Here is a 57,671-nt window from a genome sequence, read left to right on the forward strand (position 1 = left end):
CCCGCCGAAGCGCTCGTGCTGCCGACCCTGACCGTGGCGGTTCCGCTCTCGGCCCCGATCGCCCAGGTGCTCATCCGCTCCATCACCGAGGTGCAGGCCTCCGGCTTCGTCAAGGTCACCACCGCGAAGGGCGCCTCCGAACTGTGGATCCTCGTCCACACCGTCGCCCGCAATGCGGTGCTGCCGGGGCTGACGATCATCGGGCTCGTCTTCGGCGAACTCGTCGCCGGCGCCGTGGTCACCGAAACCGTGTTCGGCCGCAACGGCATCGGGCTGATCACCGCCCAGGCCGTCACCCACCGGGACAATCCGATCCTGCTGGCCGTCGTGGTCATCGCCACCTTCGGCTACGTCATCATCAATCTCGCAGTCGACCTTCTCTATCCCGTCATCGACGTCCGTCTGCGCACGAAACGCAGCACCGCCTCGGCGGGCAGGCCACTGCGCAGCCACGACGAACCGACACGTCGCGCTCTCACGGCATCCGCGGCCAGCGTCGGCGTCGACCTCGACTGGGATGACGAGACGAAGGAGAAGAACTCATGAGCATCGTCTTCACCCGCGGCCAGGTCACCGAGTCCCGGCGCGCACGCGGCGGCCGGGCACGCGCCGCGATCACCCCGGCCACCATCGCCTCCGCTCTGGTCCTGCTCATCGCCATCGCCTGGGCGCTGTTCCCCGGTCTCTTCACCCACTACGATCCCAACGACGGCGGAAACACCCCTGCCCTTCTGGCCCCGAGCCTCGAGCATTGGTTCGGCACCGACCAGACCGGCCGCGATGCCTTCACCCGAGTCGTCTACGGCGCCTCCCAGTCCCTGCTGGCCGCGCTCGTGGCCGTCGGGGTCGGGCTCATCGTCGGCACCACGATCGGACTCATCGCCGGCACCCGCCGCGGACTCGTCGACGATGTGCTCATGCGCCTGATCGACGTGCTGCTGTCCATCCCCGCGATCCTGCTCAGCCTCTCGATCGTCGTCGTCCTGGGATTCGGCACGATCAACGCGGCCATCGCCGTCGGGGTCACGGCCATCGCCCAGTTCGCCCGTCTCGCCCGGTCGCAGGCGGTGCAGGTCAATACGAGCGACTTCGTGGCCGCTGCCTACGGCTCCGGCGGCACCTTCTTCACCGTCCTCGTCCGCCATATCCTCCCGAATTCGATCTCGCCCGTGCTGTCCTTGGCGGTCCTCCAGGTCGGTTCGGCGATCCTGCAGATCTCCACGCTCGGGTTCCTCGGCTACGGCACCCCGCCGCCCACCCCCGAATGGGGCCTCATCATCGCTGAAGGCCGCAATTTCGTCGCCACCGCCTGGTGGCTGACAGTGCTGCCCGGCCTCGTGGTCATGGCCATCGTGCTCGCCACCCACCAGATCGGCAACACCCTGCGAAAGGTGACATCATGACCGACTCCTCACTGCTGCGCATCGACGGCCTGTCCGTCGAATACTCCCACCGAGGCGGCTCCGCGGCACCGGCCGTGAGCGAGCTCGATCTCGCGGTCCGTCCCGGTTCGATGACCGCCGTGGTCGGCGAGTCAGGTTCGGGGAAGTCGACGACGGCGAACGCCGTCATCGGTCTCCTTCCCTCCTCGGCCAGGGTCGCGGCCGGGCGGATCCGCCTCGGCGAGGTTGATCTGCTCAGCCTGGGCACCTCCGGTTGGCGCGGTGTGCGCGGTTCCCAGATCGGCTATGTCCCGCAGGACCCGGGGTCCTCGCTCAATCCGCTGCAGACGATCGGGAAATCCGTCGCCGAGGCGCTGCGCATCCACCGTCGCGCGGGCCGCGCCGAGGCTCGCGCCCAGGTCGTCGAGCTGCTGGACCGGGTCGGCATCGACCAGCCGGAGAAGCGGGCCGATCAGTTCCCGCACGAGCTCTCGGGCGGGATGCGGCAGCGTGTGCTCATCGCTGCGGCCATCGCGCTGCGTCCGCGCCTGCTCATCGCCGATGAACCCACTTCCGCCCTCGACGTCACCGTCCAGAAGCAGGTGCTCGACCTCCTCGACGAACTGCGCACCGAGACCGGGATGGGCATCCTCTTCATCACCCATGATCTCGCCGTCGCCGGTGAACGCGCCGACGAGGTCGTGGTCATGCAGGGCGGGCGCATCGTCGAAACGGGGCCGGCCGGACGGGTCTTCTCCGACCCGGCCACCGATTACACCACCCGTCTCATCGCCGATGCTCCCGCACTGCAGACAAAGGCACGAACTGCCCGCGCCGAGGCGACCAGGGAGTCCACAGACCCGTTCGTCTCCGTCGAATCGCTCACCCATGTCTTCGACCGTACGGATGATCGGATCACCGGCATCGAGGGTGTGGACTTCACCGTCGCGCGCGGGACCACGCACGGTCTCGTCGGCGAGTCCGGCTCGGGCAAGACCACCACGGGCAAGGCGCTGTCCGGGTTCCTCACCCCGCAGTCCGGGCATGTGCGCATCGGCGACTTCGATGCTGCGGAGCTCGGACGCGGTCGTCCCTCACGGCAGCGGCTGCGGGAGTTCCGGCGCACCGTGCAGCTCGTCCATCAGAACCCGTTCTCCGCTCTCGATCCCAAGCATTCGATCCGGTCGACGCTGACGGAGCCGCTGCGCAACTTCCGCCTCGGCGATCGCGCCTCCCGACCGCGGCTCGTGACCGAAGCGATGGACCGGGTGGCGCTGCCTGCCGACTTCCTCGATCGGCGTCCCGCCGAACTCTCCGGCGGACAGCTGCAGCGAGTGGCGATCGCCCGCGCCCTCATCGTCGAACCCGAACTCGTCGTCTTCGACGAAGCCGTCTCCGCTCTCGACGTGACCGTGCAGGCGCAGATCCTCACCCTGCTCGACGAGCTCCAGCAGGAACTCGGTCTGACCTACGTCTTCATCACCCATGATCTCGCCGTCGTCCGCCAGATCGCTGATACGGTGTCCGTGATGTCGCACGGACACCTCGTCGACGACGGCGCGACCGAAGAGATCTTCACTCGCCCCCGCTCTGTCTACACACGCACTCTGCTCGAGGCGATCCCCCGTCCCGCGACGCTGTCGGTCAATGCAGCGCCTGCGAACAATCGACCGGCAACCCCGACCCTGCTCACCGCAGCAGCAGAAAGCTGAGAACCATGACCCCTCAATCCACCGGCACTCAGGCCACCGACGCTCAGGCAACCGGACCGAAGCTCGGATTCTTCACCCGCCTGCTCGAAGACGCCCCAGCCGCAGACCGCTATCGCTTCGCCCTCGAACAGATCGAGGCAGCCGAGGACTTCGGCTTCCATTCGGCCTGGGTCGCCCAGCACCACTTCTCCGCGGCCGAGGGCGGACTGCCCTCCCCGCTCGTCTTCCTCTCCCACGCCGCTGCCCGCACCACCCGGATCAATTTGGGCACCGCGATCATCACCCTGCCGATGGAGAATGCCGTGCGCGTGGCCGAAGACGCCGCCGTCCTCGACGAACTCTCCGACGGTCGCCTCGAGATCGGGCTGGGTTCGGGCGGGAACCCGAAGTCGTTCCCCGCCTTCGGCACGAGCTTCGATGAGCGTCGTGAGGTCTTCGCCGACAATCTCGCGACCCTGCGCACACTGTTCTCAGGCGACCGGCTGCCCACCGACCACGGTCTCTACCCTGCTCCCGCGGGGCAGCGTCCGAGCCTCGAGCGACGACTGTGGCAGGCGACGTTCTCCTCAGGCGGTGCCGGTGCGGCCGGGGCTGCCGGTGACGGTCTCATGCTCTCGCGGACCCAGCCGCGGCCCCAGGACAATCCGGCGGCACGCCTCGACGAGGTGCAGCTGCCGGTCATCGACAACTATCTCTCCCAGCTGCCCGCGGGGGCCGAACCGCGCATCCTCGCCTCCCGCACCGCCGTGGTCGCCGACGCAGAGGATCTGCCCCGGCTGCGCGAGATCACCGAGCCAGCGCTGCGGGCCGAGGCCGACCGCCTCGTCGGCTATGACACCTCGTCACTGACCCTCGATGAGCTCCTCATCGCCACCGACACCTACCTCGGCACGCCCGAGCAGGTGAGCGAACGCCTGCAGCATGACCGCGTCCTCGACCGGGCCACCGACGTCAGCTTCCAGGTGCACTCGGTTCCGGCGACGAACGAGACCGCTCTGCGGTCCATCGAACTGCTGGCCACCGAGGTGGCCCCCGCCCTCGGGTTCTCCGTGACCAAGGAGAAGGTGCACTGAGATGCCAGATATCATCAACCTCCTCGCCGGAATCGCGGCGAACGATCCTCTCGATGAGCTGCGCGGCCACCGGGCACAGGCGAAGGAGAACGCGCAGCTGAGCTTCGAGGCTCTGCTCGAACCCGCCGATCCGAAGAGCGTGAGCTTCCGCGACCGTTATGCGGTCGCCGCGTTCACCGCGGGTCTGCTCGGTTCCGCGCGGGCCGAGGAGTTCTACCGTGATCTCCTGCGTGACGAAGACGAGTCCGTGTCCTGGGCGGTCGCCGAACTCCTCGACGAGGCGACTGCGCCGGCCGGCACCGCTGGTCCCTACGGAATCTTCGAATCCGCAGCGTTAGCTGAGGAGAACGTTCCCGGGCCGTGGTTGACTGCCGCCGGGGCGACGGCGAAGAGACTCGGTGAGAAGCTGACGGCAGGACTCGAATTCGCTCATCTTCTCGTCCTCCATCCGCGCGACAGCCGCCCGGGTCACCTGGCACTTCTGCTCGAGGCGGGTTGGGACGAGGACGGCATCGTCACTCTCGCTCAGCTCGTGTCGTTCCTCAACTTCCAGATCCGCATCAGCACCGGACTCGCCGTACTCACCGATGCGGCCTCTGCGACTCAAGCCCCGGCCGACGCCGCCCCGTCCTCACACGAGGCCGACGACAGCCCCACCTCGGCGAGGGCGGAGCAGGCACTGCGAGACGTCGGGGACCAGGTGAAGACGTATCCGGATCTCCACCGTCCCGAACTGTTCCAACAGGGCGGGCTCGGATGGGTGCCGTGGATCGCGCCCGTCGCCGAGGCGGACCTCAGCGACGTCCAACGGGATGCGCTCGTCGAGGCGGGACGGGCGAAGAACCCCTACTTCCGGCTGCTCGCACGCGATCCTGCCGCGCTCAAGGCACGGACCCTGACCGACTTCGACATCTTCTTCAACACCACCGACGGGCTCGGCCGGGCCGAACGCGAACTCGCTGCGACCGCAGCCTCGCGGCTCAACGGGTGCCTGTTCTGTGCGTCGGTCCACGCCGATCGGGCCACCGAGGAATCCGGGCGTCGGGACGTTGTCCAGCGCCTCCTCGACGACGGAATCGGCACGCAGAGCCACCTCGGCGATCAGGTGTGGGACGCCGTCGTCGACGCCTCGGTCGCGCTCACCCTGACCCCGCAGGCCTTCGGAACCCAGAACGTGAAGGAACTGCGTGCGGCGGGTCTGGAAGACGGCGACATCATCGACGCACTCAGCTGTGCCGCCTTCTTCAATTGGGCGAACCGGCTGATGCTCTCCCTCGGCGAACCCGAGGTGCTGAAGTAGGCCTCAGCCAACGTCCATGAGCGTCGAGCGGATGATGAAGCGGTTTCCCGTCGGTGATTCGACGCTGAAGCCGCTCCCCCTGCCCGGCACCACATCGATCGTCAGATGCGTGTGCTTCCAGTACTCGAACTGCTCCGTCGACATCCAGAAGTCCAGTCCGGCCTTCTCGGCATCGTCGATGGGCAGGTCGAAGTGACCGAGCAGCACATCGGCTTCCGAGGTGAGGAAGTCGCCTTCGGGGAAGCACATGGGCGACGAGCCGTCACAACAGCCGCCGGACTGGTGGAACATGAGCTGTCCGTGTTTGTCGACGAGTCCGGCGAGCAGGTCGATGGCGGCCTGAGTCATCGCCACTCGCGATTTCTCTTCGCCCTCGATCGTCGGTGTCGATTCGAGGGCGGCTGTTTCGGCTGTTTCACTCATCAGAAGAATCCTTGTGCATTTTCGGAGTAGCTGACCAGCAGGTTCTTCGTCTGCTGGTAGTGGTCGAGCATCATCTTGTGGTTCTCACGTCCGATGCCCGAGGACTTGTATCCGCCGAACGCGGCGTGGGCCGGGTAGGCGTGGTAGTTGTTCACCCAGACGCGGCCGGCCTGGATGTCGCGTCCGGCCCGGTAGGCGGTGTTGCCGGTGCGAGCCCAGACTCCGGCGCCGAGGCCGTAGAGGGTGTCATTGGCAGTGGCGATGGCGTCGTCGTAGTCGGAGAACGAGGTCAGCGCCACGACGGGTCCGAAGATCTCCTCCTGGAAGATGCGCATCTTGTTCGTGCCCTTGAAGATCGTCGGCTGGATGTAGAACCCACCGGCAAGGTCACCGTCGAGTTCGGCTTTGTCGCCGCCGATGAGCACCTCGGCGCCTTCGTCCTTTCCGATCTTGAGATAGGACATGATCTTCTCGAACTGGTCGTTCGAGGCCTGTGCGCCGACCTGGGTGTCGGTGTCGAGGGGGTTGCCCTGCTTGATGGAGCCGACGCGTTCGACGCCGGCGGCGACGAAGTCGTCGAAGATCGAGTCCTGGACGAGCGCACGCGACGGGCAGGTGCAGACCTCGCCCTGGTTGAGAGCGAACATCGCGAAGCCCTCAAGTGCTTTGTCCCGGTAGCTGTCGTCGGCGGCCATGACGTCGTCGAAGAAGATGTTCGGTGACTTTCCGCCGAGCTCCAGGGTGACCGGGATGATGTTCTGCGAGGCGTACTGCATGATGAGGCGGCCGGTCGTCGTCTCACCGGTGAAGGCGATCTTGCGGATGCGTTTGTTAGACGCGAGCGGCTTGCCGGCTTCGACGCCGAATCCGTTGATGATGTTGAGGACGCCGGGAGGCAGCAGGTCGCCGATGAGTTCGGCGAGGACGAGGATCGACGCCGGGGTCTGCTCGGCGGGTTTGAGGACCACGCAGTTGCCTGCGGCGAGCGCCGGAGCGAGCTTCCAGGTGGCCATGAGCAGTGGGAAGTTCCAGGGAATGATCTGTCCGACCACGCCGAGGGGCTCGTGGAAGTGGTAGGCGACGGTGTCGTCGTCGATCTGGGAGACGCCGCCTTCCTGCGCCCGGATGGCCGAGGCGAAGTAGCGGAAGTGGTCGACGGCCAGCGGCAGGTCCGCAGCCAGCGGTTCGCGGATTCCCTTGCCGTTGTCCCAGGTCTCGGCGACGGCGAGCATCTCGAGGTTGGATTCGATGCGGTCGGCGATCTTGAGCAGGATGTTCGACCGTTCGGCGACGGAGGTCTTGCCCCAGGCCGGTGCCGCCGCCCATGCGGCGTCGAGTGCGGTTTCGACATCGTCGGCGGTGGAGCTGGGGATCTCGGTGAATGCCTGTCCGGTGACGGGAGTGATGTTCTCGAAGTAGTTGCCGTCCTTCGGCGGTACCCACTCTCCTCCGATGTAGTTCTCATAACGGGGCTTGAACGTGACGAGCGCGCCGTCGGTACCGGGTGCTGAGTAGACTGCCATGACACTCCTTCGTGTGAGTCCATCCACCCCACAACACGTGCCTCGTCCGATGGCGGTCGGAGGCGCGGAGCGGATGTGTCCGTGTCCTCTCACCTTAGGTCGGAACCCGGGTGCGGACAATAGCCGTTGAGGGAGTTCGCAGGGACAGTCGTTCGCAGTCTCACCCCACCGGCTTCACCATGATCAGGCAGGGCGTGTCCGCTCCCCACAGGTCGGTCTCCTCCAGAGGCAGGAAGCCCATCTTCTCGTAGAAGTGACGGGTCCGTGCATAGTTCAGATCGTCCTTCGACGGGCCCAAGGTCTTCACTTCGAGCAGCCGCGCCCCACGGGTCCGAACATCCTCGGTGATGGCTTCGATCATCGCAGTCCCGACTCCCCCGCCGTGGACGGAGCGGTCGACGACGGTGAGATGGATTTCGCTGGTCTGCGGGAAATGATGCGTCACCAGCGTGGCTCCGACGACTTGGCCATGTTCGTCGCGGACAGTCCACGTTTCCATGCGGCGCGCGTCGTCGATGTATTCGGCGTTGGATTCGGGTCTGCCGAACCATTCCGGCACGGTTGCGAGCAGCCGTTCCACATCGTCGGGGACGGCATCGTCGCGCTGAGCTCTCCAGTCGGCTTCAGTCATGGGCTCCACCCTAGACTCGGCATCGATGCTCCGGTACCCCGTTGCTAGACTCAGCCCCATGAGCGAGCCCGAATCCCCCGTCCTCCGACTGATCCCCTATCTCGCGGCGATCACCGTCACGGTCTTCGCCACACTGTCCGTGGTCGGCACCGGGGAGTCCAACCTGCTCGTCACGCTCGTCGTCGCTGCAGTCGGCTATTTCGGCACATATTTCATCGTCAAGCTCATCATCCACGCACTCGTCACCCGTATCGGTTCCGACAGCCGCGACGACCACGACTGACAGTCGGCCAGCCGCTCCTACTTCTTCGCCTGCGCCGGGACGACGACCTTGCGGATGATGATGAGCGCCGAGGCGGCCACCGGCACCGCGACCACCGCACCGAGCACACCGCCTAAGGTTCCACCGGCGATGGCGGCGATGATGACGAGGGCTCCGGGCACGTCGACCGCGGCGTTCATGATCCGCGGGCTGAGCAGATACGCCTCGACCTGCATGTACACGAGGTAGTAGATGCCTGCAGTGATGCCCAGCCCGGGCGAGACCATGAGACAGGAAGCGGTGATGATGATCGAACCGGTGATCGGACCGACCAGGGGAATGAGCGAGGACAGGAACGCCACGAACGCCAGCAGCGCCGGCAGCGGGGCACCGATGATGGTGAGGAAGATCGCCGAACACACGCCGTTGATGACGCCCAAGGACACCTGACCGAGGACGTAGCGTCCGATGGATCGGGTGACCTCCTCGGTGACGGATTCGACGGTCGGCCGCGATGAGGCCGCGACCAGGGAGAACATCGCGGATTTGATCGTCGGCATGGACACCGCGAAGTAGATGGTGAGGATGACGACGATGATCACGCCAGTGAGGAAGCTCAAGATCCCCGCCCCGATCGACACGACGCCGCCGCCGAGCGAGAGCACATTCTTCGGGTCCGAAGCCCATGCCGAAATGTTGGCGAACACCGCATCGATGTCGATCGCGCCGGTGAACTGCTCCTCGAGCTCCGTCACCCACCCGGTCGTCGCGAGGTTCCCCACGATCCCGGGCAGATCGGCGACGAACGTCTGGATCTGACTGATCACGGCCGGGGCGATGAGCAGCGCGGCGCCGACGACGATGAGGATGAAGGCCACGATGACGATGAGCACCGACAGTGACCGCGGCACCTTCCGATCGACGAACCACTGCACGATCGGTTCGAGACCGAGCGCGAGGAACAGCGCCAGACCGATGTAGATGATCACGGTCGCCACGGACTGCAGCGCCGTCATCACCACGATCGCCAACCCCACGCCCAAGGCGCCGGTGAAACCGAGCCGGAACGCGCTGTTGAGTGTGAGGGACTTGCCCTGCCCAGTGCCCATGGAAACCAGTGTAACCAGCGATCATGCACTGTTCGGCTGACTCACGTTAGGATCGGAGCGAACCCTCAACCGCTAAGAAAGTGAATCGTCGAGAATGAGCGCAGATCCGAACGGCATCGATGTCTGGGAAGCGTTCCTCGACCCACAGACCGACTATTCGCTGCCCGACTTCGCGGCGGTCACCCCGGAGACGCTGCTGACCGCGGTTCACACAGCCACCGATTTCGCACGCGCCGAGGTGGCTGCGATCGTCGCCGATGACGCCGAGTCCACGTTCTTCTCCACCACCGTGAGGTTCGAATCCGCGTCCGTGCCGATGACCCGCATCGCCTCCGTCGCCGCAGCCATCGAATCGAATCATCTGCGTCCCGAACTCACCGACGCCATCGGCGAGACCTGGGAACTCCTGTCGGCCGCCGAGACCGAGCTCCTGCTCAACGTCGACCTCTTCCACCGCATCGAACAGGTCTCGGTCTCCGACCTCAACCCCGAGGACAAACGTCAGCACGAACTGACCATCGATCACTTCGTGCGTGCGGGAGCCCGCCTCGGCGAGGACGAACGAGCGCAGATGGCCACGATCGCGGGCGAACTGACCACGCTGGAGAACTCCTTCTCCCGTGCCCTGCAGCTCGATACGCGCGAGTTGGCTGTGCACGTCAGCGAAGCCGAGTCCCTGGCCGGAATGAATGACGATCAGATCGCGGCGGCGGAGAGTCGTGCCGCCGATCGCGGCGTCGACGGCTACCTGCTGCCCTTGAACAACTTCACCCAACAGGGTGTGCTCGAGTCCTTGAACTCAGCACAGACGCGTCGGCACGTGCTGAACAACTCGATGGCGCGCGGATCCCGCGGCGGCGACGGCGACACCCGCACCCAGGTGGCAGACACCACGGCGCTGCGTGCACTGAAGGCGCATCTGCTCGGATACCCCTCCTACTCGTCGTTCGCCATCGACAATCAGACCGCCGGCAACCCCGATGCGGCCGCCGATATCGTCTCCTCCCTCATCAGTCCCGCGAACGCCCAACTCGATGAGGAGCTGGCACAGGTCAAGCAGCGCTACGACCTCGAGGACGTCGCAGCCGAAGACGTCAAGTACTACCTCGCGAAGTACCGCGCCGACGAGTTCGGCATCGACCCCGACGAGGTGGCCAAGTACTTCGAATTCGACACCGTCCTCACCGAAGGCGTCTTCCGGGCCGCCACCGGCCTGTACGGAATCACCTTCGCCCCCTACGAGGGTGTCACTGCTTGGCATGAGGACGTCCGCGTCTATGAAGTCACCGACGTCAACGAACGTCACCTGGGACTCATCCTCATCGACCCGTATTCCAGGGATACGAAGCGCGGCGGAGCCTGGATGGACCAGCTGGTTCCCGCCTCCCGGCTGACCGGGCTGCTGCCGGTCGTCACCCTCTCGCTCAACCTCGCCAAGCCCGGTCCGGGTCGGCCCACTCTGCTCAATCCGACCGAGCTGACGACGTTCTTCCACGAATTCGGCCACGTCCTCCACGGGCTCTTCGCGAACTCCACCTACCCCTCGACGGCAGGAACCGCCGTCCCCCGCGACTATGTCGAGTTCCCGTCCCAGCTCAATGAGATGTGGCGTTTCCACCCGCAGGTCCTCCCCCACTTCGCCAAGCACGTCGACACGGGTGAGCCGATGCCGGCCGAACTCGTCGACGCACTCGTCGCCTCGGAGAAGTTCGGGCAGGGCTTCGACACGATCGAATATCTCGCCGCTGCCATGCTCGACCTGTCCTGGCATTCGCTCGAGGCCGGAGAGCACATCACCGAGGTGCTGTCCTTCGAATCGGAGGTGCTCGCCGCGGCCGGGTTCTCCCCGCTCGTGCCGCCGCGCTATCGGTCGACGTATTTCGGTCACATCTTCGCCTCCGGGTATGCGGCCGGCTACTACTCCTACCTCTACTCCGAAGTCATCGCCGCCTGGGTGAGCGAATGGTTCGAGTCCCAGGGCGGACTCAACCGAGAAGCCGGAGATGCCTTCCGCGAAGCCATCCTCGCTCCCGGCTATTCGGTCGACCCGATGGCAGCGATCGAACGCTTCTTCGGCACCCGCCCGGATGTCGCTCCCCTGCTGCGCCGTCGCGGTCTCGCCGAACCCGTCACCGAGGTCGACGACGAGGACGCGGAGGCCACGGCCGAGACCGAGCCCGGAGCCGCCTCGGCGAGGTGGGATCATCCCAACCACGAGGCGGTCGCCGCCGATCTCTCGGCCGCCGGGATCGACCCGCGCATCGAGATCTTCGACGGCTCGACGCCGACGGCGGCCGCGGCGGCCGAAGCGCTGGGCATCGAGGTCGGGGCGATCGCGAACAGCCTCATCTTCTCCTCCGGCGGTGAACCCGTACTCATCATGGCCTCGGGCGCTCACCGGGTCGACACCACGCATGTCGCCGACCTCATCGGCGTCGATTCCCTCGACCGGGCGTCGAAGGAGCTCGTGCGCGAGGCCACGGGGCAGGTCATCGGCGGGGTCGCACCCTGCGGTCACCCGGGCCCGATTCCGACCTATGTCGATGTGTCGCTGAAGGACTATCCTGTTCTCTGGGCCGGCGCGGGGACACCGAATTCGATGGTGCCTCTGACGTACGAGCAGCTGCTCACGGTCACCGGAGGAAAGGAAATCACCGTTGTCGCGCAACAGTCCTGAGTCTGGGCGTTCCGAGTCTGAGTCTGGGCAGCCGGATCGCACCACCGATCCGGCGCACACCACTTCGGCTGCACGATTCGCAGCCTTCGCATCCTCCCGGGGCCGCTACTATGCGGTCTTCCTCGCCGTGTTCTGCGCGGTGCTCATCATCTCGAACATCTCCGCCACGAAGGTCATCGGCTTCGGACCGATCGTCACCGACGGCGGCGCGTTCCTCTTCCCCATCGCTTACATCCTCGGCGATGTGATCAGCGAGGTCTACGGCTTCAAAGCCGCTCGCAAGGCCGTGATCACCGGTTTCGCCCTGCAGCTACTGGCCACCTTCGTCTTCTGGCTCGTGCTCATCTCGCCTCCGGGGCCCGGCTACGAGAACCAGGACGCCTTCGCCGCTGTGCTCGGCTTCTACCCTCGCATCGTCGCGGCCTCCCTCGTCGGCTACTTCGTCGGCCAGCTGCTCAACTCCTGGGTGCTCGTGGCGGTGAAGAAGCGCATGGGCGAGTCGAAGCTGTGGGTGCGTCTGCTCACGTCGACCGGTGTCGGCGAGTTCGTCGACACGCTGCTGTTCTGCATCATCGCATTCGCCGGTGTCATCCCGGGTCTCGACTTCCTCAACTACATCATCGTCGGCTTCGTCTACAAGGTCGCCGTCGAGATCATCTTCCTGCCCGTGACCTACCGGGTCATCAAGCTCGTCAAGCGCCACGAACCCAGCTACGAGCTCGACGCGGCCCGGGCTTAGGCCGACCGGACGCAGTGTGGCCGGCCCCGGACGAAAACTGCTCAGCGGCAAGTGTCATCGAGTTTCGTCACTGGACGCATCGAGTTCCGATCAGGTCATCGGGATAGAACTCGATGCGCTGATCAGAAGTCGATGACTCACCTACGGGCGGAAGCGCGTGGGACCGGCGGGCGACCGCAGTGGCTGCCGGAAGCGCGCCTACTTCTTCGCGTAGTACCGGCCGAGGACCTCGGTTTCGAGCTCGTCGAAGCAGCCGTCGATCATCGCCTGGCGGATCTCGGCGACGAGCGAGACGACGAAGTGTTCGTTGTGGATGGTGCACAGGGTGGAGAAGAGCATCTCCTTCGCCTTGTACAGATGCCGCAGGTACGCCCGTGAGTAGTTCTGGCACGTGTAGCACGTGCAGTCGGGATCGAGCGGGCCGAAGTCGCGGCGGTACTTCGCGCCGGTGAGGTTGTACCGGCCGTCGCGGGTGTAGATAGCGGCATTGCGGGCCACGCGGGAGGGCGAGACGCAGTCGAAGGTGTCCGCGCCTGTCTTGATCGCTTCGAACAGGTCGTCGGGTTCGGAGATGCCCAGCAGGTGGCGCGGCTTGTTCTCCGGCAGCTCCTCGCACACCCAGCGGATGATGATGCCGAGGTTCTCCTTCTCCAGTGCCCCGCCGATGCCGTAGCCGTCGAAGTCCATCGCGCCCAGGTCGCGGGCGGCCTTGCGCCGCAGATCCTCGTACTGCGCACCCTGCAGCACTCCGAAGAGCGCCTGGTAGGGCCGGTGCGACCGCTCTTCGGTGAGGCGGAAGTGCTCTTCGATGCAGCGGATCGCCCACAGTCGGGTTCGCTCGAGCGATTCCTCCTGGTAGCCGCGGGTGTTCACCAGAGTGGTCAGCTCATCGAAGGCGAACATGATGTCGGCGCCGAGTTCGTGCTGCACACGCATCGAGATCTCCGGGGTGAAGCGGTGCATCGACCCGTCGAGGTGGGACTTGAACGTCACTCCGTCGTCGTCGACGTTCGACAGCCGCTCCTTGCCGACGGCGACGAGTTCATCGTTCTGCTCGCCTGTCGACTCCATCGAGATGACCTTCTTGAATCCCGAGCCCAGGCTCATCACCTGGAATCCGCCGGAGTCGGTGAAGGTCGGTCCCGGCCAGTTCATGAACCGGCCCAGACCGCCGGCCTCGTCGATGAGGTCCGACCCCGGCTGCAGGTAGAGGTGGTAGGCGTTCGAGAGCACCGCCTGACCGCCGAGTTCGGCGACCTCGTCGGGACGCACGGCTTTGACCGTGGCCTTCGTGCCGACCGGAATGAACGCCGGGGTCTGGATATCGCCGTGCGGGGTGTGGATGACCCCGGTGCGTCCGCCCGTGTCCATGCGGGTGCCCACCTCGAATCCGAAGTTCGATCGGTCGTTGATGGGTGCGGTCTCGAATGCCGCCGAAGTTTCGTCTGCAGTCACCAGACAAGCTTAACTAAGTCCATGACGTTCACCCAGATGCTCACCCTCTCCGAGGTCGCCCCCATCGTCATCGACGGCGGTCTGGGCAGCGCCGCCGAAGATCGCGGCATCGACCTCGGCCACGCCCTGTGGTCGGCCGAGCTCATCCGCCGTGATCCGGACACCCTGCTGGCAGTGCACTCCGCCTTCGCTGATGCCGGTGCCCGCATCCTTACGACCGCGAGTTACCAGGCGACGCCGACGGGCTTCGTCGAAGCAGGAATCAGCGTCGCGGAAGGCAACCGGATCATCACCGACAGCGTGAGAGTCGCGCGCAGTGCCGCAGAACGCAGAGACGTCCTCACCGCCGGTTCCGTCGGCCCCTACGGCGCAGCTCTGGGCGACGGTGCCGAATACACCGGCGACTACCGCTTGTCCTCGTCCGAATACACCGCCTTCCATCGTCCGCGCATCGCTGCCCTCGCCGAGGCGGGAGCGGACCTGCTCGCCATCGAAACCCAGCCGCGCCTCGACGAGATCGCAGCGATCATCGGCCTGACAGACGAGACCGGACTTCCCTCCTGGGTGACCGTGACTCTACAGACCGGCACGGACACGAACGTCCCGATCTTGCCCGACGGCAGCACCTTGGCGGAGCTCGCGGAGGCGGCGGCCGCCTCGGCGAGTGTGCAGGCGATCGGAGTCAACTGTGTGCGCCCATCCCTGGTGACTCCGGCACTGAGAGAACTGTCGCGGCACACGGATCTGCCGCTCATCGCCTATCCGAACTCGGGTGAGATCTACGACGCGAACACCCTGACCTGGCGCGACGGCGCGGAAGCCGGTGTCGGTTCGTGGCCAGTGGCGGAGTGGACCCGCCTCGGTGCGCGGATCATCGGCGGCTGCTGTCGGGTGCGTCCGGAGGACATCGCAGTCCTGACGGAGCGGACCCGAGCCTGAGTCCTCAGGCCCGAGCTCTCACGAGGTCCGGATAGAACTTCTCGGCGACGTTCGGGTGGGACCGCAGCCGGGAGAGGAAGGCGTTCTCGCCGTACACGGCGTGCAGAGCGTCGCGTTCGTCCTGAGTCACACCGCGGGCATCGGCGGCGAGTTCGGCGGGCAATTCGACCTCGGGCAGACGAGCGTTCAGAGCCGGGTTGAAGAAGAACGGGATGGAGATGCGGTCCTGCCCGGGTCCGGTCGGCAGGACACGGTGGACGGTGGCTTTGAGGTAGCCGTTCGTGGCGACTTCGAGGAGTTTGCCGATGTTGACGACGAAGGTGTTCTCGATCGGATCCGCATCGATCCAACCGTCATCGGTGAGCACCTGCAGGCCGGTGGTGCCCGGCTGCGGGTAGAGCAGGGTGAGCGTGCCGGCGTCCCGGTGTTCGCCCACGCCCTGGGTGACGGACTCGGATTCGGCTTCGGGGTAGCGGACGATCTTGATGAAGGATTCGGCATCCTCGGCGAAGGCGGACGCGAAATGATCGCCCGCCTGACCGAGGCTCAGCGCCCACTGTTCGAGGAGACGAGCGCCGACCTCGCTCAGCTGCGCGTGCCAGGATTCCGTGGCCTCGCGCAGCTCGGGCAGCGATTCCGGGTACTGGTTGGGACCGGTGAGGTAGTCGAAGTCGTTGACCGGTTCGGTCACGGGTGCGCGTTCTGGGCCGATGTCGATCTGCTCCCGCCAGTCGACGCGGCCTTGGGTGCGTTCGCCGCCGGTGCGGGTGTAGCCGCGGAAGTGCGGGGAGTTCGTGTTCTCGATCGCGAGCTTCTCTTCCTCGGGCAGAGCGAAGAAGCGGCCGGCGACGTCGATGATGCGGGTGAAGTCGGCATCGGGAATTCCGTGGCCGGTGAGGTAGAAGAAGCCGATCTCATGGGTGATGCGGCGCAGGTCCGCACGGAATGCCTCGGCGGTCGCGGGGTCATCGGCCAGGCTGAGGTCGAGGATGGGGAGCTGGGTGAGGGTCATGTCACAGACGATAGGCACGTCCGCCGTCGTCGCAGCGGCATTCCGTCATCGTGCGCAACACTCAGTCACAGTGCGCTCTCCCGGAACTCCTGCTTGAATGGTCGGGTGACCCACTTCTATCGCCCGTCCGAGGGCCACCGCCTGCCGCACGACCCCTTCAACGCCATCGTCGCACCGCGACCCATCGGCTGGATCGGCACAGTCGATGCCGAGGGCCGCCGCAATCTCGCGCCCTATTCGTTCTTCAATGCGCTGAACTACTCTCCACCGCTCGTGGGCTTCTCCAGCAACGCGTGGAAGGACACCGTTGCCAACTGCCGAGAGACCGGGGAGTTCACCTGGAACCTCGTCACTCAGACGCTCGCCGAGGCGATGAACGCCTCGTCGACCACCGCGGAGGTCGACGAGTTCTCCGCCGCAGACGTCGAGGCGGCCAAGTCCGTGGAGATCTCTGCGCCACGTGTGGCAGCCTCACCGGCGACCTTCGAATGCCGAGTCGCTCAGATCATCGACCTGCGCACCGCGGACGGGGAAAGCTCCGGCTCGTGGTTCACCGTGGGTGAAGTGGTGGGGGTCCATCTCGACGAATCCCTGCTCACCGACGGGATCGTCGACACAGCCGCCGCCGAGCAGGTACTGCGCGGCGGCGGACCGACCGCATACTTCGGGATCAGCTCGGATCAGCGCTTCGACATGCGCCGACCGGGCTGAGTTCGATCACCCGAGGAGCTCAGCCGAGCATCTTACCCGGGTTGAGGATCCCCAAAGGATCGACCGCGGACTTGATCGACGACTGCAGCATCTGAGCGCCGACATCGAGTTCGCGCACCAGCCAGTCCTTCTTCAGATACCCGACCCCGTGCTCGCCCGTGATCGTCCCACCCAGATCGAGACCCAGCTGCATGATCTCCGCGAACGTCTCCTTCGCTTCGGCCACGCTCGCCGGATCGTGAGCATCGAAGAGCACACTCGGATGCATGTTCCCATCCCCGGCATGACCGGCCGTGGACACCTCCACCGAGTGCGCGGCCGCGATCTCGTCCAACCTGGCGAAGAACTCGCCGAGGCGGGACCGAGGAACGCACACATCATCGATGAGCTCTCCCCCACCAAGCCCCGACACGTACTTCTCCATCGCCGGAGACACCGCACGCCGGGCCGCCACCAGCATCTCCGAATCCGCCGGATCATCGGAGAAGAACACCTCATCGGCACCCTGCGCCCTGGCGATCGCCTCGAACGATTCCAGCTCGGTCACACCAGCCTGCCCCGGAGCATCCGACTGCACCAACAACAGTGCACCGGCCCCGTCGGGCAGCCCGAAATCACCATAGGCATTGATCATGCCCACGGTGCCTCCGTCCATGAGCTCGAGCATCGACGGGGCCGCCCCGGAAGCCATGAATGCAGAGACCGTATGCCCGGCCGATTCCATGTCCGGGAAGATCCCGACTCCCGTCACCGGCAGCGACAACAGCGGTTTGAGCCCAAGGGTGATCTCGACGATGACGCCCAGCGTCCCCTCGGACCCGACGAACAGTCCCGCCAGATCGAGACCGGCCACCCCCTTCGCCGTCTGCCGACCCAACCGGGTCACTGTTCCGTCGGCGAGGACGACGGTCAGTCCCCGCACATAGTCTCGCGTCACTCCGTACTTCACACAGCACATGCCACCGGCGTTCGTCGCGACGTTCCCACCGATCGTGGAGATCGCCACCGACCCCGGATCCGGCGGATACGACAGACCGTGCTCGGCCAGCGCGGTCTTGAGGTCCTGGTTGATGACTCCGGGCTGGACCCGGCACGTCTGGTTCACCGCGTCGATGTCGACGATCGCGTTCAGCTTCGCGACGTTGAGCAGGATCGCCCCGTCAGTGGCGTTCGCCGCCCCCGACAAACCCGTCCTGGCACCCTGAGTGACCACCGGGATCCGATGCGCGGTGGCGAAGCGCATCACCGCGACCACATCATCGACGTCGGCAGCACGAACGAGCGCCGAGGCGGTCCCCACCGGACAGAACAGGGCCTTGTCCGACGAATAGGAGTCGATGACATCCCGATCGGCGACCAGGGCGCCCGAGCTCAGCTCGGCCGCAAGTCCGTCCAGGTCCGTGCCCACCGTCGTCTCCGCACTCGTCGTCACAGCGACGCGGCCACCTTGAGCACACGGTCGAGAGCCTCATCGGGTCCGATGCTCACACGCACCCCGCCCTGCAGGCGACGCACGGCAACGGCCTGCTTCGCGCACTCACCTTCGAAGGCGACGGCCGCCTCGGGGTCGAGTGCGATCCACACATAGTTGCCCTGAGCATCGGGCACGGACAGACCCAGCTCCCGCAGACCGTGGGCGAACTTATCGCGGACTGCCGCGACTTCCTTGGCGCGTACGGCCACCTCGTCGACGCGTGCCAGTGATTCCCGGGCGGCGGCCTGGGCACCGGCGGTGACGGAGAACGGGGCGATGACCTGGCGCATCGCCGAGGCGATCTCGACATCGGCGATGCCGTAGCCCACGCGCAGACCGGCCAGGCCGTGGGCCTTCGAGAAGGTGCGTGCGAGCACGAGGTTCGCATGCTTCTTCCGCGCGGCGAGCCCGTCGGCCGCCTCGGTGGCGAATTCGAGGTACGCCTCGTCGAGGACGACGATGACGGACTCGGGCACCTCGGCGAGGAATCCCTCGAGTTCGGCATCGGTGATCGTCGGACCGGTCGGATTGTTCGGCGAGCACAGCAGCACGAGGCGGGTCGTGTCATCGATCGCCGCGGCCAGCCCGGCGAAGTCGTGCCGACCGTCTTCCAGGAGGTCGACGGGGCGCTTCTCCGCGCCCCGCGCCGAGGCGAGGATCGGGTACATCTCGAACGACGGCCACGGATAGACCACGGACGTGCCCGCTTCGAGGGTGATGTTCGTCAGCACCGTGAGGACCTCGGAGGCCCCGGCTCCAGGGACCACCTCGGCGGGTTCGACATCGAGGTGGGAGGCGATATCGGCCACGAGCGCGGCTGCGGTGGGATCGGGGTAGTTCCCCGGAATCGCCGAGGCGGATGCCACCGATTCGATGACACCCGGCAGCGGCGGCAGGTGGTTCTCGTTCGAGGACAGTTTGTACGGGGTCAGGCCGGGGGATGCGACGGGAGGCTTGCCGGGAACGTAGGGAGGGAATTCGGCGAGCGCGTCACGGAGCTGGAAACGTTTGGACATGTGCCCATAGTTGCATATCTTGTGGCACGCAACACAGACTGTCTTGCCAAAGCGTCCGAATGGTCGGATAAAGGCGAGCAGGGCGGACGTCCATCCGCTGTGAGAATGCTCTCGCGACGCTTCGTTCCCACCTCCCGGGTTACAGGTGGGCCGATCCCGGAGAGTACCCTGAGAGACGAATACATGTAGTCAGAGACGAGGAATGAGAGTCCAAATGCCCTCACCGCAGGAAAAAGTCGACGTCGTCTTGATCGGCGGCGGCATCATGAGCGCCACTCTGGGCGCCATGCTGACCGAACTTCAGCCCGATTGGGACATCCGTGTCTACGAGAAGCTCGACTATGTGGCAACGGAGAGCTCCGACCCCTGGAACAACGCCGGCACCGGCCACGCCGCACTCTGCGAACTCAACTACACCCCCGAGGACTCCAACGGTCAGATCGACCTGGAGAAGGCCTCGAATATCAACCAGCAGTTCCACCACTCGCGCCAGTACTGGTCGCACCTGGTCGACACCGGTGTCATCACCGATCCGACGACCTTCATCAATCCCATCGCCCACGTCAGCTACGGACGCGGCGACAAGGGACGTGACTACATCAAGAACCGCTACGAGACGATGGTGCGCAATCCGCTGTTCGCGGACATGGAATACACCGAGGACGCGGACACTCAGGCCGAATGGCTGCCGCTGATGTTCTCCGGCCGCGGTCCCGGGCAGGTCAACGGTATCTCGCGCATCAAGCAGGGCACCGACGTCGACTTCGGCTCTCTGTCGTCTCAGCTGCTCAGCTACGTCGCCGCCAAGGGCGCGACCGTGCGCACCAGCCACCAGGTCACCGACCTCGACCGTTCCTCGGACGGCTGGACTCTCACCGTGAAGGATCTGCTCTCGCACGAGACCCACCATGTGGGCGCGAAGTTCGTCTTCGTCGGCGCCGGCGGCGGTGCACTGCCGCTGCTGCAGAAGTCCGGCATCCCGGAGGGACGCGGCTACGGCGGCTTCCCGGTCTCCGGCTACTTCCTGCGCACCGCGAATCAGGATCTCGTCGCCCGCCACCAGGCGAAGGTGTACGGCCAGGCCGCCCAGGATGCTCCCCCGATGTCGGTGCCGCACCTCGACACCCGTGTCGTCGACGGCCAGGACTACCTGATGTTCGGCCCCTACGCCGGCTTCTCGCCGAAGTTCCTCAAGAAGGGCCGCTTCACCGATCTGCCGTTCTCCGTGCGCGGAAACAACATCGGCACGATGCTCAATGTCGCCAAGGACAACACGGACCTCGTCACGTACCTCCTCGGTGAGCTCGCCGCAACGAAGAAGGCCCGCTTCGAGGCTCTGCAGACCTTCATCCCCTCCGTCGACCCTGCCGACTGGGAACTCATCCAGGCCGGTCAGCGCGTGCAGGTGATGAAGAAGGATCCGAAGAAGGGCGGCGTCCTCCAGTTCGGCACCGAACTCATCTCGTCCGCCGACGGTTCGCTGGCGACCCTGCTCGGTGCTTCACCGGGTGCCTCGACCGCGGTGCCGATCATGATCGAACTGCTCAAGACCTGCTTCCCCCGCGAGTTCGCGGGCTGGGAGAAGAGCTTCAAGGACATGATCCCCTCGCTCGGCCGCGACCTCGTCGACGACGAGACGCTGCTCAAGGAGGTCTCCGAGTACACATCGCGGACCCTGCAGCTCATCTGACTGGACTGACGCACTCAGGCGACTGACATACAGGAGAAGCGGCTGGCCGGAATCCTTTCCGGCCAGCCGCTTCTTACGTTCCCTTAGGAGTTCGGAGCGTCGAGAGCCTCAGAGTTCGACCTGACGGTTGACGTCCTTGTACAGCAGGTAGCGGAAGCGTCCGGGACCGCCGGCGTAGCAAGCCTGCGGGCAGAAGGCGCGCATGGAGATGAAGTCGCCCTCCTGCACCTCGACCCAGTCGCCGTTGAGACGGTAGACGGCCTTGCCCTCGAGCACGTAGAGGCCGTGCTCCATCTCATGCGTCTCCGCGAACGGGATGACCGCTCCGGCTTCGAAGGTGACGATGTTGACGTGCATGTCGTAGGAGAGGTCGTCCGGATCGAGCGGACGGGTGGTGCGCCACCGTCCGTCGGTTCCCGGCATCGGTGACGGTTCGACATCGGCTTCGTTGCCGAACTTCGCTTCAGGGGTCAGTCCCGCCACGGGCTGGTAGCGTTTGCGCACCCAATGGAAGCGGGCCGCCTCGGTGCCGGTGGACTTCGCCGACCACGTCGAACCGGCGGGCAGGAACGCGAATCCGCCGGGGGTCAGCGTGTGCGCGGTTCCCTCATGAGTGACCTCGAGCGTTCCGGCCATGACGAAGAGGAATCCCTCGACCTCGGGCTGCGGTTCCGGCGCCTCCGAGCCGCCGCCGGGGGCGACTTCGAGAATCGTCTGCGAGAACGTCACCGCTCCCCCGGCCACGGGCTTGCTCAGCACCCACGACCGGGTCCCGGTCCACTCGGGCAGGTTCGAGGTGACGATATCGCGCATCACTCCGCGCGGGATGACCGTATAGGCCTCGGTGACGAGGGCACGGTCGGTGAGCAGGTCGGACTGCGGCGGGTGGCCGCCGGTCGGGGCCCAGTAGGTGTACGGGTCGGTCGTCGTCATGGGTGGGATCTCCTTCGGTCTGTGGTCGGTGGGCTCAGTCGAGCGAGCCGGTGCGGGCGAGCTGCCCGAGTTGGGTGAGGCTGAGGTTCGTCCGCGAGGTCACGAACTCCTCGGTGTGGGCTCCGCACACGAGCCCCCGGTCGAGGTAGCGTGCGAGCGCCTTCGCGGTGGCGGGTTCGTCGAGGACCGTCGAATCGGCCTTGAACACGTAGTCGTGCAAGCGCTGCGCCGCCCGTGGCCCACCTTCGCGGTAGAAGGCGAAGGTCGCCAGGAACCGGGTCGGGAGCTGGTGCGGGTGCAGGTCCCAGCCCTGGTAGATCCCTCGTTTGAGGTGGCGGCGGACGAGGCCGGCGTGCAGTGCCCACGCGTGGTGGACCTCTGCGGGCTCGCCGAGCGGGAGGATGTTCGTCGACCCGTCGGAGAGGTGGACTCCGGTGCCGGCGACGGCGAGCATCATCTGGTTCTTCGCGAAGTCCGCGACCGGATGGTCCATCGCCTGGTAGGCCGCTGCCACTCCCATCGACGCCGAATAGTCATAGGTTCCGTAGTGCAGGGAGGTCACGCGCCCGGCCCCGGCCTGCAGCGCCGTCGCCAGCGGCACGGTGCCGTCGGCGGCGAGCACGAGCTGCGGGGTCTCGACCTGGATCTCGAAGGTGATCGTCCCTTCGCCGAGGCTGTGCTCGGCTTCCAGCGCTCGTGCGGCGAGCACCATCGCCCGGACCTGGTCGACGGTGCTGACCTTCGGGAGGGTGAGCACGAGACTATCGGGCAGGCTGCCGCCTGCCTTGATGAGCTCGGAGATGAACAGGTCGAGAGTGCGCAGACCGCGTTCCCGGGTCGCTTTCTCCATGCATTTGAACCGGATGCCGACGAAGCCGGGGGCTCCCTTCTCCGCGCGGCCGGCCACCGCATCGCGGGCGGCCTGGACGACCCACCGATCCTCGGTCTCGTCGCCCTGGTCGCCGAACCCGTCTTCGAAGTCCAGGCGCAGGTCCTCGATCGGCTCACGTTCGAGTTTCGCAGTGACCGCCTCGGCGAGGAGTTCGGCTTCACGGGCCACCTGGTGGATGCTGACCACCTGGCCGGGGATCGCGGGACCGGATTCCTTCCGGGCGGCGGTGATGACGCGTTCGGCCAGCTGCAGCATTCCGCCATGGGCCTCGACGCATTCGAGCGCCTGCTGTCCCCACTGGTACGGCAGGTCGGCACTCGTGCGGTCGCCGGGCACGTACACGGTGTGTACGGGCTGGCGGACGTCACGATCACCGGGGTACGCGGTCGCCAGAAGCTCGTCCGTGTCCTGAAGCAGTGAGTCGATATCGGCGAGTGTTGATCGTTCCACTTTCACATTCTCTTTCTCTGCACGGGTTCGACGGCGAGGCGGCGGTGTGCGAGCCTGGCCTCATTGTCTCTCATTCTCCGCCCTCGGGCACGGAGGCTCTCTGGGGTTTCAGGACGAGACCCGGGCGACCGCCTCGGCGACCTTCTTTGCGACTTCGGGATCGAATACGGAGGGGATGACGTAGCCGGGGTGGAGTTCGTCCTCGGGGATGCACGAGGCGATGGCGTCGGCGGCGGCGACCATGATGTTCTCGTCGATGTCGCGGGCTTCGGCGTCGAGGAGTCCGCGGAAGATTCCGGGGAACGCGAGCACATTGTTGATCTGGTTCGGGAAGTCGCTGCGGCCGGTGGCCACCACGGCTGCGTGCTCGGCCGCCTCGGCGGGGTCCACCTCGGGGTCGGGATTGGCCATGGCGAAGACCAGCGCGTCCGTGTTCATCGCCGCGATATCGTCACCGTCGAGCACATTCGGGGCGGAGACGCCGATGAACGCGTCGGCGCCGACGACGGCCTCCTTGAGTGTGCCGGAGAAGCCTTCGGGGTTCGTGTTCGCCTGCAGCCACTTCTTGTGGTCGGTGTCGACCGTCGAGTCCGGACCGATCGCCCCATCACGTCCGCAGGCGATGATGTTCGTGGCCCCGGCGACCTGGAGGAGGCGGATGATGGCGTTGCCGGCCGCGCCGACTCCGGAGACGACGATCCGCAGATCCTCGATCTTCTTGCCCACGACCTTGAGCGCGTTCTTCAGTGCGGCGAGGGTGACGACGCCGGTTCCGTGCTGGTCATCGTGGAAGACGGGGATATCGAGTTCTTCGCGCAGGCGGGCCTCGATCTCGAAGCATCGCGGAGCCGCGATGTCCTCGAGGTTGATTCCGCCGTAGGCCGGTGCGATGGCCTTGCAGATGGAGATGATCTCCTCGGTGTCCTTCGTGTCGAGGGCGACCGGCCAGGCGTCGACACCGGCGAACTGCTTGAACAGCACGGCCTTGCCCTCCATCACCGGCATGGCCGCCTCAGGCCCGATATCGCCGAGGCCGAGCACCGCGGTGCCGTCGGTGACCACGGCGACGGTGTTGCGTTTGATCGTCAGCCGCCGCGCATCCTCTTTGTTCTCCGCGATCGCCTTGCACACGCGGGCCACACCCGGGGTGTAGGCGCGGGAGAGGTCGTCGCGGTTGCGCAGGGGCACCTTCGGGGCGGATTCGAGCTTCCCACCGAGGTGAAGCAGGAAGGTGCGGTCCGAGACCTTGTGGACGTCGACTCCGGGCAGCGCACTCAGCGCATCGGAGACCTCGTCGGCGTGGGCGACATCGCGGGTGTCGGCGCTGACGTCGATGATGACCGAGTGCGGAGTGGATTCGACGACGTCGAGGGCGGTGACCGATGCGCCGGTGGCGGCGGCCGCGGCGACGAGGTCGGAGGTCGAGGCCTGACCGACCTCGGTGCCGACGCGCAGAGTGATGGAGTATCCGGGACTGGTGGCGACCATGGGCAATATCCTCCTTGATATCAAGTTTCCGTATTATGGATAATAACTTCTGCCTAGTGGAAATACTAGACGGTGTCAGTGTATTCGGAAAGTTTCTTCCATTTCGGGACTAGACTGAACGGAGTTTCACTGCCGAGACTCACCACAGATTAAGGAACCTCGATGAGCAGCAAGGACACCCCGGCGATCCGCCAGTCCAAGGGCGGCGTGCAGTCCGTCGAACGCGCGTTCGGACTGCTTGAGTGCATCGCGAACTCCGCAGGATCGGCGACGCTGAGCCATATCGCCGCGGACGTCAATCTGCCCCTGCCGACGATCCATCGCCTGCTCAACACACTCGTCAACCTCGGTGTGGTCCGACAGCTGCCCGATCGCGGCTATGCGCTCGGACCCGGGTTGGTGCGACTCGGCGATATCGCCGGCTCCCAGCTCGGCGCCGTCGCCCGCCCCTACCTGCGCGAGCTCGTCGCCGAGCTCGGGGAGTCGGCGAACGTGGCGACGATGGACGGAGACATGGTCGTCTACGTCGATCAGGTCGCATCCGAACGCCAGATGAGGATGTTCACCGAGGTGGGACGCCGTGCACATATGCACGCCACCGGGGTCGGCAAGGCCATCCTCGCAGGGCTCGAGTCCGAGCAGGTCCGGCATATCGCGGCCACTGCCGGAATGCCCACCCCCACGGAATACAGCATCGGGACGATCGAAGATCTCGAGGCCGAGCTGGGCCGCATCCGTGAGCGCGGCTATGCCATCGACGAACAGGAGCAGGAGCTCGGCGTGCGCTGCTTCGCCATGGCCATCCCGGACTCCCCCGCGCCATTGGCGATCTCCGTCTCGGGTCCGATCAGCCGCGTCGACCAGTCGTTCGCCGATCGCGCCGTGCCCCTGCTCAAAGACGCGGCCGCCCGCATCTCCGCTGAGATGCAGAGCGGCCGCTGACTCTGGCTGCAGTTCCCGAACCGGTCAGGAGTCTCCGCCGGCCGTTCCCGAGGTGCCGGCGTTGACGTCGTTCAGACGATAACGGCGGGCCGCCTCGGCGGGGACCGATCCGTCGATCTCCCCGCGCTTGGCAAGCAGCTGCAGGGTGCGCACGACCATCGAATGCGCGTCGATCTTGAAGTGCCTGCGCGCGGCGGCACGGGTGTCGGAGAAGCCGAACCCGTCCGCGCCGAGGGTCGCGAAATCGTGGTCCAGGTACGGCCGGATGAGATCTGGCTGGGTGGAGTCGAAGTCGCTCGTGGCCACGATCGGGCCGGGCTGGCCCTCCAGTTTCTGACGCACGTACGGCACGCGGTCGGCCGCCTCGGCGCCGTCGGCGGCATCGAGCTCCGCGGCTTCGCATTCGAGGCCGTCGCGGCGCAGCTGCGCCCATGAGGTCACCGACCATACAGCGGCGTCGACGCCCCAATCGGCGGCGAGCAGATCCCGGGCCTCGAGAGCCCAGGGCACGGCCACACCGGAGGCGAGCAGCTGCGCTTGCGGACGGTCGCCCGCAGCCGCCTCGGCGACGCGGTGGATGCCCTTGAGGATGCCCTCGACGTCGACGTCCTCCGGTTCGGCGGGCTGGAGCATCGGTTCGTTGTACACGGTGAGGTAGTACATGACGTTGCGCGCGTCCTCGCCGAGGTCGTGCTCGCCGTACATGCGGTGCAGGCCGTCGCGGACGATGTGTCCGATCTCGTAGCCGTAGGCGGGGTCGTAGACGCGCACGGCGGGGTTCGTGGCCGCGAGCACCGGTGAGTGTCCGTCGGCGTGCTGGAGCCCTTCGCCGGTCAGGGTCGTCCGTCCGGCGGTGGCGCCGATGATGAACCCGCGGGTCATCTGGTCGCCGGCGGCCCAGAAGGCGTCGCCGGTGCGCTGGAACCCGAACATCGAGTAGAACACGTAGATCGGGATCATTGGTTCGCCGTGGGTGGAGTACGCGGTTCCCGCGGCGGTGAAGCCGGCTGCGGCACCGGCTTCGTTGATGCCCACGTGGAGGAGCTGACCGCTCACGGCTTCTTTGTACGAGAGGAACATCTCGCGGTCGACGGCGAGGTAGTTCTGCCCGTTCGGGTTGTAGATCTTCGCGGTCGGGAAGAACGCATCGATGCCGAAGGTGCGGGCCTCATCGGGGATGATGGGCACGATCCGCTCGCCCAGCCCCTTCTCTCGCATGAGGTCCTTGAGCAGCCGGACGAACGCCATCGTCGAGGCGGCCATCTGCTGCCCCGAGCCCTTCTTCGTCTGCGCGAACGCCTTGTCGCTGGGCGCGGGCAGGGAGATCTTGTTGTTCTCGGGTTTCCGTGCCGGCAGGAATCCGCCGAGCTGACGCCGACGATCGAGCATGTACTGGATCGCGTCGTCGTCCTTGCCCGGGTGGTAGTAGGGCACGGCGTACGGGTCGTCGTCGATGACCTTGTCGCTGATCGGAATGTCCATCCGGTCGCGGAACGCCTTGACGTCAGCGGCGGTGAACTTCTTCATCTGGTGGGTGGCGTTGCGGGACTCGAACGTCGTGCCCAGACCGTAGCCCTTGACGGTCTGCACGAGGATGACGGTCGGCTTGCCCTTGGTGTTCACGGCCTTCTGGTAGGCGGCGAAGACCTTGTGGTAGTCGTGGCCGCCGCGTTTGAGGTTCCAGATGTCGTCGTCGGAGAGGTGGTCGACGAGCCCCTTCGTGGCAGGGGTGCGGCCGAAGAAATTATCGCGGATGAATCCGCCGGATTCGGCCTTGAAGGTCTGATAGTCACCGTCGAGGGTCTCGTTCATGATCTTCACGAGGTCGCCGGTGCGGTCCTTGGCCAGCAGGTCGTCCCATTCGCGGCCCCACAGCACCTTGATGACGTCCCAGCCGGCGCCGGTGAAGGTCGCCTCGAGCTCCTGGACGATCTTGCCGTTTCCGCGCACGGGCCCGTCGAGGCGCTGGAGGTTGCAGTTGATGACGAAGGTGAGGTTGTCCAGCCCTTCATTCGCGGCCAGCTGCAGGGCGCCGCGCGATTCGGGTTCGTCCATCTCGCCGTCGCCGAGGAACGCCCACACCCGCTGATCCGAGGTGTCGGAGATGCCGCGATTGTGGAGGTAGCGGTTCATCTGCGCCTGGTAGATCGCGTTGATCGGCCCCAGACCCATCGACACGGTCGGGAACTGCCAGAACTCCGGCATCAGGCGCGGGTGCGGATACGAGCTCAGCCCGTGCGGGGCACGCGAGACCTCCTGCCGGAACCCGTCGAGGTCGGCCTCGGTCAGGCGGCCCTCGAGGAACGCCCTGGCGTACATTCCCGGTGAGGCATGGCCCTGGAAGAAGACCTGATCGCCGCCGCCGGGATGGTCCTGACCGCGGAAGAAGTTGTTGAATCCGATTTCGTAGAGCGTGGCGGCACCCGCGTAGGTGGAGATGTGCCCGCCCACGGAGATCTCGGGCCGCTGCGCGCGATGGACGAGCATGGCGGCGTTCCACCGCAGCCATCTGCGGAAGCGGCGCTCGACCTTCTCCTCGCCCGGATAGAACGGCTCCTGGTCAACGGGGATGGTGTTGACGTAGTCAGTGGTGGTGACCTTGGGCTGGGCAACGGAGTTCGTGGCCGCGCGTGCACGCAGCGCCTCCATGATCTCGCCCGCGCGCTGGGTTCCGCGCGCGCCGACGAGCCCTTCCCAGGACTCGATCCATTCATCGACCTCTTCGTCGACGCTTCCCCTCGGACTCGCCGAGGTTGTGTCCTGTGTCATATCGGGGTTTCCTTCTCACGGGGTCCGGGCTCCCGGAACAGTACCCCGGGAGCCCGGAGATGGAAAGTCCTGTCTCAGCAGGTGATGTTCAGATCTCAGCAGAAGCCGGCGACCTGTGCCCATGCGTCCTTGTTCTCGTCGACGCCTTCACGGGTGAAGGTGGCTTCGATGAGGCCGTAGGGGCGGTCGGCGACGATGAAGACCTCGTTCGGGTTCTCGAGCCCGAAACGTTCGATGTCATAGAGGAAGTGGTGCTTGTTCGGGCAGGAGAAGCGGATCTCGTCGATCTCCGGCACGGCCTCGATGACCTTCTCGCCCATCTGGTACAGCGTGTGCTGCAGGGCGTGGGAGAAGTGATCGGTGAAGGAGTCGAGGATGATCTCCTTGACCTTGGTGTACACGGCTTCGAAGTCGAGGTCGGTGGTGTTGTAGATCCACCGGGTGGCGATATCGGTCGCGAGGATCCGGTCCTGGGTCTCCGGCAGGGTCGTGTACTTGTCCTTCGGGTAGCCGACGAAGCCCGACTCCGTGGTCTTGAGCACGGTGAGTCCGTTGAAGCCGGAGATCAGCGTGTCCTTGTCGCCGTCACGGGTGAAGACGACGGTGCGGACCTCGGGAGCGGACTTGTAGAACGAGTGCTTGTGGTCGTTGATCCGGTCCCAGCCGTATTCTTCGGCTTCCCAGCGTCCGCCGGTGACCCAGTCGAAACTCGATGTGAAATGGTGGGCCAGGCCCATGAGGAACTGTTCGGGGGAGCTCACGCCCAGCTCCTTGGCCTTCGCGAAGACCGTGTTCTTCTGGGTGTCGGTGGCGACGACGTGCTCGTTGTCGCCTTCGGTGTGAGCGGTCTCGAAGTCGCCCCACAGCTGTGAGGTGACGTTGAGATCGCGGATCTCGTGGCGGTCGGTGTCGCGGTAGACCCGCATGAGTCGGTTCTCCGCCTTGCCGTACTGGTTCGATGTCAGTCGGACCTTGCTCATTTTCTTCCTCCAGTTCGTCGGCGTGCGCACCTGCTCACGCCGTGACCATTCGTTTGGCGAGGCCTGCCGGCAGTTCCCGGTCGGCTTCGGCGGTTTGTTGAGGATGGAGATCCTGCAGGGGGCCTGCTTCCCCTGTGAGCGATTGTGGGCGCGGCTCAGCTGCCGCGGTAGGTGCTGTAGGCGAAGGGGCTGAGCAGCAGCGGGATGTGATAGTGCTCCTGCCCGGCCTGGACGGTGAAGTCGATGGTGACCACGGGGTGGAAGTGATCGATCTCGCGGGCCGCGAAGTAGTCGCCGGTGCCGAAGACGATCCGGTAGTCCCCCGGCTCGAGGTGGTCGGGGCCGAAGTCGGAGACTCGCCCGTTGTCGTCGGTGCGAGCCGAGACGATGACTTCGCCGCCGGAGTAGAGAGTGACCTCGAGGTCGGCGGCGGGTGTGCCGACCATGGAGTCGAGTGCATGGGCGGTGATGAAGCTCATGAGAGGATCCCTTCGAGTCTCAGTTCGGCGATCTGGATGAGCTGCTGCCCGACCTCGGCGGTCTCATCCTCGGCTGTGTTGTCCATTCGGCGCTGCAGTTCGGAGAGGATCTCCTCAGGGGTGCGACCGGCGGCGCGGACGAGGAAGACGCGGTCGAAGCGATCTTCGTAGGCGGCGTTTCCGGCGGCCAGCTGGGATTGCACATCTGCTTCCAGGGTGCCGAGTCCGGCCTGTTCACGGCTCGAGTGGGCCGCCTCGGCGCTCTCGCCCTTCGCCTTCTCACCGATGCGCGGATGATGGGACATCGCCGCGTCGATCTCGGCGGTGGTCAGCGGTGCGGCGGCGCTGGACGCCGCCTTGGCGGAGTCGAGGTCGGCCAGGGGGCGGGCGTCGACGATCGCGTCGATCCACCGGTCGACGTCGAGGCAGGGACGCAGAATTCCGCGGGCATCATCGGCTGGGAGTCGGTTGAACTCGGCCAGGTCCACGGTGACCTCCTAGGCAGGCGCTGAATGACTTTCACCGTTCGGAATACCATTTCCGAACAACTGATCCGAGTCTGCTGGGCGCCATCGGCAATGTCAAATTGCTCACACATTTTATGGAAACTTTCTTCCGTATGGTGGATACTGTTTGTGTGGCAACCGCCGCACACCCGACCATCGACGATGAGGTTGAATGAGTGCATGAGCCTGACAACGACAGATCAGACCCCGTCAATCGTCTGCGCCCCTGACTCCTTCAAGGGCTCAGCCTCCGCTCCTGCCGCCGCGGCCGCCATGGCCCGCGGCGCCCGCGCAGTCTTCCCCGGCGCACGGGTCACCGAACTGCCGTTCGCCGACGGCGGGGAGGGCACGCTCGATGCCCTGCTCGCCGTCTGGGGAACCCGGCCGCGCACCGTCGACACGGTCGATGCCCTGGGCAGGGCCGCCTCGGCGGACTTCGGCCTCTCCCCTGACGGAAAGACCGCGGTCATCGAGGCGGCCCAAGCCAATGGCCTGCCGCAGGTCTCGGACGTGGAGCTGCAGCCCGAACGCGCCGATACCTACGGCGTCGGGCTCATCGCGGCCGCGGCACTCGACCTCGGCGTCGAGGAGATCCTGCTGTGCATCGGCGGCTCGGCGAGCACGGACGGCGGAACCGGACTACTGTCCGCCCTCGGCGCACGCTTCACCGACGCTGCAGGTCAGCCGGTCACACCGGGCGGAGGCGGCCTGGCCGCGATCGCTGCGGTGGACACTTCGGGGCTGGACCGGCGGGCGACGGCAGTGCGGTGGCGCATCGCCGTCGATGTCGACAATCCGCTCACCGGGCCCCGCGGGGCCGCTGCGGTCTTCGGTCCGCAGAAGGGGGCGGACGCGGACTCGGTGGCCGTGCTCGATTCCGGACTCGGTCATTTGGCCGAGGTGCTCACCGACACCTCTGCCGAGGCAGAAGACCTGGCGGCGATGCCGGGGTTCGGGGCTGCCGGCGGGATTCCGCTGGCGCTGACGACGCTGCTCGGCGCCGAGGTGGTGCCCGGATCGACGATGGTCGCCGAGGCCGTGGGACTGTCCGAGACCCTGGCCGACGCCGATCTCGTGCTCACGGGAGAGGGGTCCTTCGATTCCCAATCCTTGGGCGGGAAAGTCGTCGCGGCCGTGCGGGACCATGCCCCCGCCTCGGCGAGGGTGATCGTCATCGCCGGTCGGGTCGGCCTGACCGCCGCGGAATGTCGGGACGCCGGGATCACGGCGGCGTTGTCGATCGCTCCGGGGCCGGCGGACCTGGCCACCCTGTCCGAGCGCGCCGAGGCGCTCATCGAGGACACGGCTGCGCAGGCGTGCGCACTCGCGGCCGTCTGACACACCATTTCAACCTGCCACTCCATTTCAACGACGAAAGGACGCACCATGACCACGACCACTCAGATTCGGCTCGCTGTCGGAGACATCGCTCCCGACTTCACGCTCACCGACGCGGAGGGACGGACCGTGTCGAAGGCGGACTATGCCGGCCGCAGCGTCATCCTCTACTTCTACCCGAAGGCCGCATCGCCGGGCTGCACGACGGAGGCCTGCGATTTCCGGGACAACCTCTCGGCGTTGGCGGCCGCGGGCTTCGAGGTCCTCGGGGTCTCCCCCGATGACACCGAATCGCTCAAGGAGTTCGCCGCCGAGGAGGGGCTGACCTTCTCGCTGCTCTCCGACCCGGGCGCTGCGGTGGCGAAGGCCTACGGCAGCTATGGACAGAAGACGGTCGGCGAGCACACGTTCCAGGGCACTCAGCGCTCGACCTTCGTCATCGGCGCCGACGGCACGCTCACCCACGCCGAGTACAACGTCGACGCCCGCGGCCACGTCGCCCGCCTCCGCGACGAGCTCAACGCTTGACCCTCCAATTACTACCTGGCGGCGGCCGTGCCACCTCGCGCGAGGTGGCACCACCGCCGCCACCTGCGTCTGGGAGCGTTTCCGGGCACTCAGTTCGTGCGCAGCCGGGTGGCGAGCTCACCGAGGATCCGCTCGAACGGAGCCGCACGGAAGAGATCGCCGTATGTGAGCCGGATGATCGTGTACCCCCTGGCTTCGAGTGCGGCCTGACGCGCCTTCTCCGCGGCGATGCTCTCTTCCGGCGAACGTCCATTCATCGTGTACTTCTCCATGCCGTCGATCTCGATGATCAGACGGGCATCGTGATTGCAGAAGTCGACTCGGGCGACAACGCCTCCGGAGTGGTCGAAGAATTCGACTTGCGGTTCGAAGCCGATGATTCCGTGCTCAAAGAAGCGCACTGCTGCGATCGACTCCGACGGGGCTTCGCGCCTGCCGTCGGTGAGGTCGAGGGCGCGCAGCACCGCCGCGTCCCCGCGTAATTCGGGGCATTCGGCCAGCACCGCCTCGATGCGGAATCGCGCGGTGCGGCGTCGGCGGATCACCTCGTCGAGCATCGGCACCGACATATCGGGTCCGTAGTCGCGGGCGACGTCGATGAGCGTCCGTTCCATCGTCGTCACCGCATAGATGCCGACCATCTGGCGATGTGGTGACGGAACCTCTCTGTCCCGGACATAGAGGTGCTTGTACTTGCGGCTGATGTTGGGACGCAGCACCTCCACCCTGGACTCGGCCGGATAGGCGATCGGGAGGCCGTGGATGAGCGCCGCCGACAGATGCGAGAAGACCTCGCGCCCCTTCGTCACTCGCCACCGTCCAGACGCGGTGTGGATCTTCTCAGCCCGAGTCCGGATGAGTACGCGAAGACGCTCGATCTCATCACGCATGTCGCCGTGGTGGCCGAACTCCTCGAAGTCCTCTTCACTCAGTGCCGACCAGATCGGCTCATGTCGCGCGTCCGTGCAGGAGCCGGTGGCCACATATCGTCCTCGCGCTACGCGTTCGAGGCAGCACTTCTCCCCGCGCCGAATCTCGTCTTTGGTGAACCCGAGCCGATAGAGCTTCTGCGTCGTCATACTTAGGTACATGACACCAAACTGCACTCTTGACCATCAAAAGACAATACCTGAGAACAACCTGTGGATAACTTCTCCCCACAACTACCTGACGGCGGCCGTGCTACCTCGCGCGAGGTGGCACGGCCGCCGTCAGGTAGTAAATCAGCGGGCGTTGAGGAGTCGGCCCGCCGGGGTCTCGAAGTCGACCGGGGCTCCGCGCAGCACCGTCTGTGTGACCCGACCGCGGACGGTGCGGGTGTCATAAGCGCTGATCTGGTTGCGGTGCCAGAGCTCTGTGGCCTTCACGGTCCACTCCTCGTCGGGAGCGAAGACGGCGAAGTCCGCGTCATTGCCCTCGGCGATCGCTCCCTTGCCTTCGACCCGCGCCACGGCTGCCGGTGCCGCGGACATCCAGCGGACCACCTCGGCGAGGTCGATTCCGCGCTTGGCGGCTTCGGTCCACACGAGGGAGAGTCCCAGCTGCAGCGACGAGATTCCGCCCCATGCGGCACCGAAATCGCCGGTGTCGAGCAGCTTGAGCTCGGCCGTTGAGGGCGAGTGGTCGGAGACGATGCAGTCGATCGTGCCGTCGATGAGCCCCTGCCACAGCGCTTCCCGGTTCGATTCCTCGCGGATCGGCGGGCAGCACTTGTGCGTGGTCGCCCCGTCCGGGATCTCCTCGGCGGTGAAGACGAGGTAGTGCGGGCAGGTCTCGACGGTGAGCTTGATGCCCTCGGCCTTGGCCGCGGCGATCTGGTCAAGCGCATCCGCCGAGGACAGGTGCAGAATGTGCGCCCGGGCCCCGGTCTCCCGGGCGGCGTCGATGACCCGGCCGATCGCGACGTTCTCGGCCTCGCGAGGGCGTGTGGCGAGGAAGTCGGCGAACTTCGGACCCGAGTTCTTCGGCGCCGACGTCATCACCTCGTGGTCCTCGGCGTGGACGATGAGCATTCCGTCGAAGGAGGCGATCTCGGTCATGTCCGCCTTCATCTCGGCCGGCTCCAACGGCGGGAATTCCTCGACGCCGGAGTCCTCGAGGAAGCATTTGAAGCCGTAGACGCCGGCCTCATGCAGGGGCCGCAGATCCGCGGTGTTGCCGGGGATCGCCCCTCCCCAGAAGCCGACGTCGACGAAGGCCTTGGGCTCGGCGACCTCGCGTTTCGTCTCCAGGGCTGCGATGTTGACCGTCGGCGGCAGCGAGTTCAGCGGCATGTCGACGATCGTCGTCACTCCCCCGGCCGCGGCCGCGCGGGTGGCGCTGGCGAAGCCCTCCCACTCGGCGCGACCGGGATCATTGACGTGGACGTGGGAGTCGACGAGACCGGGCAGCAGCACCTGATCATCCCCGATTTCGATGACTTTCACCTCCGCCGAGGCGGCTGTGCCCAGATCCTGTCCACCGCGGGCGATCTCGGCGATCTTCCCGTCCCTGACCCCGATCGTCACCGGTTCGATGCCCTCAGGCAGCAGAGCCTTCTCGGCATGGATGATCAGGTCGAAGTCGGCGTCGTTGCTCAATGTTCCTCCTCGGTCGCCCGCCCTTGTGGGCCGGTGGATGCAGTTTCGGTATACCGTTCTAGACTACTCGGCTCGGGCGGTTCGGCCCAGCCCTCCCGCGGTTCGACCCAGCGAGACCGGGCCCCACCCTATTTCGCCGCGGCCAGTTCGCCCATCGGGCTCAGCGCCGTCGGGGCATCGGCCGGGGTCTGGGCGAGGGTCTCGAACTCGTTGATCTGATCGAGGGCAGTTCCCATCGAAATGTTCGTGACCCGCTCGAGGATGACCTCGACGACCACGGGCACCTGGTGTTCGTCCATGAGTTCCTTGGCCACCCGCAGGCCTTCGCCGATGAGTTCGGGATCCTCGACCCGCAGCGCCTTGCACCCGAGCCCCTGGGCCACGGCCACATGGTCGACGCCGTATCCGGAGGATGCGGAACCGGCGGCGTTGATGTTCTCGAAGGCCAGCGACACCTCGTAGTCCATCTCGAATCCGCGCTGGGACTGGCGGATGAGTCCCAGGTAGGAGTTGTTGACGACGACGTGGACATAGGGGATCTTGTGCTGCGCGCCGACTGCGAGCTCTTCGATCATGAACTGGAAGTCGTAGTCACCGGACAGCGCCACCACGGTCTCGCCTGGCTTGCCCTTGGCCACGCCGAGTGCCGCGGGTCCAGTCCAGCCCAGCGGTCCGGCCTGGCCGGCGTTGATCCAGTGCCGGGGCCGGTAGACGTGGAGCATCTGGGCTCCGGCGATCTGGCTCAGTCCGATCGTCGAGACGTAGGTGACGTCCTGGCCGAACGCCCGGTTCATCTCCTGGTAGACGCGCTGCGGCTTGATCGGCATCTCGGTGAAGTTCGTCTTCCGATGCTCGGTCGACTTCCGCGCCGTGCACTCATCGGCCCAGCCGGTGAAGTCCGGCAGTCCGCCCGACCGGGCGCGCGCCGCCTCCAGCAGGGCATCGAGGGCTGCGCCGGCGTCCGAGGCGACCCCGAAATCCGGGGCGAAGACGCGGCCGATCTGCGTCGGTTCGATGTCGATGTGGACGAACTTCCGACCCTTCCGGTACACGTTCAGATCACCGGTGTGGCGGTTGGCCCAGCGGTTGCCGATGCCGATGACGAGGTCGGATTCGAGGAAGCTCGCGTTGCCGTAGCGCACGTGCGTCTGGATTCCGACCATGCCCGCGGCCAGCGGGTGGTCATCGGGGATCACGCCCCAGCCCATGAGGGTCGGTGACACCGGGATGGAAGTGAGTTCGGCGAATTCGACGAGCCGGTCGGCGGCGTCGGCGTTGATGATTCCCCCGCCGGCGATGATGATGGGGTGTTCCGCCTCGGCGATGAGATCGAGGATCTTCTCCGCCTGCGCCGAGGTGGCCGCGGGCTTGGCCGGGGTCAGCGGTTCGTAGGCGTCGATGTCGAATTCGATCTCGGTCTGCTGCACGTCGATGGGCAGGTCGATGAGCACGGGTCCGGGACGGGCCGAGCGCATGAGCTGGAAGGCGGTCTGGAAGACGCCGGGCACCTGCCCGGCTTCGAGCACCGTCTTGGCCATCTTCGTCACGGGCTTCGCGATCGAGGCGATGTCGACGGCTTGGAAGTCCTCCTTGTCGAGCACGGCGACGGGCGCCTGGCCGGTGATGCACAGAATCGGCTGGGAGTCCGCGGCCGCGGCGTAGAGCCCGGTGATCATGTCGGTGCCGGCCGGGCCCGAGGTGCCCAGGCAGACTCCGATGTTGCCCGGTGCCGAACGGGTGTATCCGTCGGCCATATGCGAGGCTCCCTCGACGTGCCGGGCCAGGGTGTGGCAGATTCCGCCGTGAGCCTTCATCGCCGAGTACAGCGGGTTGATCGCCGCCCCGGGCAGGCCGAAGGTCTCGGTGGCGCCTTCCTTTTCGAGGATGAGCACTGCGGCGTCGACTGCGCGCATGCGTGTCATGGTTCGTCCTTTGTTCGTGAGCCGGCGACGACGCTGTCGCCGGCTCGGTTCGGGGTTGAGTGGTGAGATCACCGGCGCCGAGGCGGTCGTTCAGTTCTCGTTCTTGCCGGAGAGGGCTTCGACGACGGTGAAGAGACCCGAATGATCGAGACCTCCGTTGCCCTGCTGCACGGTTGCGGCGACGAGCTGGGCGACCGTGGCGCCGAGCGGGATCGCCACTCCTGCCTCGCGGGCGGCGGCGGTGACGATGCCCATGTCCTTGTGGTGGAGTTCGAGCCGGAATCCGGGGTCGAAGGAGCGGTCGAGCATCTTCTGGCCCTTCTGATCGAGCACCTTGGATCCGGCCAGCCCGCCGCCGAGGACCTGCAGTGCCGCACCCGTTTCGACTCCATAGGCTTCGAGGAAGACGACGGCTTCGGCGAGGAGTCCGATATTGCCGGCGACCATGAGCTGGTTCGCGGCCTTGACCGTCTGGCCGGCTCCCGAGGGGCCGACGAGGACAATGGTCTTGCCGACGGCTTCGAAGACGTCGGAGACCGCATCGAAGTCGGCCTGGTCGCCGCCGACCATGACAGAGAGGACACCGTCGACGGCTCCGGGTTCGCCGCCGGAGACGGGGGCGTCGAGCGGTTTGAGGCCAGCAGCCTTGGCCCGTTCGGCCAAGTCCTTCGCGACATCGGGGCGGATGGTGGAGAAGTCGATCCAGGTGGACCCGGCAGACGCGTGGGCGAGGATTCCGTCGTCGCTGGTGAGCACGGCTTCGACGTCGGGTGAGTCGGGAACCATGGTGATGATGACGTCGGCCCCGTCCACCGCCTCGGCGATGGTGGCGGCGGCACTGCCTCCCGCCTCGGCGAGCGTTTGGGCCTTGGCCGGGGTGCGGTTGAAGCCGCGGACGTCGAATCCGGCGTTAACGAGGTTCTTGGCCATGGGCAGGCCCATGATTCCGAGTCCGATGAAAGCGATGGTCTTGGACATGGTGGGGGTTTCCTTCGAGTCGTCGGTGGTGAGGTTCAGGCAGTCTGGGCGGCGCGGTCGAGCCAGTCGAAGGCCGTGGCGCGATCCTGTTTGTATTCGAGTGCCACGGCTCCGGTGTAGCCGAGGTCGTAGGCGCGGTCGATCCACTGGCGCAGCGGCAGCGACCCGGTTCCCGGTGCCCCGCGGCCATCGGCGTCGGCGATCTGGATGTGGCCGAAGTTGGCGGCTTCGGCCTCGATGACGGCCGCGACGTCGTCGCCGTTGACGTGCATGTGGTAGAAGTCGGCGAGCACGGCGATGTTCTCGGATCCGTCGGCGCGGACCCGAGCAACCACCTCGGCGGCGTCGGCGTAGCGCTTGAGCGGGTAGGCCTCGGCTCCGGAGACGGGTTCGACGAGGACGGTCCCGCCGATTTCGGCGACCTTGCCGGCGGCCAGCGCGAGGTTGGCGGCGGCGGTGGCGTCCTGAGAGGCGGAGTCCTGGCCGTTGGTGCGCAGCCCGTAGAGGGCGTTGAATGCGCGGCAGCCGGTGCGACGGCCGATTTCGACGACGATGTCGACGTTCTTCGCGAAGTCCTCTTCGGCGCCGATGATCGAGACCATTCCGCGATCGCCGGCTGCCATGTTCCCGGCCCAGAAGTTCAGGCCTTTGAGGGCGACGCCTGCGGATTCGAGGGAGGCGATGAACTCATCGACCTCCGCCGAGGTGGGGCTCGGGTTCCCGTCGAAGGGCCACCAGAATTCGAGCTCGTCGAAACCGGCGTCCTTCGCGGCCTGGGCGCGCTCGAGAACGGGCAGTTCGGTGAGCAGGGTGGAGCAGTTGAGGACGTAGCTGCCAGGTGAGGTGAAGTTCTGGGACATGGAGCTCTCCTTTGAGTTGCCGCTGTTTTCCGTATTGTGGAAGTTTGTTTCCATTCCGTGAAATCAGCATAAGTCGGCCGTGGAGTTCCCGTCAAGACCTTTCCCCCAGAACTACCTGACGGCGGCCCAGCAACCTCGCGCGAGGTTGCTGGGCCGCCGTCAGGTAGCAATTAGGGTCAGAGAGGGGTGCCGTCGACCCAGACGCCGGCGATGTCGCCCGGGGTGCCCATGGCGAAGATCTTTGCCAAGGCGTCCTCGTCGTCGTCGGCGTGGCGGATGCCGACGTCCAAGGGCTGCCCCTCGGCCGGACGGATGAGTACTGCATCGAAGCGCTTGCCCTCACTGAGCACGCCGACCTCATCGAGCTCGAGCGCCTCGGCGCCGGCCGCAGTTGCCAGATGCAGCAGATGTGCGGAGGTCAAGGCCACTCCCCCGGCCGGATCGAGCTGTTGCATGAAGTACGACTGCACGCCTTCCTTGAGCAGGTTGAAGCCGGTGCCCGCCCCGACGTCGGTGCCCAGAGCCACCCGGACGCCGGCCTCGATGTGTCGGCGCAGCGGGAAGAATCCGCTGGCCAGAGCCGAGTTCGAGGTCGGACAGTGTGCGACCACGGACCCGGCCTCGGCCATGCGCTCGAGTTCCCGATCCTGCGGGTGGACGTTGTGCGCGAGCACGGTGCGCCGCCCCACGAGTCCCGCCCGATCGTACGTATCAAGATAATCACGGGCCTCCGGGTGGATCTGCGCGACCCCGGAGATCTCATCGACGTTCTCGTTGAGGTGCGAGGTTACCCAGATGCCCGGGTTCTCCTCCACGAGGCGACCCCCGGCGGCCAGCAGCTCCGGTCCCGCGGAGAACGAGAATCGCGGGGTCACCGCGTAGCGCAGTCGTCCCTTCCCGTGCCACCGATCGATGAGCGCTTGGCTCTCCTCGGTCGAGCGCTCCACGTCGGTGAGCAGCGCATCGGGCAGGTTCCGGTCGCTCGTCACCAGCCCGGAGGTGATCCGCAGCCCCGATGCTGAAGCAGCTGCGAAGAAGGTGTCCATCGCCGTTGCGAAGTGCGAACCGAAGACCATCGCCGAGGTGGTCCCTGCCGAGATCAGTCCCGTGAGGAATTCTCCGGCCACCGCCTTCGCGTAAGCGGGGTCCCCGAGTTTCGCCTCTTCGGGCAGGGCGCACTGGTCGAGCCAGTCGAGCAGCGGCTTTCCGAGGTGGCCGATGGCTCTGACCTGCGGCAGGTGGACGTGGGTGTCGATGAGTCCGGGGATGAGCACACCGTCACGGAGGTCGACGACTTGCGCCTCGGGATGCGCTGCCCTGGCAGTGTCGAAATCGATGCGGGAGGTGATGAGTCCGTCGTCGACGACGAGGGCGATATCGGCAGCCGAGCGCAGCCTGCCCCCGGTGAATGGGTTGTCCGGCGTATCGAAGACGCGGGCGCGGTAGATGACCACAGTGGTTCTCCTAGAGTCAGTGGTGGCGAAAGTCAGTGGTGGTGAAAAGTCAGGCCATGCGGCCGAGCAGGTCTGCGGCGACGCTGACGGCGATCGTCGCGGGAGCTTTGCCCGGCAGGTCGGGCAGTCCGATGGGGCACCGGATGGTGTCGATGGCCTCGGGTGCGAAGCCTTCGGAGGCGAGGTTCTTGCGGAAGCGCTGCCATTTCGCATTCGAGCCGATGAGCCCGACGGATCCGAGGTCGCCGCGGGTCAGCGCCGCGGAGCACAGGTGCAGGTCTTCGGCATGGTCGTGGGTCATGATGACCACGTGTGCTCCGGGCGGCAGCTCCGTGATCACCTCTTCCCCGACGACAGCGAATTCGCGGCGGATCCGCGCCACCGGCTCCTCCAAGCCATCGATTGCCTCGAGCTGCTCGGGCCGCGAATCGGACACGGTGAGATCGAGGTCGTGGCGGGCGAGGATCCGAGTGAGTTCGAGTCCGATGTTGCCGATGCCGAAGATCGCCACCGAGGCGGGCACGGGCAGGGGTTCGAAGAGCATGGTGACCTCTCCGCCGCAGCATTGGCGACCGTATTTGGCCGGAGCCTTGTCGTTGAGCCGCAGGGTGAGCATCTCCGGAGCTGTCTGCCCCTCGGCGAGCAGTTCCCGGGCACGGGTGAGGGCCGTCATCTCGAGATTGCCCCCGCCGATGGTCCCGAACAGGTCATCGACGGTGGCGATCATCTTCGCTCCCGCCTCACGTGGGGCATGCCCACGCACAGCGGCGAGAGTGATGAGGACAGCCGGCACCCGAGCTGCGCGAAGCTCGGCTGCGGTGTCCATCCAGGTCATGACGGAACTCGTTGTCCTTCCCTCGCCGAGGCGACCGCCCCCGAGTCCTGTCCGCGGGCTTCTTCGATCGCCCAGAACACCGCTTCGGGTGTGGCCGGGGACGCGAGGTCGACGCTGTGGCCGGGTCGTGCGAAGGCACCGACGGCCTCGCGCAGGGCTTCGCGGACGGAGAAGGCGAGCATCAGCGGGGGTTCTCCCACGGCTTTCGAACCGTACACGGCTCCCTCTTCATGTGCCTTGTCGAGGAAGGCGACGTTGAAGACCTCGGGGACTTCGGAGAAGCTCGGAATCTTGTATGTGCTCGCCGCCTGGGTCGCCAGGCGGCCGCGGCTCGACTTGTCCGATTCGTCCCAGCGGAGGTCCTCCAGCGTCAGCCAACCGGCGCCCTGGATGAAACCGCCCTCGATCTGGCCGAGGTCGAGCAGCGGCGACAGGGAGTCTCCGACGTCGTGGACGATGTCGACGCGACGCAGGGTGTAGGAGCCGTCGAAGCGGTTGACTTCGACCTCGGACACCGCGGCCCCGTAGGCGAAGTACTTGAACGGTTCGCCGCGCATCTGCGAGAGGTTCCAGTGCAGACCCTCGGTGCGGTAGAAGCCGGAGGCCGAGAGCTGGATGCGCTGGAAGTACGCGGTGTTGATGACCTCTTCCCAGGTCACCGTCTTCGGTGAGGACAGGGCGGAGACGATTCCCCGCGAAATCTCCACCTCATGGGCGGGTGTCCCGAGGATGCCCGCGGCGACCTGCCGCAGCCGATCGAGGATCTGGTCGCAGGCGTTCTTCACCGCTCCGCCGTTGAGGTCGGAGCCGGAACTCGCGGCCGTCGCCGAGGTGTTGGGCACCTTGTCCGTGCGCGTCGGCGCCAGACGCACCGTCGACAGGGGCACGCCGAGGGTGGTGGCCGCGACCTGCAGCATCTTCTGATGCAGTCCCTGCCCCATTTCGGTGCCGCCGTGGGTGACGAGGACGGATCCGTCCTTGTACACGAGCACGAGCGCCCCGCCCTGGTTGAACGCGGTGAGGTTGAACGAGATGCCGAACTTCACCGGAGTGATCGCAAGCCCCCGTTTGATGTGCTCGCTGCCCGAGTTGAACGCCTCGATCTCAGCCTCGCGGGCTTCCAGATCGGATTGGGAGATGAGCTGGTCCCAGCACGCCCCGATCCGCTCCGGATGACGCACCGGCTGGTAGTAGGGAGTGTCCTGACCGTCGGCGTAGAAGTTCCGGCGGCGCAGCTCGCGGGCGCTGAGCCCCAGCTGCGGGGCGACGCGGCCGATGATGTCTTCCATGACGAGCATGCCCTGTGGTCCGCCGAATCCGCGGAAGGCCGTCTGCGAGGTCTTGTTGCATTTGGCGATGCGGCCGGTGACCCGGATGTTCGGCACCCAGTAGGCGTTGTCGATATGGCACATGGCACGGGTGAGCACCGGTTCGGACAGGTCGAGGCTCCACCCGCCGTCGGCGGTCAGCGTCGCATCGAGGGCAAGGATCTTCCCCTCCTCGGTGAATCCGATCTTCCACGACGAGTGGAAACCGTGCCGTTTGCCGGTCATGGTGATATCGCGGGTGCGGTCGAGGCGCAGCCGCACCGGCCTGCCCGTGAGCTTCGCACCGAGCGCGGCCAGGGCCGCGTAGCCGTGGGGCTGCATCTCCTTGCCGCCGAAGCCGCCGCCCATGCGCAGGCACTGCACGGTCACCTCGTGGGCGGGGACTCCGAGGACGTGGGAGACGATGTCCTGGGTCTCGGTGGGGTGCTGGGTCGAGGACTGGATGAAGACCTGCTCGTTCTCGTCCACATGGGCCAGGCAGGCCTGCGTCTCGAGGTAGAAGTGCTCCTGCCCGGCGAACTCGAATTCGCCTTCGAAGACATGGGCGGCATCGGCGAACGCGGAGTCGACTTCGCCCTTGTCGATCGACAGGGGCTGGCCGTGGTAGCTGTCGGCGGCGATGGCATCGCGCACGGTCACCAGCGATGGCAGCTCCTCGAACTCGGCGGTGACGGCCGCAGCGCCTTCCTTCGCGGCTTCGAGATCCTCGGCGAGCACCCAGGCCAGGGGCTGGCCGAAGAACATGATCTCGTCGACCGGCAGCATCGGCTCATCGTGCTTGACCCCCTGATCGTTGACGCCGGGGATATCAGCTGCGGTGATGACCTTGACGACTCCGGGCACCGCATACGCGGGTGCGGTATCGATGGCGCCGAGGCGGCCGTGCGCGGTCGTCGACTGCACGGGGAAGGCGTGGAGGACCCCGGTGAGACGTCCGACGAGGTCATCGGTGTAGAGCGCGGTTCCGGTGACGTGGCCGAAGGCGCTTTCGTGGTGGTGGCGTTCGCCGACGACCGGGTCGGCGGGGCGCTGGGAGAGCTGGCTCATCACTTGACCTCCTTGCTGGTCACGGCCGGGTGGCCGAGCTGCTCGGCGTAGAAGCGTTCGAGGGAGGACCGCAGCATCGCGGTCCGGTATTTCGCACTCGCCCGGTGGTCGTCCATCGGGGTGCCTTCGGCGGCCAGGGTCTCGGCCGCCGCGTGCACGGTCTCCACTGTCCAGGGCCGACCTTCGAGGAGGGCTTCGGTGGCGGTGGCGCGCAGCGGGGTGGCTGCGACTCCGCCGAGGCCGATCCGGGCCTTGGCGATCATTCCGTCCCGGATGTCGACGGCGTAGCCGATCGCCACCGAGGAGATGTCGTCGAAGCGGCGTTTGGCGATCTTCTGGAACGAGGTCAGCGGCGACAGCGGCAGCGGGATGCGGATGGCGGTGATGAGCTCATCGGCTTCCCGCACAGTCTGCCGGTATCCGGTGAAGTAGTCGGCCAGTGCCACGGTTCGCGCCCCGCGCACCGAGGTGAGCACGAGTTCGGCTTCGAGGGCCAACAGAGCCGGCGGGGTGTCGCCGATGGGCGAACCGGTGCCGAGGTTGCCGCCGATGGTCGCCCCGTTGCGGATGAGACGGGAGGCGAACTGCGGGAACAGCTTGCCCAGCAGCGGAATGCCTCCGGCGAGCTCACGCTCGAGTTCGGACAGGGTGTGGGACGCACCGAGTTCGACGAACGATTCGGTGCGGCGGATTCCGCGCATCTCCTCGAGCCGATCGACGGCGAGGATGTTCTTACCGCGCGCTCCCTTGATGTTGACCTCGACACCCCAGTCGGTGGCCCCGGCCACGACGGTGGCCTCGGGATCCTGGCTGAGGATGGAGGTCGCCTCGGCGAGGGTGGCGGGACGACGGTAGCGTCCGATCTTCCCCGTGGCGGTGTCGGCTCGCTGATAATCGGTGGCTCGAGCCGACGGGGCCGGACGCTCACGGCGAGCGGCCAGCGCATCGTCTGCGGCGGGCTGTCCCAGCGCATTCGCGGCATCGCGGATGGGGCGGTAGCCGGTGCAGCGGCACAGATTGCCCGACAGGGAGTGGAGGTCGAAGCCGTCCTCGCAGCGGTCGGGGCGGTAGTATTCGGCGGCCATCGAGGAGATGAAGCCGGGGGTGCAGTATCCGCATTGGGATCCGCCGCGCACGGCCATCTCTTCCTGGACGGGGTGGACGGTGTCTCCGTCGGCCAGACCTTCGGAGGTCACGACCTCTCCCCCGTCGAGGGCTGCTGCGGGCAGCAGGCAGGAGTTCACTGAGGTCCAGCGGGTTCCACCGGATTCGTCGGGGCGGGCGACCATGATCGCGCAGGCCCCGCATTCGCCTTCGGCGCAGCCTTCCTTCGCTCCGGTCAGACCCTGACCGCGCAGGAAGTCCAGCGCATTCGTATGGGGTGGGCCGTCGATCTCGCGGACGGTCCCGTTGATTGTCACTTCGGCAGTTGACTGGTCCGTTGTCGCTGCGGACATCGCACTTCACACCTCCCGCGCCTCTCCACTGAGGCGCACAGTGCATGGTTGGAACAATTTGCTTCGTTCTTCGAGCCTCTGGTTATCCATGCGAACAGCGCAGAAGAACGCGGATGAGGGGACTGGGCGTCCCCGCAGGTCAAGCCCCGTGGGCGATCTGACCCTTTCCCCAAGCTGAGTGTCCAACCATTGTTCTCATGCCCCCAAGATAGCCGAAATCGGGCCGCGAACGAAGTACAGGACGAATCCGGCCGAGACGATCCACAGCAGCCAGTGGACCTGGCGGGCACGGTTGCTCATGGCGTGGATGAGCGCCCAGGAGATGAATCCGACGCCGATTCCGTTGGCGATCGAATAGGTCAGCGGCATCGTCACCATGGTGAGGAAGACCGGCAGCGAGGTGCGGAAGTCGGTCATGTCGATCTCACGGATCTGCGTGACCATCATGGCGCCGACGACGACGAGCGCCGCGGCTCCGGCTTCCATCGGGATGACGGCGATGAGCGGTGAGAAGAACATCGACAGCAGGAACAGCACACCGGTGATGCAGGCGGCCAGACCCGTGCGTGCGCCTTCGGCGATTCCGGCTGCGGAGTCGACGAAGACCGTGTTCGACGATGCGGAGGCACCGCCGCCGAAGACCGCGCCGAGACCCTCGACGATGAAGGCTCCGCGGATGCGCGGGAACATTCCGTCCTCTGTCTGCAGTCCGGCGCTGCGGGCCAGACCGGTCATCGAGCCCATGGCGTCGAAGAAGTTCGTGAACACGAGGGTGAACACGAGCATCGTGGCTGCGAGGACTCCGATGTGCTGGAAGCCGCCGACGAGGTCGAAGGCGCCGATGAGACCGAAGTCGGGAAGGGCGATGACCTGTTTCGGGAATTCCGGCGCGGAGAGGTTCCAGCCCAGCGGGTCCGGATTGACCGGGTCGCCGACGGTGCCGAGCTTCGCAAACGCCTGGATGATGATCGCGGCGATCGTGGCCACGATGATGCCGATGAGGATGCCGCCGGGAATCCTCCGCGCCACGAGGATGCCGATGAGGACGAGCGCGAAGACGAAGACCAGCGTCGGCAGGGAGCCGATCGATCCGTCCTGGCCCAGCTGGACGGGTGGGCCCGCGGGGGTGCGCGTGACGAACCCGGCGTTGACGAAGCCGATGAAGGCGATGAAGAGTCCGATGCCCACCGTGATGGCGATCTTCAGCGCGTGTGGGACGGCGTTGAAGATCGCGGTGCGGATGCCCGTGGCACCGAGGACGACGATGATGACGCCGTTGATGACCACCAGTCCCATCGCGTCGGCCCAGGTGACCTCCTGAACGACGGACACAGCGAGGAAGCTGTTCATGCCCAGGCCTGCGGCCAGGCCGAAGGGCAGTCGGGCGACGACGCCGAAGAGGATCGTGATGACGCCGGCGACGAGCCCGGTGACCGCGGTCAACTGGGCGAAGTCGAGGCTGTCACCGGCGATGTCCTGGGAACCGCCGAGGATGAGCGGATTGAGGACGACGATATAGGCCATCGCGACGAAGGCGACGATGCCTCCGCGGATCTCCTGCTTGATCGTCGAGCCTCGATGGGTGATTTCGAAGAATTTGTCGAGAAGCCCCGGTCTCGAAGATGCGGTCTGCACCGCTTGGTCGTTGTCAGCCATTTTCATGGACCACCTCAGGTTGTTCGATTTGGTCAGCCGGCGACATCATCGTCGTCGGCCCTGCGCCTTGAACATGCGCAATGAAACAGTCGAGTCTTCAGCCCCGGATACCGAAAAGTAATTCCATATCCCGGAAAACTCTTTCTGTTTCACCGAGCAAGTCTCGCCGCTCGACCCCAGTGTGTCAATCATCACACCTCTGCCCGCGCCGATGCCATCCTTCGACGAAACAGACGAAACCCCTGATCAGTTGCGTCTGATCAGGGGTTTCCCTTGGCGGTGGCGGTGGGATTTGAACCCACGGTAGGGGGTTGCCCTACACAACATTTCGAGTGTTGCACCTTCGGCCGCTCGGACACGCCACCGCCGACAACTGTACAGCGGTGGACTTTCTGCGTCCAAATCGGTTCGCCGTGAGCTGGGACACGTCAGCGTCTGACCGCGAAGAACTCCCTCAGCAGGGCCCGGCTCTCCTCCGCTCGGACGCACGAGGTGACCTCCGGATGGTGGAGTGCGGCGCGGTCGCGCAGCAGGTCCCAGACCGATCCGACCGCCCCGGCCTTGTCGTCGTAGGCACCGAATACGACTCGGTCGATGCGGGAGCCGACGAGGGCGCCGGCGCACATCACGCACGGTTCCAGCGTGACGACGAGGGTGCAGCCGTCCAGGCGCCACTCACCCCTCGCTGAGGCGGCGGCTGAGATCGCCATGAGTTCGGCGTGGCCGAGCGGGTCGGCATCGACCTCGCGTCGATTGTGACCGCGCCCGATGATCACTCCGCCGGCGTCGATGACCACGGCCCCGACGGGAACGTCGTCATGGGCGGGCGCGAGGGCCGCCTCGGCGAGGGCATGCCCCATCCATTCATCGAACCGGGTCACGGACGCAGCGGTCAGCGTGCGGCCTCGAGCTGATCGGCGAAGCCGACGGTCTCACCGACATGGGCGACGACGCGGGCCGGGTCGGACCGATAGCTTTCGACCTGGTCGATGAGCGTGGCTGCGGGGACTCCGCGGTCGGAATAGATGTCAGCGTCTCCGCCCCACTCGGCGTCGGCGTCGAACTCAAGCATTTCGACCTCGTCTTCGTCGTCCTCCTCGTCGACCGCGGCCTCGTCCTCCTCCGCACCGAAATCCTCTTCGGGTTCGGCGTCATAGGCGTCGGGGCGGGAGTCGAGGAAGTCGGCGAAGATCTCCGCGAACGGGCTCGCCTCGGCCGCGGCGAGATCGGAGAGGAAGACCTTGACCTCGTTGTTCCGGCACAGGCGCACGAGCCCGAACCATTCGTCTTCGTGTTCGATGACGGCCACGGCCTCTCCGTCATCGCCGGCTGCCGAACGCATCATATCGACGAGGTCGTCGAGGTCGCTCGCGTCACGGACGTCGACATCGAGGGCGCGGAAGCCATCGCCGGAATCGGCCAGGATCTCAGTGAAGTACGACATGCCTCCATTGTGAACGCTTCGCCCCGCGTTGACCACTGCCTTAAGCCCGAAGTTCTCCCGTACCATTTGGGGTATGCATCTTCACGTAGCCGACCACCCGCTCATCGCCCACAAACTCACCGCTCTGCGCGATGTGAACACGGATTCCGCTCGTTTCCGACAGCTCACCGAAGAGCTCGTCATGCTGCTGGCCTATGAGGCGACCCGATCGGTGGCCGTCGAGGACAAGGAGATCTCGACTCCGGTGACGACGACCACCGGCACCCGCATCGCCGAACCCCGTCCCGTCGTGGTCCCGATCCTGCGTGCCGGGCTCGGCATGCTCGACGGAATGCTGCGCATCCTCCCCACCGCCGAGGTGGGATTCCTCGGAATGGTCCGCGACGAGACGACCTTCGAACCCAGCGCCTATGCCGATCGCCTGCCCGATGACCTCACCGGCAGGCAGATCTTCGTCGTCGATCCGATGCTCGCCACCGGCGGCACCCTGGCCATGGCCATCGACTTCCTGCTCGCTCGCGGAGCTCGCGACGTCACCGCGGTGTGCCTCGTCTCCGCCCCCGAGGGCGTCCAGCGCATCGAACGCGACTACAGCGATTCCGCCGAGGTGAAGGTGTACACGGCGGCTCTCGATGAGAAGCTCAACGAGAAGGGCTACATCGTGCCCGGACTCGGCGATGCCGGGGACCGGATGTACGGAATCGTCGACTGACCAAGCGCGCGGATGACGATTTCGGTCGTCAGCCTCGGCGACTGTGACGTCATATTTCGTCACAGTCGTCTCATTTTCGGACTTTCCTTTGCACGGCCGAAGTTTTGTGACAAATAATGAAGCCATGACTTCGACGATCCATCAGATGCGAATGCCGGGCGCACATATGTGTATGCCCTGCGTTCGTGGTCGGTGATCGTACTCCCGCTGTCCGGCCTCGAACGAGTTCACTCAAGCAGCGGACTCTTCCAGTCATATCGACCTCATGGTCGAAAGCAAAGGACAGCTATGCCGAATCCAGAACCCGCCTACGTCCACCCCCGCAGTGCAGTGGCCACTCGACGTGCAGGAGCCAGGTTGAGCGCAGTCGACCCGCAGAACCCACCGCACACCTACGGACCGGCCGGTGTCGTCCCCTCACCGAAGGCCGCTCGCGGAATCATCGTCTACATCGGACTCGATGAGACCAAGGCCGCGGCCGACGGCACGAACCTCTCCGCGATCGCCGCTGAGCTGCAGGCCTACGCCAAGGAACTCGCCAGCCAGGCCGAGACCCAGGCCGTCATCGCGCTGGCCCCGGAGGGCCGCGGCAGCGATATCGACGCCGTGCGAGCCGTGGCCAACGGCTCCCCCGCAGCCACCGGTGCACCGGCGGCGACCCACGGACCCGTGCGCTCGCGCATTCCCAACCGCATCCACCCGCCGGCCCTGCGCGAGGAGGCCGCTCCGGCGGCACCCGCACCCCGCGGTTTCGGCGGCCGGGCCGGCGACGCCTACACCCAGGCCACCGGGGAACGTCTGCGCATCGACATCCCCCGCCGCGAGGTCCGCATCGACGGTGACCTCGTCGATGTCACGACGAAGGAATTCGACCTGCTCGCCACCCTCGTCTCCCACGCCGATGAGACCCTGCCCCGTGAGGACCTCATCACCGCGGTGTGGTCCGGCGGTGAGGTTCCCGACGAACGCACCGTGGACGTCCACATCCGCCGACTGCGGCGCCGCCTCGGCGAATACGCTTCCGTGGTGCGCACGATGAGGGGTTCGGGATATCGCTACGACACCCACCCCGATGTGACGGTGTGGAGTGCGACTGCGCGTCGCTGATGTCGTGCGGCTGTGAGCCGCGTCGCAAGTCGCTTCCAGCGTGGGGCCAGACTTCCCGGTTAAGATCGTTGATCGATGAACCAGGCATATTCCACACCGCGCAGAAGGCACAGCCCCGCGAAGGGCATCACCGCATTGATCCTCGGGATCCTCTATGCGGCATTCCTGCTTCTCCACAATCTGCTGCCGACGCGGATGGGCATCGCGCTCATCCTCGAATCGGCACTGCCGTGGACGGGAATCTTCCTCGCGCTGGTGCTGCTCATGTTCCTCATCCGCTTCTCGTGGCTCTCGGCCATCGGATTCCTCGTGCCTGCTCTCGTGTGGACGGGGATGTTCGGCCCCGCCCTGCTGCCGAATGAGGATTCCGGTGATCCGGACCTGACGGTGGCCACCCACAATGTGGGTGCGAGGATGCCGCAGCCCACGGCGGCCGCGCAGAACATCGTCGACCGTGATCCGGACATCGTCACGATCCAGGAGCTCGAGTCCCTGTCCGGCAAGATCATCCACAAGGAGCTCGACTCCTCGTTCGAGCATTCGCAGGTCGTCGACACCATCGGCGTGTGGTCGAAGTGGCCGATGTCGGAGCCCGAAGAGGTCGACCTGGGCCTGCAGTGGCCGCGCGCGTTCGCGACCACGATCTCGACCGATCACGGTGACATCCGCTTCTACGCAGTGCATATGCCTTCGGTGCGCCCCGGCCACGAATCGATGCGCAATGCCGCTCTGCGCCGCTTGGCCACGACAGTGGAGACCGACGGTGCCGAGCATGTCGTCATCGCCGGCGACTTCAACACGGCGACGACGGACAACAATATGGAGACCTTGGTGCCGCCGCTGGAGGATACCCGGGAAGAGGCCCGAGGCGGTTTCGGCTTCACCTGGCCGTCCCAGTTCCCCGTCACCCGGCTCGACCATGTTCTCTACCGTGGTTTCGACGCCACCTCCGACGAGGTGCTCGAACGCGGATCGAGCGACCACCGCGCCGTCCTCGCCGGGCTCAACCTCAAGTAGCCGAGGTCAGTTCGTGCACTGGTTTCAGTTCGTGCACTGACCTGTCGGCTGCGGTGCACGTTCGGCGGCACCGGCGTCGAGTTCGTCAGCGATCTCAGCTCGGGTGAGGGCGTAGCCGGTTTCGTCATCGGTGGCGGAGCGAGCGAAGACCATGCCGACGACGTTTCCGTCGGCATCGATGAGCGGGCCGCCCGAATTGCCTTCCCTCACGATTCCGCGCAGGGCATAGACCTCGCGGACGACCGACTGCGAATCGTAGATGTCGAGTCCGCGGGCATTGATCTTCTCTCGTACTCGAGTCGGTGAGATCGTATAGGGACCATTGGCGGGGAATCCGACGACGACGGAGTCGTCGCCCGGTCCGAGGCCGTTGCCGAAGTCGAGGGCGGGAGCATCGAGTCCCTGCACCCGGAGCACGGCCACGTCGGCCTCGGCGTCGAATTCGACCACCTCGGCGCGGTAGGGCCTGCCCTTGCCCCCGACCTGCACGGCCAGTTCCGTCGACCCGGCCACGACGTGGGCGTTGGTGGCGACGAGTCCGTCTTCGTACACGAATCCGGAGCCTTCCGAACCGGTGGCGCAGCTGGTGGCTGTCGTCGTGATCTTGACGACCGAGTCCTCGACGCTGCGACCGACGTCGACCATACCTTCGTCGGGTTCTCCGACTCCCCGGATCTGTTCGGGCTGCCCGGAGAACACCTGGGGGAACCCGGAGGCGCTCAGTCCCTTCGCCAGTCCGCCCAGCGCATTCTGGGAGGAGTAGGGAATAGTGCGGTCGATCGCGGCGATGACGGCGGAGTCGGCGACCCAGCGGTTGGGTTCGACGAGCGGGGTGGTGCGGATGAATCCGGCGGCGAGCCAGATGACGAGGACATAGACGATTCCGGCGGTGACGGTGCCGCCGACGGCGTCGATGCCCTGGCCGAGATCGGAGTCCATATTGTGCTTGATCCACGCCCCGATGCCGCTGCCGGCGAAGGCGAAGAGCACGCTGAGGACCAACGGCATCGAGGCCAGCAGCATGAGCACGCCTTGGTTGTCCATGACGTCGGTGCCGGCGCTCAGCGATTCGACGAGCGGGGAGAGCAGGCGCCCGAGGATCCAGCCGACGATGAAGCCCGCCGCGGTTCCGAGGGCGGTGATGATGCCCTGGCGGAACCCGGCGAAGAGCGCCCCGACGCCGAGGACGATGAGGAGAATGTCGAAGATCGTCACCGCTGGAACTTACCGCATCGGCTGTTGGGAGACGGTCTGTTTGGAGGCTGCGAGCAGGCGTTCGCGGGCGTCGGCGAACTGTTGGAGTTCGGCCCGTTCGATCTTGCGTTCCTGTTCGCCGCCGATTCCGGCGAGCACGCGCATCCGCGTCGTCGACAGTTTGCCGGAGGTGCGAATCATGGTCTTCATCTCCTCCTTGCCGCCGGGGAACGACTTCGCCCAGTCACGGCCGTTCTTCCGGCCCTTCCAGGTGCCGAGCATGTCGACCTCAGCATGGGTGAGCCACCCGGAGTTCGCATAGTCGCCGAGCATGTTCTGAGTGTGCATACGTTCGCTGCGGCGCAGGATGATCCCGAGAGTGACCCAGGCCGCGGAGAGGATGGCGCTGAGGACGATGAGGCCAATGATCTGCGGAAGCATTCCGCCCATCACATCACGGGTCGCTTGGCCGAGGACACCGAGGAGCGTCATCGAGGCGTTCCAGAAGCCGTGCAGGATCATGCCGAGGAGGAGACCGGGCAGCCACATGAGGATGAGTGACCACCACGGCCATTTGCGGGCGGCAAGGCCGATGGATACACCGGCGCAGGTTGAGAACGCCGTGTGGAGCAGCGGCGATCCGAGGCAGCGCATGGCGAATGTCACTGCCAGTCCCGGAAGTTCGCCGTCGTTCCACGACTGGCCGAGGTAGAGGATGTTCTCTGTGAAGGCGAAGCCCGCACCGATGAGTGAACCGTAGACGAGCCCGTCGAGGGGCCCTTCGAAGTGGCGCCGGGCGGCGAGGACGATGACGAGCAGGAGAACGGTCTTCGTCGATTCCTCGAGGATCGGAGCCTGAATGACTGCACCGATGACGTCGGGCACTCCATTTATGCCGATCATATAGAGCGCGACCTCGCCGACGAGTGAGAAGCCGAGGGTGAGGATCACCGAGGCGACGGCACCCCAGAGCAAGCAGATGCCCAAAAGCAGCTTCGGCTGGGGCCTCCAGCGATCGAGCCAGAGCACATAGGCGATGATGCCGAGAAGAGGGATCGCTGCGAGTCCGATGAGTCCAAAGAGGCGGACCCCGAAGCTCAGTCCGCCGAGCAGGGCAAGTAGTGCCAGTCCGATGACAAGCCCGACGAGTACGAGGATCGCGGCGACCAGGCGAACGATGTTACCCGTCGAATCAGGTGCGGCCTCCGGTTGTGCCTTCCGCACGGCGCCGGTCCAGGGAGTGTCGGTGACGACCTGCTGAGGTGCCTGCATTCCTGCGCGGATCCTCATCTCCTGCGTCACCGTCGGGGCAAACCGCGGCTGAGCATAGACGCGAGCCTGTGCAGGCGGGGGCGCATACATCACCGGCTGACCGGGCATGGATTGGCCCTGCATGGGTTGGCCGGGCATAGGTTGGCCGGGCATAGGTTGGCCGGGCATCGGCTGCCCCTGAGGCGGCATGGGGCGGCCGGTAACAGGCTGCACCTGCGGCTGCCCGGGCATCATCGGCTGGCCGTTCGGCGGCATGGGCGGCTGTTGCTGCCTCGGCGCGCCTGGCTGCTGGCCCGCCTGCTGCGGATTCGGTTGCTGCGATCCCTCCGGCCGAGGCCGGAATCGATCGTGGTTCTGCTGCGGCTGATTCTGCTGCGGCACTTGACCCTGCTGCGGCATCTGTCCCTGCGCAGGGGGAACGTTCGGGTTCGGTGGGCCCTGCACCTGGGGCGGCTGCGGTCTCTGCGAACCGGGACCGTTCTGTGCCGACATAGTCTGTCCTTCTGCAATGGGGGAAAATTCGCTCACCTCAGTCTAGAGTCCAAGCCCTCCACAGACGGCCTCGTCGTGTATCCGTCCAGCAACACTTCAGCCGACTGCCACGTTCTTCGAACGACTTCTTACGCCCCACTCATTCATTTTCGACTGTGGACGGGCGCAGTTTCGTCGACTCGATGTCGGCGGAGGAAACAGACGACGGTGAAAACTCCACGGGCCATTCGACCGTCGTCCGACGGTCGGCATCACCTGCCACACGCGCCGGAGGCTGCCGTTCCTCCCCGGGGCCACTCCCCTCCTTCCGACGACCAGCACCTCGCTCACTCGCGCGTCACATCCTGTGGATGCTCAAAGCAGTATCCACAGCCCCTCGAACCTCCCCTAGTGCGACAAGAGGCTCCTCGTGTCGAATCGGTCCATGATCACTCTCAGACTCGCATCACTGCGCACCGCGCTGCTGCTCACCGTCCTCACAATCGCTTCGCTCATCGGGCTGGGTCCGGCCATGGCCGCGGGACCGCCGGTCGGCCTCGGCGAGGTTCCGGTGCACACCGCTCCCAACGCATACGGACCAGGCATCTGGCACCATGCGAAACAGGGCAAGACCTGGTACGGCTCCTACCGGACCTTCCCTGACACCTCCGCCTACTGCATCGATGCGGGCAAGAAGTCTCCGCTGCCGAAGTACTTCAAGAACGCGAAGGCCGACACGGTCACCTCGGCTCGCACAGCGTGGGCGCTGCACGAATATGCCGGCTCGACGTCGAAGGATGTGCAGGCCGCACTGAGCGCGATGGCCCGCCTCGACAAGGCGCTCCCCCACGATCACAAGGTGCCGCCGCAGAAGCCGGCCGATCTCGGCAAGAAGTTCGCGGCGGCCGCGAAGAAGCACTCGACGATCCTCGCCGAAGCCAAGAAGTTGGCCGGCCCCTACACCCTCGACATCAGCCTCGAGCCGGTCATGCGCATGCCCGTGCTCGAACCCTATGCCGGCAAGGATGACCCCGGCAAGGGCAAGATCCTCGGCATTCCCACCGACGAGGCAACGCTGAAGATCTCGCTGACCAGCGCCTCGGGAGCGCAGGTCCCCGACATTCCCGTCACTCTCAAGACCGCTGGAACTGCGAAAGCACCGAAGGCCCTGACCACAGGGAAGGAACCCGTGACGACAACACTGCAGGCGAGCGCGCCCGGCGCTCTGTCAGTGGCCGCCTCGGCGAAGGTCGCTCCGCAGACCGTGCGAGTCTTCGAACCGACGTCCGGCACGCGGGTACAGCGAGTCATCACACCGGACACCCCAGATTCCGTCACGGACAAGGCTTCACTGGACTTCAGTTCCCAACCGAAGGTGAACACCGAGATCTCCGATCAGACGCCGACACCAGGTGAAACGGTCACCGACGAGTTCACCGTCTCCGGCCTCATCGGCGACCACACCGTCACCGTCGAACACACCCTGTGGCAGACCGCGACGGCACCGAAGCAAGGCACGAAGAACGACGACGCTCGCGAAATCGGGACCGTGACCTCGAAGGACGTCGGCAACGGCACCCACACGTCCGGTGAGGTCACCGTGCCCGAGAACTTCCGCGGCTGGCTGTACTTCACCGAGACGATTGCCGGGGACAAGGCGACGAAGGAATGGAAGGGAATCCACGGTCAACCTCGTGAGACCGGATTCGTCCCGTGGACTCCTACCGCCGACACCGAAGCGGTGCTTGAGGGCACATCGACCCACGACGAGGTGGCTGTGACCGGTCTGCGGCCGGGTTCGGAAGCCGTCCTCACCATCACCGCCTACCACGTGGAGACCGAACCCGAGCAGTCGAAGGAGCCCGACGGCACGGAGCTGTCCTTGCAGGACTTCACCGTCATCGCCGACGAGAAGGGCCACGTCGAAATCAGCACGGAGCCGATCGATATGCCCGTCGGCTGGGTCACCTATGTGACGACGATCGAGGGCAGCGACGTCAACGCGGAGTGGACAAGCGATTGGGGCGTCCCCGCCGAAACCGTGCACCGTCCGCCCGAGGAGAAGCCGTCCACTCCCCCGGCACCACCGGAGACGCCGAGCACACCGCCGGCGCCACCGGAACAGCCGGAGCAGCCGAGCACGCCCCCCGAGCAGCCGGAACAGCCCGAGGCCCCCGAGAAGCCCGAGACCCCACCGGTCGAACCTGTCGCCGAGGCTCCTGAGTCACCCGCAGCCCCGGCGCCCGAACTGCCTCGCACCGGCACAACCGGAAACGGAATGCTCATCGGATTGGGCATCGTCCTCGTCGGACTCGGCTCAACGATCTTGTTGATCTCCGGCAGCCGCCGCGAGAAGGACTGAAACTGTCGGTGAATACACGTCACCCCCGACCGCAGGTGCACGGTCGGGGGTGAGGTGAGTTCAGTCCTGAACCCAAGTGTCGGCCCAGGCGCGGGCGCCATTCATCATCAGGCCGACATCGGCTCCGACGAGGACGAAGGAGGCTCCGGCTTCCAGGTATTTCCGTGCCTGCTCGGGGTCGAAGGCGTTGACACCGACGGGTTTGCCGGCAGCCTTCACCGCCTCGAAGGTCCTGGCCACCGCATCGGTGACATCCGGATGGGTCTGCTGTCCGAGCAGTCCCATCGACGCAGCCAGGTCGGAGGGCCCGACGAAGATCTGGTCGACTCCATCGACCGCGGCGATCTCGGCGGCGTTGTCCACTGCGGTCGCCGATTCGATCTGCACCGTCAGGGACACGAACTCCTCGGCACGACCCAGGTACCCGTCCACGGCATTCCACCGGGAGGCCCTGGCCAGGGCCGAACCGACCCCGCGCACACCCTTCGGCGGATAATGGACGGCCGCCACAGCCGCCTCGGCGTCGGATTTCGTATCGACCATCGGCACGAGCAGATTCTGCGCGCCGAGGTCGAGGTACTGCTTGATGAGCACCGTGTCGTTGACCGGCACCCGCACGACGGGGGTCGCCGGGTAGCCGTTCATCGCACGCAGCAGACTCGTCGTGGTCTCGAGTCCGATCGGGGAATGCTCGGCGTCGATGAGCACCCACTGCATTCCCGAGGCGGCAGCGATCTCGGCGGCCACGGGCGAACCCGAGCACACCCACATCCCGGCCAGGTACTCGCCGTCGCCGAGGCCGGCCACACGGTCGGCGAAGGTCTCCGGCAGTTCTACTCGAAACGGCATGTGATGACTCCCAGCTCTCCGTAGTCGGCGTGGACGGTGTCGCCGGGATGCACCCACATGGGGCGGGTGAACGATCCGGCGAGCACGGTCTCTCCGGCCTGCAGCACATCTCCGTGTTCGGCGAGTTTGTTCGCCAACCACACGATTCCGCGGGCCGGATGGTCGAGGACGGCGGCAGCCACTCCGGAGTCCTCGATCGTCTCATTGCGGTAGAGCAGGGCGTTCACCCGACGCAGGTCGACGGCATCGACGGCGACGGGACGGCCGCCGAGGACCATCGCCCCCAGTGCCGCGTTGTCCGAGATGGTGTCGACGATCGTGCGCCCCTCCATCTCGATGCGCGAGGACAGGACCTCGAGGGCGGGAACGACGTACTCGGTGGCCCGGAGGACGTCGAAGAGACTGACATCGGGTCCGCGCAGTTCGTCACGCAGCACGAAGGCGAGTTCGACCTCGATGCGCACACCCGAATACTGCGAATGATCGATCACGGACCCGGTGTCATAGACCTGATCGGCGAAGATCGCTCCGTAGTCGGGTTCGGTGATGCCGGTGGCCTGCTGCATCGGCTTCGAGGTCAGCCCGATCTTGTGACCGTAGAGTCGACGGCCGGCGGCTTCACCGCGACGGCGCCATTCGTTCTGCACCGCATAGGAGTCCTCGACCGTCATATCCGGATACTGCGCGGTCAGCA

49 protein-coding genes and 1 tRNA gene (2 of these 50 running past the window's edge) are annotated in these 57,671 nt (G+C 66.0%); 18 read left to right on the top strand and 32 right to left on the bottom strand.

Translation table 11 applies throughout. The features are described 5' to 3' along the window. The 5 genes in view from SB749_RS13975 to SB749_RS13995 are tightly spaced (at most 5 nt apart) and all read left to right on the top strand, a layout consistent with a single transcriptional unit that may run on beyond the window. Positions 1-546, top strand: the 3' portion of a protein-coding gene (locus tag SB749_RS13975; protein ID WP_410710822.1) for an ABC transporter permease. It extends 534 nt beyond the left edge of the window; only the last 546 of its 1,080 coding nucleotides appear in the window; its start codon lies off the left edge, out of view; the stop codon is at positions 544-546. Then, on the top strand, positions 543-1,403 hold the full coding sequence (locus SB749_RS13980; protein ID WP_410710823.1) for an ABC transporter permease: 861 nt from the start codon (positions 543-545) through the stop codon (positions 1,401-1,403). The genes SB749_RS13975 and SB749_RS13980 overlap by 4 nt, the downstream gene beginning before the upstream one ends. Then, positions 1,400-3,094, top strand: coding sequence for a dipeptide ABC transporter ATP-binding protein (locus tag SB749_RS13985; RefSeq protein WP_410710824.1), 1,695 nt, complete (start codon positions 1,400-1,402; stop codon positions 3,092-3,094). The genes SB749_RS13980 and SB749_RS13985 overlap by 4 nt, the downstream gene beginning before the upstream one ends. 5 nt (positions 3,095-3,099) lie before the next feature. After that, positions 3,100-4,167 carry a putative FMN-dependent luciferase-like monooxygenase gene (locus SB749_RS13990; protein WP_410710825.1) on the top strand — a complete coding sequence of 356 codons (1,068 nt, stop codon included), beginning with the start codon at positions 3,100-3,102 and terminating at the stop codon, positions 4,165-4,167. A gap of 1 nt (position 4,168) precedes the next feature. Beyond that, positions 4,169-5,467 (top strand): alkylhydroperoxidase domain protein, encoded by a 1,299-nt coding sequence (locus tag SB749_RS13995; protein ID WP_410710826.1) that lies wholly within the window; start codon positions 4,169-4,171, stop codon positions 5,465-5,467. 3 nt (positions 5,468-5,470) lie between these two features. Here the strand turns inward: SB749_RS13995 and SB749_RS14000 are convergent, their stop codons facing one another. The 3 genes from SB749_RS14000 to SB749_RS14010 all read right to left on the bottom strand — a co-directional run bounded on the left by SB749_RS14000 (position 5,471) and on the right by SB749_RS14010 (position 8,044). Further along, positions 5,471-5,890: a DUF779 domain-containing protein gene (locus SB749_RS14000; RefSeq protein ID WP_410710827.1), complete on the bottom strand. Its 420-nt coding sequence runs from the start codon at positions 5,888-5,890 to the stop codon at positions 5,471-5,473. Continuing rightward, complete coding sequence (locus SB749_RS14005) at positions 5,890-7,413, bottom strand: aldehyde dehydrogenase family protein (RefSeq protein ID WP_410710828.1); 1,524 nt, start codon at positions 7,411-7,413, stop codon at positions 5,890-5,892. The genes SB749_RS14000 and SB749_RS14005 overlap by 1 nt, the downstream gene beginning before the upstream one ends. A gap of 160 nt (positions 7,414-7,573) precedes the next feature. Then, positions 7,574-8,044, bottom strand: coding sequence for a GNAT family N-acetyltransferase (locus SB749_RS14010; protein ID WP_410710829.1), 471 nt, complete (start codon positions 8,042-8,044; stop codon positions 7,574-7,576). A 58-nt stretch (positions 8,045-8,102) separates the two neighbouring features. Between SB749_RS14010 and SB749_RS14015 the strand changes: the two genes are divergently transcribed. Continuing rightward, the gene (locus SB749_RS14015; RefSeq protein ID WP_410710830.1) at positions 8,103-8,327 is read left to right on the top strand and encodes a hypothetical protein; all 225 of its coding nucleotides are present in this window, start codon (positions 8,103-8,105) and stop codon (positions 8,325-8,327) included. 17 nt (positions 8,328-8,344) lie between these two features. Here SB749_RS14015 and SB749_RS14020 read toward each other — a convergent pair whose 3' ends face one another. After that, entirely contained in the window at positions 8,345-9,415 is a 1,071-nt protein-coding gene (locus SB749_RS14020; protein ID WP_062861148.1) for an AI-2E family transporter, read from the bottom strand. Positions 9,416-9,509: 94 nt separating this feature from the next. On the opposite strand from SB749_RS14020, the gene SB749_RS14025 reads away from it, so the two are divergent. Beyond that, positions 9,510-12,092 (top strand): M3 family metallopeptidase, encoded by a 2,583-nt coding sequence (locus tag SB749_RS14025; RefSeq protein WP_410710831.1) that lies wholly within the window; start codon positions 9,510-9,512, stop codon positions 12,090-12,092. After that, entirely contained in the window at positions 12,073-12,831 is a 759-nt protein-coding gene (locus SB749_RS14030; protein ID WP_410710832.1) for a queuosine precursor transporter, read from the top strand. Before SB749_RS14025 ends, SB749_RS14030 begins: the two co-directional genes overlap by 20 nt. Positions 12,832-13,029: 198 nt before the next feature. On the opposite strand, the gene tgt is transcribed toward SB749_RS14030, so the two are convergent. Next, positions 13,030-14,286 (bottom strand): tRNA guanosine(34) transglycosylase Tgt, encoded by a 1,257-nt coding sequence (gene tgt / locus SB749_RS14035; RefSeq protein ID WP_410710833.1) that lies wholly within the window; start codon positions 14,284-14,286, stop codon positions 13,030-13,032. A 21-nt stretch (positions 14,287-14,307) separates the two neighbouring features. Between tgt and mmuM the strand changes: the two genes are divergently transcribed. Beyond that, a complete protein-coding gene (mmuM, locus tag SB749_RS14040) occupies positions 14,308-15,225 on the top strand; it encodes a homocysteine S-methyltransferase (RefSeq protein WP_410710834.1) in 918 nt (305 codons plus the stop codon). A 4-nt stretch (positions 15,226-15,229) separates the two neighbouring features. Here mmuM and SB749_RS14045 read toward each other — a convergent pair whose 3' ends face one another. Then, positions 15,230-16,237, bottom strand: a complete 1,008-nt coding sequence (locus SB749_RS14045; RefSeq protein WP_410710835.1) for an isopenicillin N synthase family dioxygenase — start codon at positions 16,235-16,237, stop codon at positions 15,230-15,232. Positions 16,238-16,342: 105 nt separating this feature from the next. Between SB749_RS14045 and SB749_RS14050 the strand changes: the two genes are divergently transcribed. Continuing rightward, the gene (locus SB749_RS14050; protein ID WP_410710836.1) at positions 16,343-16,948 is read left to right on the top strand and encodes a flavin reductase family protein; all 606 of its coding nucleotides are present in this window, start codon (positions 16,343-16,345) and stop codon (positions 16,946-16,948) included. A 19-nt stretch (positions 16,949-16,967) separates the two neighbouring features. On the opposite strand, the gene SB749_RS14055 is transcribed toward SB749_RS14050, so the two are convergent. Both SB749_RS14055 and SB749_RS14060 read right to left on the bottom strand, forming a co-directional pair. Next, on the bottom strand, positions 16,968-18,380 hold the full coding sequence (locus SB749_RS14055; RefSeq protein WP_410710837.1) for an FAD-binding oxidoreductase: 1,413 nt from the start codon (positions 18,378-18,380) through the stop codon (positions 16,968-16,970). Beyond that, on the bottom strand, positions 18,377-19,438 hold the full coding sequence (locus SB749_RS14060) for a pyridoxal phosphate-dependent aminotransferase (protein ID WP_410710838.1): 1,062 nt from the start codon (positions 19,436-19,438) through the stop codon (positions 18,377-18,379). The genes SB749_RS14055 and SB749_RS14060 overlap by 4 nt, the downstream gene beginning before the upstream one ends. Before the next feature lie 214 nt (positions 19,439-19,652). On the opposite strand from SB749_RS14060, the gene SB749_RS14065 reads away from it, so the two are divergent. Continuing rightward, positions 19,653-21,128 carry a malate:quinone oxidoreductase gene (locus tag SB749_RS14065; protein WP_410710839.1) on the top strand — a complete coding sequence of 492 codons (1,476 nt, stop codon included), beginning with the start codon at positions 19,653-19,655 and terminating at the stop codon, positions 21,126-21,128. A 108-nt stretch (positions 21,129-21,236) separates the two neighbouring features. Here the strand turns inward: SB749_RS14065 and SB749_RS14070 are convergent, their stop codons facing one another. From SB749_RS14070 to SB749_RS14080, 3 genes are all read right to left on the bottom strand, one after another. Next, on the bottom strand, positions 21,237-22,061 hold the full coding sequence (locus SB749_RS14070; RefSeq protein ID WP_410710840.1) for a bifunctional allantoicase/(S)-ureidoglycine aminohydrolase: 825 nt from the start codon (positions 22,059-22,061) through the stop codon (positions 21,237-21,239). A gap of 34 nt (positions 22,062-22,095) precedes the next feature. Further along, positions 22,096-23,403 (bottom strand): DUF6986 family protein, encoded by a 1,308-nt coding sequence (locus SB749_RS14075; RefSeq protein WP_410710841.1) that lies wholly within the window; start codon positions 23,401-23,403, stop codon positions 22,096-22,098. A gap of 108 nt (positions 23,404-23,511) precedes the next feature. Further along, the gene (locus SB749_RS14080; protein ID WP_410710842.1) at positions 23,512-24,891 is read right to left on the bottom strand and encodes an NAD-dependent malic enzyme; all 1,380 of its coding nucleotides are present in this window, start codon (positions 24,889-24,891) and stop codon (positions 23,512-23,514) included. Positions 24,892-25,053: 162 nt separating this feature from the next. On the opposite strand from SB749_RS14080, the gene SB749_RS14085 reads away from it, so the two are divergent. After that, positions 25,054-25,833 (top strand): IclR family transcriptional regulator, encoded by a 780-nt coding sequence (locus SB749_RS14085; protein WP_139907129.1) that lies wholly within the window; start codon positions 25,054-25,056, stop codon positions 25,831-25,833. A 24-nt stretch (positions 25,834-25,857) separates the two neighbouring features. Here SB749_RS14085 and aceE read toward each other — a convergent pair whose 3' ends face one another. From aceE to uraD, 4 genes are all read right to left on the bottom strand, one after another. Continuing rightward, positions 25,858-28,602 carry a pyruvate dehydrogenase (acetyl-transferring), homodimeric type gene (gene aceE, locus SB749_RS14090; protein WP_410710843.1) on the bottom strand — a complete coding sequence of 915 codons (2,745 nt, stop codon included), beginning with the start codon at positions 28,600-28,602 and terminating at the stop codon, positions 25,858-25,860. A gap of 95 nt (positions 28,603-28,697) precedes the next feature. Continuing rightward, a complete protein-coding gene (pucL, locus tag SB749_RS14095) occupies positions 28,698-29,582 on the bottom strand; it encodes a factor-independent urate hydroxylase (RefSeq protein ID WP_410710844.1) in 885 nt (294 codons plus the stop codon). A gap of 155 nt (positions 29,583-29,737) precedes the next feature. Next, a complete protein-coding gene (gene uraH / locus SB749_RS14100; RefSeq protein WP_410710845.1) occupies positions 29,738-30,061 on the bottom strand; it encodes a hydroxyisourate hydrolase in 324 nt (107 codons plus the stop codon). Continuing rightward, positions 30,058-30,549, bottom strand: a complete 492-nt coding sequence (gene uraD / locus SB749_RS14105; protein WP_410710846.1) for a 2-oxo-4-hydroxy-4-carboxy-5-ureidoimidazoline decarboxylase — start codon at positions 30,547-30,549, stop codon at positions 30,058-30,060. The genes uraH and uraD overlap by 4 nt, the downstream gene beginning before the upstream one ends. A 198-nt stretch (positions 30,550-30,747) precedes the next feature. Here uraD and SB749_RS14110 point away from each other — a divergent pair, with 198 nt between their 5' ends. Beyond that, positions 30,748-31,905 (top strand): glycerate kinase, encoded by a 1,158-nt coding sequence (locus tag SB749_RS14110; RefSeq protein WP_410710847.1) that lies wholly within the window; start codon positions 30,748-30,750, stop codon positions 31,903-31,905. Positions 31,906-31,953: 48 nt separating this feature from the next. Then, positions 31,954-32,433, top strand: a complete 480-nt coding sequence (locus SB749_RS14115) for a peroxiredoxin (RefSeq protein WP_410710848.1) — start codon at positions 31,954-31,956, stop codon at positions 32,431-32,433. A gap of 89 nt (positions 32,434-32,522) precedes the next feature. On the opposite strand, the gene SB749_RS14120 is transcribed toward SB749_RS14115, so the two are convergent. From SB749_RS14120 to SB749_RS14180, 13 genes are all read right to left on the bottom strand, one after another. Next, complete coding sequence (locus tag SB749_RS14120) at positions 32,523-33,512, bottom strand: DUF559 domain-containing protein (protein WP_410710849.1); 990 nt, start codon at positions 33,510-33,512, stop codon at positions 32,523-32,525. Between the two features lie 144 nt (positions 33,513-33,656). Next, positions 33,657-35,012 (bottom strand): allantoinase AllB, encoded by a 1,356-nt coding sequence (gene allB / locus SB749_RS14125; protein ID WP_410710850.1) that lies wholly within the window; start codon positions 35,010-35,012, stop codon positions 33,657-33,659. 128 nt (positions 35,013-35,140) lie between these two features. Further along, the gene (gene gcl / locus SB749_RS14130; protein ID WP_410710851.1) at positions 35,141-36,934 is read right to left on the bottom strand and encodes a glyoxylate carboligase; all 1,794 of its coding nucleotides are present in this window, start codon (positions 36,932-36,934) and stop codon (positions 35,141-35,143) included. Between the two features lie 90 nt (positions 36,935-37,024). Continuing rightward, positions 37,025-37,912, bottom strand: coding sequence for a 2-hydroxy-3-oxopropionate reductase (locus tag SB749_RS14135; RefSeq protein ID WP_410710852.1), 888 nt, complete (start codon positions 37,910-37,912; stop codon positions 37,025-37,027). 35 nt (positions 37,913-37,947) lie between these two features. Beyond that, complete coding sequence (locus SB749_RS14140; protein WP_410710853.1) at positions 37,948-38,772, bottom strand: hydroxypyruvate isomerase family protein; 825 nt, start codon at positions 38,770-38,772, stop codon at positions 37,948-37,950. 176 nt (positions 38,773-38,948) lie between these two features. Further along, positions 38,949-40,226, bottom strand: a complete 1,278-nt coding sequence (gene guaD / locus SB749_RS14145) for a guanine deaminase (protein WP_410710854.1) — start codon at positions 40,224-40,226, stop codon at positions 38,949-38,951. Positions 40,227-40,275: 49 nt separating this feature from the next. Beyond that, positions 40,276-41,061, bottom strand: a complete 786-nt coding sequence (xdhC, locus tag SB749_RS14150; RefSeq protein ID WP_410710855.1) for a xanthine dehydrogenase accessory protein XdhC — start codon at positions 41,059-41,061, stop codon at positions 40,276-40,278. Continuing rightward, positions 41,058-43,436 carry a xanthine dehydrogenase molybdopterin binding subunit gene (gene xdhB, locus SB749_RS14155; RefSeq protein ID WP_410710856.1) on the bottom strand — a complete coding sequence of 793 codons (2,379 nt, stop codon included), beginning with the start codon at positions 43,434-43,436 and terminating at the stop codon, positions 41,058-41,060. The genes xdhC and xdhB overlap by 4 nt, the downstream gene beginning before the upstream one ends. Beyond that, positions 43,436-44,893 (bottom strand): xanthine dehydrogenase small subunit, encoded by a 1,458-nt coding sequence (locus SB749_RS14160; protein WP_410710857.1) that lies wholly within the window; start codon positions 44,891-44,893, stop codon positions 43,436-43,438. The genes xdhB and SB749_RS14160 overlap by 1 nt, the downstream gene beginning before the upstream one ends. A 195-nt stretch (positions 44,894-45,088) precedes the next feature. Next, the gene (locus tag SB749_RS14165) at positions 45,089-46,549 is read right to left on the bottom strand and encodes an NCS2 family permease (protein ID WP_410710858.1); all 1,461 of its coding nucleotides are present in this window, start codon (positions 46,547-46,549) and stop codon (positions 45,089-45,091) included. 274 nt (positions 46,550-46,823) lie between these two features. Beyond that, positions 46,824-46,914: transfer RNA gene (locus tag SB749_RS14170), tRNA-Ser, on the bottom strand. Positions 46,915-46,977: 63 nt separating this feature from the next. Continuing rightward, the gene (locus SB749_RS14175) at positions 46,978-47,430 is read right to left on the bottom strand and encodes a nucleoside deaminase (protein WP_410710859.1); all 453 of its coding nucleotides are present in this window, start codon (positions 47,428-47,430) and stop codon (positions 46,978-46,980) included. A gap of 11 nt (positions 47,431-47,441) precedes the next feature. Further along, the gene (locus SB749_RS14180) at positions 47,442-47,993 is read right to left on the bottom strand and encodes a tRNA adenosine deaminase-associated protein (protein WP_410710860.1); all 552 of its coding nucleotides are present in this window, start codon (positions 47,991-47,993) and stop codon (positions 47,442-47,444) included. A gap of 73 nt (positions 47,994-48,066) precedes the next feature. On the opposite strand from SB749_RS14180, the gene upp reads away from it, so the two are divergent. The 3 genes from upp (at position 48,067) to SB749_RS14195 (ending at position 50,829) form a co-directional block, all read left to right on the top strand. Further along, the gene (gene upp / locus SB749_RS14185) at positions 48,067-48,705 is read left to right on the top strand and encodes a uracil phosphoribosyltransferase (RefSeq protein WP_410710861.1); all 639 of its coding nucleotides are present in this window, start codon (positions 48,067-48,069) and stop codon (positions 48,703-48,705) included. Positions 48,706-48,993: 288 nt separating this feature from the next. After that, a complete protein-coding gene (locus SB749_RS14190; protein ID WP_139907110.1) occupies positions 48,994-49,812 on the top strand; it encodes a winged helix-turn-helix transcriptional regulator in 819 nt (272 codons plus the stop codon). Positions 49,813-49,887: 75 nt separating this feature from the next. Continuing rightward, positions 49,888-50,829: an endonuclease/exonuclease/phosphatase family protein gene (locus tag SB749_RS14195; protein ID WP_410710862.1), complete on the top strand. Its 942-nt coding sequence runs from the start codon at positions 49,888-49,890 to the stop codon at positions 50,827-50,829. 24 nt (positions 50,830-50,853) lie between these two features. Here the strand turns inward: SB749_RS14195 and SB749_RS14200 are convergent, their stop codons facing one another. After that, positions 50,854-52,044 (bottom strand): MarP family serine protease, encoded by a 1,191-nt coding sequence (locus SB749_RS14200; protein ID WP_410710863.1) that lies wholly within the window; start codon positions 52,042-52,044, stop codon positions 50,854-50,856. Positions 52,045-52,053: 9 nt separating this feature from the next. Then, entirely contained in the window at positions 52,054-53,787 is a 1,734-nt protein-coding gene (locus tag SB749_RS14205) for a PrsW family intramembrane metalloprotease (protein ID WP_410710864.1), read from the bottom strand. A gap of 424 nt (positions 53,788-54,211) precedes the next feature. Here SB749_RS14205 and SB749_RS14210 point away from each other — a divergent pair, with 424 nt between their 5' ends. After that, positions 54,212-56,128, top strand: a complete 1,917-nt coding sequence (locus SB749_RS14210) for an LPXTG cell wall anchor domain-containing protein (protein ID WP_410710865.1) — start codon at positions 54,212-54,214, stop codon at positions 56,126-56,128. A gap of 60 nt (positions 56,129-56,188) precedes the next feature. On the opposite strand, the gene SB749_RS14215 is transcribed toward SB749_RS14210, so the two are convergent. Both SB749_RS14215 and SB749_RS14220 read right to left on the bottom strand, forming a co-directional pair. After that, on the bottom strand, positions 56,189-56,977 hold the full coding sequence (locus tag SB749_RS14215) for an HpcH/HpaI aldolase family protein (protein WP_410710866.1): 789 nt from the start codon (positions 56,975-56,977) through the stop codon (positions 56,189-56,191). Next, positions 56,962-57,671, bottom strand: partial view of a fumarylacetoacetate hydrolase family protein gene (locus tag SB749_RS14220; protein WP_410710867.1) — the 3' portion only. Its footprint extends 76 nt past the window's final position; 710 of the gene's 786 nt are visible here — the last part of the coding sequence; its start codon lies beyond the right edge, outside the window; its stop codon occupies positions 56,962-56,964. Before SB749_RS14220 ends, SB749_RS14215 begins: the two co-directional genes overlap by 16 nt.

It is taken from the genome of Brevibacterium sp. SIMBA_078 (assembly GCF_046534565.1).
GTDB lineage: Bacteria > Actinomycetota > Actinomycetes > Actinomycetales > Brevibacteriaceae > Brevibacterium.

Excerpts from the sequence above, each read along its gene's own strand:
- SB749_RS13980 (WP_410710823.1), top strand. The coding sequence starts at position 543 with ATGAGCATCGTCTTCACCCGCGGCCAGGTCACCGAGTCCCGGCGCGCA.
- SB749_RS13985 (WP_410710824.1), top strand. The coding sequence starts at position 1,400 with ATGACCGACTCCTCACTGCTGCGCATCGACGGCCTGTCCGTCGAATAC.
- SB749_RS13990 (WP_410710825.1), top strand. The coding sequence starts at position 3,100 with ATGACCCCTCAATCCACCGGCACTCAGGCCACCGACGCTCAGGCAACC.
- SB749_RS13995 (WP_410710826.1), top strand. The coding sequence starts at position 4,169 with ATGCCAGATATCATCAACCTCCTCGCCGGAATCGCGGCGAACGATCCT.
- SB749_RS14000 (WP_410710827.1), bottom strand. The coding sequence starts at position 5,890 with ATGAGTGAAACAGCCGAAACAGCCGCCCTCGAATCGACACCGACGATC.
- SB749_RS14005 (WP_410710828.1), bottom strand. The coding sequence starts at position 7,413 with ATGGCAGTCTACTCAGCACCCGGTACCGACGGCGCGCTCGTCACGTTC.
- SB749_RS14010 (WP_410710829.1), bottom strand. The coding sequence starts at position 8,044 with ATGACTGAAGCCGACTGGAGAGCTCAGCGCGACGATGCCGTCCCCGAC.
- SB749_RS14015 (WP_410710830.1), top strand. The coding sequence starts at position 8,103 with ATGAGCGAGCCCGAATCCCCCGTCCTCCGACTGATCCCCTATCTCGCG.
- SB749_RS14020 (WP_062861148.1), bottom strand. The coding sequence starts at position 9,415 with ATGGGCACTGGGCAGGGCAAGTCCCTCACACTCAACAGCGCGTTCCGG.
- SB749_RS14025 (WP_410710831.1), top strand. The coding sequence starts at position 9,510 with ATGAGCGCAGATCCGAACGGCATCGATGTCTGGGAAGCGTTCCTCGAC.
- mmuM (WP_410710834.1), top strand. The coding sequence starts at position 14,308 with ATGACGTTCACCCAGATGCTCACCCTCTCCGAGGTCGCCCCCATCGTC.
- SB749_RS14045 (WP_410710835.1), bottom strand. The coding sequence starts at position 16,237 with ATGACCCTCACCCAGCTCCCCATCCTCGACCTCAGCCTGGCCGATGAC.
- SB749_RS14060 (WP_410710838.1), bottom strand. The coding sequence starts at position 19,438 with ATGTCCAAACGTTTCCAGCTCCGTGACGCGCTCGCCGAATTCCCTCCC.
- SB749_RS14065 (WP_410710839.1), top strand. The coding sequence starts at position 19,653 with ATGCCCTCACCGCAGGAAAAAGTCGACGTCGTCTTGATCGGCGGCGGC.
- SB749_RS14070 (WP_410710840.1), bottom strand. The coding sequence starts at position 22,061 with ATGACGACGACCGACCCGTACACCTACTGGGCCCCGACCGGCGGCCAC.
- SB749_RS14080 (WP_410710842.1), bottom strand. The coding sequence starts at position 24,891 with ATGGTCGCCACCAGTCCCGGATACTCCATCACTCTGCGCGTCGGCACC.
- SB749_RS14085 (WP_139907129.1), top strand. The coding sequence starts at position 25,054 with ATGAGCAGCAAGGACACCCCGGCGATCCGCCAGTCCAAGGGCGGCGTG.
- aceE (WP_410710843.1), bottom strand. The coding sequence starts at position 28,602 with ATGACACAGGACACAACCTCGGCGAGTCCGAGGGGAAGCGTCGACGAA.
- pucL (WP_410710844.1), bottom strand. The coding sequence starts at position 29,582 with ATGAGCAAGGTCCGACTGACATCGAACCAGTACGGCAAGGCGGAGAAC.
- uraH (WP_410710845.1), bottom strand. The coding sequence starts at position 30,061 with ATGAGCTTCATCACCGCCCATGCACTCGACTCCATGGTCGGCACACCC.
- SB749_RS14110 (WP_410710847.1), top strand. The coding sequence starts at position 30,748 with ATGAGCCTGACAACGACAGATCAGACCCCGTCAATCGTCTGCGCCCCT.
- SB749_RS14115 (WP_410710848.1), top strand. The coding sequence starts at position 31,954 with ATGACCACGACCACTCAGATTCGGCTCGCTGTCGGAGACATCGCTCCC.
- SB749_RS14120 (WP_410710849.1), bottom strand. The coding sequence starts at position 33,512 with ATGACGACGCAGAAGCTCTATCGGCTCGGGTTCACCAAAGACGAGATT.
- gcl (WP_410710851.1), bottom strand. The coding sequence starts at position 36,934 with ATGACACGCATGCGCGCAGTCGACGCCGCAGTGCTCATCCTCGAAAAG.
- SB749_RS14135 (WP_410710852.1), bottom strand. The coding sequence starts at position 37,912 with ATGTCCAAGACCATCGCTTTCATCGGACTCGGAATCATGGGCCTGCCC.
- SB749_RS14140 (WP_410710853.1), bottom strand. The coding sequence starts at position 38,772 with ATGTCCCAGAACTTCACCTCACCTGGCAGCTACGTCCTCAACTGCTCC.
- xdhC (WP_410710855.1), bottom strand. The coding sequence starts at position 41,061 with ATGACCTGGATGGACACCGCAGCCGAGCTTCGCGCAGCTCGGGTGCCG.
- xdhB (WP_410710856.1), bottom strand. The coding sequence starts at position 43,436 with ATGAGCCAGCTCTCCCAGCGCCCCGCCGACCCGGTCGTCGGCGAACGC.
- SB749_RS14160 (WP_410710857.1), bottom strand. The coding sequence starts at position 44,893 with ATGTCCGCAGCGACAACGGACCAGTCAACTGCCGAAGTGACAATCAAC.
- SB749_RS14165 (WP_410710858.1), bottom strand. The coding sequence starts at position 46,549 with ATGGCTGACAACGACCAAGCGGTGCAGACCGCATCTTCGAGACCGGGG.
- SB749_RS14180 (WP_410710860.1), bottom strand. The coding sequence starts at position 47,993 with ATGTCGTACTTCACTGAGATCCTGGCCGATTCCGGCGATGGCTTCCGC.
- upp (WP_410710861.1), top strand. The coding sequence starts at position 48,067 with ATGCATCTTCACGTAGCCGACCACCCGCTCATCGCCCACAAACTCACC.
- SB749_RS14190 (WP_139907110.1), top strand. The coding sequence starts at position 48,994 with ATGCCGAATCCAGAACCCGCCTACGTCCACCCCCGCAGTGCAGTGGCC.
- SB749_RS14195 (WP_410710862.1), top strand. The coding sequence starts at position 49,888 with ATGAACCAGGCATATTCCACACCGCGCAGAAGGCACAGCCCCGCGAAG.
- SB749_RS14205 (WP_410710864.1), bottom strand. The coding sequence starts at position 53,787 with ATGTCGGCACAGAACGGTCCCGGTTCGCAGAGACCGCAGCCGCCCCAG.
- SB749_RS14210 (WP_410710865.1), top strand. The coding sequence starts at position 54,212 with ATGATCACTCTCAGACTCGCATCACTGCGCACCGCGCTGCTGCTCACC.
- SB749_RS14215 (WP_410710866.1), bottom strand. The coding sequence starts at position 56,977 with ATGCCGTTTCGAGTAGAACTGCCGGAGACCTTCGCCGACCGTGTGGCC.